This window comes from Nostoc sp. FACHB-892 (assembly GCF_014698795.1).
Taxonomy (GTDB): domain Bacteria; phylum Cyanobacteriota; class Cyanobacteriia; order Cyanobacteriales; family Nostocaceae; genus Nostoc.
This window is the reverse complement of record NZ_JACJTR010000017.1, coordinates 1-57,671: the sequence shown is the minus strand read 5'-3', so window position 1 is coordinate 57,671 and position 57,671 is coordinate 1. Positions and strand designations below refer to the sequence as shown.

The following is a 57,671-nucleotide window of genomic DNA, read 5'->3' as shown; positions in this document are numbered from 1 at the left end:
TTTTGCTGCGCTTTAATTTTAATTACAAAAAGACGTACAATAATCAATCACTTTTATTTATCAAATTAAACATAAAATATAATTGCTTCTATCCTAAAAGGTCTTTAAACTAGAGTTAGCCGGTCAACAATACGTTGTTTGTAAAGTTTTTCTTAACAGTAGCTTAGGAAAACCAACTCAAATACTTTGTATATTTAAGTGTGAGTTTAAAATATTACGCCTGTGGTAATCTCTAACAAATCAGAATATGCACTTCTAGCCCTGTTAGAGTTGGCAACCTGCTACCCTAACGGTGAAGCCCTGCAAATTCGGGAGATAGCGGCATTGCAAGACATACCGAACCGCTATTTAGAACAACTCCTAGCCACATTAAGGCGTGGAGGTTTAATTAAGAGTATACGCGGAGCCAAAGGTGGCTATGTTCTGGCACGAGATCCCGGAAAGATTACAGTGTTAGATGCTTTTAGCTGTATGGAAGGCTCAGATATTGTTGTCTCTAATTGTGAGCCAACTCCCAACACGGTAGAAGGTGAGCTAATTCAGGAAGTCTGGCAGGAAGCACGTCAGGCTGCTAACTCAGTGTTAGAAAAATATACACTCCAAGACCTTTGTGAACGAAGATCAATGCGAAAGCAGAAGGAACTCATGTATTACATTTAGAAACAATAAAGTGGGAAATTTTTCATCCATCCTTAGTATGAAAGTAATAAGGTTATATGCCCGAAGTCAATTCTCAACAGCCCATAAATAATGCCGCTACTCTTGTGGAGAGTTATGGAGCGGGAAAACGGGACTTTAGTAAAGCAGAACTGGGTAATGCTGATTTGCAGGGCATCAACTTGAAAGGTTCTGACCTCAGTTATACTGACTTGAGTGAAGCCAACCTGAGTGGTGCAAATTTGAGGGGAACTGACCTAAGCTTTGCCGATCTTAATCAAGCTAATCTGAAGGATGCTGATCTTAGGGGAGCATTGTTGATGTCAGCGAATCTCCGCCAAGCTGATCTCAAAGGAGCGAACCTGCAAAAAGCAGACTACGATCGCAGCACTCATTTTCCTCAAGATTTCGATCCAGTGAAGGCGGGTATGCAGATCAAATCTGAAAATTGATGAAATTAAGTTCACTGAACTTACTTGCCTCAAGATAGAAGATGTTTCTCCCAAAAGAGTTGTATTTTGGAAAAAAAGCCTATCTATGAGGTTGACAATGGAGGCGAAAAGTGAAATCCTCAACCGACGCGCACCACTAATTACTGCTGGAATTTTTCTTGGTGTGGGTCTTGGAGGGTTTATTGATGGAATTGTACTGCATCAGCTCCTCCAGTGGCATCATATGCTTAGTAATATTCGACCTCTGAACAACACGGCAAATATAGATTTGAACATGGTATGGGATGGGTTATTTCATGCCTTGGATTGGGTATTCACCGTGATCGGAGTTGTCTTGCTATGGCGTGCCGGAGGGCGTGATGATGTTCCTTGGTCATCACAGACCTTTATTGGATCAATACTTATTGGTACTGGGTTGTTCGATTTTGTTGAAGGTTTAATTGACCACCAAATTCTTGGTATCCATCATGTAAAACCAGGCCCAAATCAGTTAGCTTGGGATCTGGGATTTCTTGCATTGGGTGCGCTACTTATTGTCATTGGCTGGATAATGATTAAAAAGGAGCCAGTAGTCAAAAGTCATTAGTCAAGCGTTCGCAATAATTTTATCGTCAAGTTAACTACCGTGAAGCTTGCTGTAGTTAGAAAAAGCGAGAGATAGGCACAAAGACTCATCCTCGCTTTTTGATTACCTAAGCTGTGAGAGTTGTAATCGCTTTGTCTACAGCTTCCAAGGCAGTGTTTACTTCCGCTTCTGTGACAATTAGCGGTGGCACAAACCGGACTACCTTTGGTCCGGCAGGTACCAGTAATACGCCCTCCTTAATGGCAGCATTGACGATATCTGCTGCGGTTAGTTGAATATCGGCTCGCAACTCCAAACCGTTGATTAAACCCCAACCTCGAACTTCACCAATGTGCTGAGGATATTTTGCTGCGATCGCTTTTAATCCAGTTCGTAACTGTTCACCCCTGTCTTGCACATTCTGCAAAATATTTTCCCGTTCCAATGTCTGGCAAACACTGAGTGCTACACCACACACAAAAGGATTTCCGCCAAAGGTGCTGGCGTGTTCCCCTGGTTGAAAAACATCACAAAATTTCTTGCTCATCATTGCACCAATGGGGATACCGCCACCTAAGCCTTTGGCGCTGGTGAAAATATCTGGTTCAACGCCGAGATGTTCATAAGCCCACAATTTACCGCTTCGCCCCATACCAACTTGCACTTCATCGAAAATCAATAAAATGCCAGTTTCATCGCAAATCTGCCGGAGCTTTTTGAAATACGCAACATCTCCCGGACGCACACCGCCTTCTCCCTGCAATGGCTCAATTAGAATTGCTGCTACACGGTAATCGCCTTCATCTAACTCGCTAATCGCCACTTCTACAGCGTTAATATCGTTGTAATTTACGTAGTGGAAACCAGGCATTAAAGGATCAAAATACTTTTGATACTTCGGTTGTCCCGTGGCGGTAATTGTCGCCAAAGTCCGTCCGTGAAAACTGGCATTGGCGGTTAAAATAATTGGTTTTTCAATGTCTAATACTGTGTGGGCATATTTTCGCGCCAGTTTAATTGCAGCTTCGTTAGCTTCAGCTCCAGAGTTGCAGAAAAATACGCGATCGGCACAAGAATTATCAACAAGCCATTTTGCCAATTCACCTTGTTCAGGAATGTAGTACAAATTAGAGACATGGTGCAGTTTCTGGATTTGGCGTGTCACCGCTTCTACCATAACTGGGTGGGCGTGTCCTAAAGTACAAGTGGCAATTCCTGCTACAAAGTCCAGATATTCGCGCCCCTGTGTATCCCAAACCCGGCATCCAGCACCCCTTTCTAAGGCTAAGGGAAACCGGCCGTAGGTAGACATGACAGCTTCATTAAAGCTATCTACATTAAAGGGATTAGATGTTACAGGCCCTGAATCTGGGGGGATGGTGGCTTGGTCAACGAGAGTTTGTAGGCTCACTACCGCTCCTCCTGAAAGTTTTTCATTATATAGTTATTTACTAGTTTCCTAGAAATCCCTAAAAAATACTTTTTATTTAGCACAACTCGTACTTCTTCTTAGGCTAACGCTTATATAACCTCGAACGCTTGGCGGTGGTGAAAAAAATTTTGTACTCAACACTTGAGCAAGAATTGGGGCAAGCTCTTGAGGCAACACTTCTCTACGAACGCTTCCATCTTGGTCTAACAAGTTAAAGATGAATATTTTTAAATCTTATGAGTATAGAGTTCATACTATTAGTTTGGATAACTTGTAGTTTGAATGTACTAAAAAGCACAAATGCGATAAAGTTAGTACAAAACTAAAAAAAGTAGGCTAAAAGTACTATTTTTACGTCATTCTCAACACTTGAGCAAAAATATCAACGTATCCAAAAGGAGTTAATGGTTGGGGCGATCGCTCTTGGCGGTGTTTTCTTCATTGGCACTTTGTGGTACTCGTTAGTAGAGGGCTGGTCATGGGAAGATGCAGCTTACATGACAGTGATCACTTTAGCGACTGTGGGATATGGAGAGACACACCCACTAAATAGCCGAGGACGATTGTTTACCATTGCCCTGATTTTGTTGGGTGTAGTCAATATAGGTTACATTGTCAACAGATTTACAGAAGCGATCATTCAAGGCTACTTTCAAGAAGGAATTCGGCTACAGCAACAGAGGCGGTTAATGGAATCCCTAACAGAACATTACATTATCTGTGGATTTAGTCGAACTGGTCGTCAAATTGCCAAAGAATTTCGGGCAGAAGCCGTACCTTTTGTAGTGATTGATTCGGAGATAGAATCTGTACAAAGGGCACAAACAGAAGGTTACACAGCATTCCAAGGTGACGCTACCCTAGATGACACACTTTTGAAAGTTGGTATTGAACGGGCGATGTGTATCGTTGCAGCACTCCCTTCTGATGCCGAAAATTTATACATTGTTTTATCAGCTAAAACACTGAATTCGGGAATTAGGGTAATTGCACGCGCAAGTACAGAAGAGGCTTTGCAGAAGTTACGACGCGGTGGTGCAGATCAAGTCATATCCCCCTATATTACTGGTGGGAAGCGCATGGCTGCTGCGGCGCTCAGACCCCAAGTATTGGACTTTGTAGACGGGATTTTGACAGGTGCAGACCGCCAATTGTATATGGAAGAATTTTTACTCGACCCGGCTTTTTGTCCCTTTGTGGGTCAAAGTTTGCAAAAAGCGAGATTGCGATCGCAATCTGGGGCATTAGTTTTGGCAATTCGCCGCCTTGATGGAACTTTAATCGGTGGCCCCACTGGTGATACAGTGTTAATGCCGGGTGATCGGTTAATTGGTATGGGTACAGCAGAGCAATTGCGTAGCCTTAACCAAATTCTCGGCCCAATTGGTTCTCAGGAATTGCGTAAACCGAAGAATAATAGCTGATAAAGTTATTGGGCATGGGGCAAAGAATTTATTTTTTTAGCGATGCCTTCGGCGGGCTTCGCCTACGCTTATTTATTTCACCTTGAATAAGGCTGAATTTCGTTAACATTCGCAACCATTAGTTAAATTATCCATTAGAACAAACCTAGTATAATTACGGGTAAACAGCCTAGATTATTCGTTGTAATTCGTAATTACAAATTATTTGGTTATGATACCAATTTAGAAAATGATGGCGGCAGTAGAGACGCAAAATTTTGCGTTTCTACTGTATTTAGTTAGTCATAAAAAAATGCAAAAACTATGATGAACTTGGATTTACAGAGATTCTTTGATGCCTGCGATCCCAGTAGAACGTTAGTCTTGGCTAATTCAGAGGATAAACTCTACTATATTGACTTTGCTAGTGTGCGGGGTGGCAAAATTATTGATGCTCTGAAGCGGACTATTACCCGATTATCCCCGAATAAACCTACCTGCCAGTTATTTACCGGACATATTGGTTGTGGTAAATCTACTGAGTTATCGAGACTGAAAACCGAGTTGCAAAGTGAGGGATTTCATGTAGTCTACTTTGAGTCCACCAAAGATTTGGATGAAACAGACGTAGATATTACAGATATCATGCTGGCGATCGCCCGGCGGGTAGGTGAAAGTTTAGAGCAGGTTAACGTTAATCTGCAACCCCAAGGTTTTCAATCTTTCCTCAATGGAGTCTGGGAGTTTTTGCAGACACCAGTATTAGTGACGGCTGAAACTGAGTTGATGGGAGCCAAAATCAAGGGTAGCACTGATGGTCAATTAGAATTTTCTCTCCCCGCAGGGATTGGCAAAATCACAGCCAAAACGAAAGATAGTCCTAAACTGCGTTCTAAATTAAGACAGTATTTGGAACCGCAAACGAATAGAATTTTGCAGTTTATTAACGAAGAGATTATCAAAGTTGCCACTGAGCAACTAAAGCAACGCGGTCAAAAAGGATTGGTGGTGATTGTTGATAATCTGGATCGAATAGACAATCGACCCACTTCATCAGGGCGATCGCTACCAGAATATCTTTTTATTGAGCGGGGAGAACAGTTACGCAAACTGAATTGCCATTTGGTTTATACTCTGCCCTTATCATTGATTTTTTCTAATGACTGCGAAGCGCTGAAAAACCGCTTGGGTGGTGGAGTTGACCCGAAAGTTTTGCCGATGATTCCAGTTCAACTCAGAGATGGAACTGAGTATTTGGAAGGAATGCAGCTATTGCAGCAGATGGTTTTGGCCAGGGCTTTTCCAGATATTCCGGCACAGGAGAGATTAGGATTAATTACAAAAGTTTTTGATTCACCTGAGACTTTAGAGCGGTTGTGTAGCGTGAGTGGTGGACATGTCCGAAACTTGCTAGGAATGCTGTTTCGTTGTCTCCAGGAAGTAGATCCGCCGATTTCTCGAAATATCCTAGAATCTGTGATTCGGGATGCCCGCGATCGCCTGGTACTTTCCGTTGATGATGAAGAATGGGATTTACTGTTTCAGGTAGTACAAGAACAGAGAGTCAAAGGAGACAAAGAATACCAAACCCTGTTGCGTAGCTTGTTCGTCTTTGAATATCAGGATAATCAAGGGCGCTGGTTTGCTCTCAATCCGCTTTTGACAGAAACGGCAAAATTTAAGTTGTGGCAACAGCTAAGGAAGTGAGATCATGTCTGAATTAGACGGATTAGAGAATATCTTGCCAGATAATGAGCGATCGCTGCAAACACTAGCACGCACACTCAAACTAACTCAAAAACGCTTTTCTTTAATTTTGGTGCGGTGCAATTACACTAGTTTGCAAGAGCAGATACTACAAAGGTTACGCCAGCAATGCAGTGTTGAATTTGCCGAATTAGTCCTACCGTCATCGACCACAAAACTTTATAGCAACATCTTGCACCAAGTAGAAGATCAGCCACCAGCCGCTTTGATGGTTTTAGGTTTAGAGTCAGTTGAAGCACTTGACGATCTACTTGTTGCTGCTAATAAAACGCGAGATAAATTCAAGAGCGATTTTGCCTTCCCCATAATATTGTGGGTAACAGATAGGATACTGCATAGATTGGGGCGGTTGGCACCAGATTTCAATAGCTGGGCTAGTCCACCGATTCAATTTACCATTGCATCTGATGATATGGTGAAATCCCTGCGCCAAAAAGCAGAGCAAGCCTTTAGTAGCGATGCTGACTTTAGTTTAGATGGTTTTGACCTCAAAGCCGTGCAGGACGATTTAGCTAGCGATCAGCAAGAATCAGATCCAGAACTCCAAGCTAGTTTGGCATTTATGTTGGGCTTGCTGGACTATAGAAATAATCGGCTAGATTTAGCGATCGCGCATTATCAACAAAGCTTGACTTATTGGCAGCAAAGTAACAATTTAGATCGGCAAGGAATATTACTGCTAAATATCGCCTTAGCTTATTACAGCAAAGCCGAACAACAACCAATAGAAAATCAAACTTATTGGGAAGAAACGAGAAGTTATTTCCAGCAAAGCCTAGAGATTTTTGAACAGGCTCAACATCTCGAATTAGTTGCTAAACATATTAATCAACTTGGGGAAGTTTTGCGCCGTTTAAAAGCTTGGCGAGAACTACATCAACTAGCTCATAAAGCACTAAAACTGCATCAAAACTATGACGCTCCCAAGCAAATTGCTCAAGATTATGGCTTTTTAGCACAAGTTGCCCTAGAACAGTCACGTTGGAATGATGCCCATGAACTGGCTCAAAATGCTCTAGAAACATTAGAGAAAATACCTAACTTTTTACCACAAGAACAGGGACAGTATCACTTTCTTTTAGCAAAAAGCCAGCGAAAATTGGGTCAACTTAACGAAGCTGTCAATACCTTAGAAAAGGCCAGAAATGAAAGTCAGCCTTAATATAATCCCCTGCTTTATATTCAGATATTGGAAGAGTTGCACGATCTTAAATTCGAGCAAAAAGACTACCAACAAGCCTTTCAGCTTAAGCAAAAACAGCGTGAGATAGAGAGCCAATATGGGTTTCGAGCTTTTATCGGTGCGGGACGTTTACAGCCCCGACGACAGGCAATCAACCCAGCTAACTCACCCAATCAACCATCAAAAGACATATTTGGGGAAGTTGTAGCCGCTTTTGGACGACAGCAGGATATTAAGAGTCTGCTCCATCGTATTGGCAGAACAGATTGTAAACTCACCGTAATTTACGGACAATCTGGCGTGGGTAAAAGCTCAATTGTGCAGGCTGGATTATTGCCAGTTCTACAACTCACTTCATTTGATGGGCTGGAAACTCTACCAATTTTAGTGCAAGTTTATACTGCCTGGGAAAAGGAATGTGGCAGACTTTTGGTAGAAAAACTGGAAGACGTGAGAGGCGTTCGGTTGTCTGCACCAGTTGAAACATCAGCAGCAATTATTGAACAATTGCAGCAAAATGAAAATCGCAATCTGGTAACAGTGCTAATTTTTGATCAGTTTGAAGAGTTTTTCTTTGCTTATAAAGACCAAGCTAGCAGACGCAATTTTTATGATTTTTTGCGTGATTGTCTCAACATTTCTTATGTAAAAGTTATCTTGTCACTCAGACAAGATTATCTGCATTACTTATTAGAGTGGAGTCGCACCACAGAGTTACCAATCATTGACAACGACATTTTAGATAAAAATATCCTCTATTACTTAGGGAATTTTTCACCATCAGTTGCCAAATCCGTCATTCAAAGCTTCACTAAAAACTCCCAGTTTTCTCTAGCACCTGATTTGATAGATGCGCTGGTAGAGGATTTAGCAAGTGAGTTACGAGAGGTGCGTCCTATTGAATTGCAGGTAATCGGGGCACAACTACAAACAGAGAAAATTACAACGCTTGAACAGTATAGAAAACACTGGTTAAAAGAGAAACTAGTAGAGCGATTTTTAGAAGAAGTAGTTAAAGACTGTGGCTTAGAAAATGAACGCGCTGCTCAGTTAGTTTTGTACTTGCTGACTAATGAAAATAACACTCGCCCTCTAAAGACTCGCGCTGAATTAGTAAAAGATTTAGCAACAGAATCGCAAAATTTAGACTTGGTGCTTGAGATTCTAGTAGGTTCAGGGTTAGTGTTTCGAGTACTAGAAACTCCGGCTGATCGATATCAATTGGTGCATGATTATTTAGTACCATTTATCCGCCAACAACGTAGTGCAGAATTACTGGCAAAAATTAAAGAAGCAGAAGAAGAAAAACAGCGTATGCAAGCAGAACTAAATAGAGTTCTGCAAAAGCAACTAAAAGATGCACGAAGAACTGGAATTGGACTGGCGGGATTAGCAGCTCTAGCTAGTGGGTTTGCGATTGCCTCCTTGCTAGCATTCATTGATGGAAAGAATTCTCAACTCAATGCTTTGAGCGCAGTTTCGGACGGGCGTTTAGCTGCAAACCAAGATATGCAAGCATTGATAGAGGGAATAAGAGCAGCTAAACAAGTAAATTTCTTGAACAGATGGAACATCGGAATTATTCAGGATAGAACTAAGCAACAGGTATTAGCAGCTTTACAGTCAGCAAGTTATGGAATCAGAGAAATTAACACTTTAGAGGGACATAGTGCAACAGTTAACACAATTAGTTTTAGTCCTAATAGCAAGTTAATTGCGTCTGGTAGTGATGACAAAACAATAAGACTATGGAAATCTGATGGTAGTGCAGCAATTTCAAAGCCTATCGAACAAAAGGTTAGCGTTACTAGTCTCAGTTTCAGCCCTGATAGCCAGAGGTTTGCTTCTGGCACTCAGAATGGAATTGTAAGGCTTTGGAATATTAATGGAGAACTAATTAAAGAGTTTACTAATTTCCAAGCTAAGAAAATTAATACTACAACTAGTTTTGATAGCAAAAAAATTACTTCTGGTAGTGGAAATACAAGTCAACAACAGCAAAATATTGAAATTAAATCTAGTACAAATCTTCAAGATAAAGAGAGGAGTATAACCAGTGTCACTTTCAGCCAGGATGGACAAACCATTGCTACAGTCAGTGAAGATAAAAGTATCAAAATTTGGAAAATAAATGGCACACTGCTGCACAATCTGGAGGGCTACAGCAGTCGAACTAGGAGTATGAGTTTAAGCCCTAATGGTCAAAGTATCGTTATTTTAGATGATGATAATACTGTAAAATTCCTGCAACAGAATGGCAAATTAATTAATACTATCCAGGGACGGGGTAGTAGTTTGATAAAAATGGATTTCAGTCATAATAGAGAAATACTAGCTATTCGCAATATAAATTATGGTAAAAACAAGATACATCTCTGGAAGACTGATGGCGCTTTTTTCTCAATTATTCAGGCTAATAAAAATGAGAATATAAAAAATATAGTTTTCAGTTCTGATAATAAAGCGATAGCAGTTCAATTTAAAAATTATATACAAGTTTGGAGATTTGATGGGACTCTATTTCAAACTATTGATACCTCAAACAATATTTCTCGGCAGAAGGATGAGGATCTATTTAACATAGTTTTCAGTTCTGATAATCAGACGATAGGACTTGAATATCAAAGTTATATACAAGTCTTTAAGCGTAATGGGGTTCTAATTCAAACTATTGATGCTTTAGACAGTATTCGTACGGTAGATTCACAAATAGTGGTTACTTTTAGTACTGAAAATAGACTAAGATTTTGGCATAATGGTAAATTAATTCGTGCCATCCCTATTAAAAAGGAAAGTAACAACAATGACAAATTATTCTCTGATGGTAAAAATTTAGCTATTATTAAAGGCGAAAATGAAGTAGAACTTTGGACAACTGATAGCAAGCCAAGTAAAAAATCACTAAATCTCAGACAACACCTGAGTATAAATCGGATCAGTAATATAAACTTTATTCCTAACAGTGACATATTGGCTATTGAGGGAGATAATGACGTTGTCAAACTCTGGAAGATTCAAAAAGGAGAAGAAGCAACGAAACTCTTAGATACTTTTAAGGTAGATCCTATTAAGAGGCATAGCAACCAGATTACCAGTGTGAGTATTAGCCCTGATGGTAATATAATAGCTTCAGCAAGTAAAGATAAAACTGTTAAACTGTGGCAGCGTAATGGTCAATTAATTAAAACTATTACAAGTCATAAAGAGATAGTTAATAGTGTCACTTTTAGCTCTGATATTAAAACAATTGCCTCAGCTAGTGATGACCAAACCATCAAACTTTGGAAGTATGATGGTAGTCCAATCCAAACCAAAACTCCTTTAGAACATCCTGCTAAAGTCAATCGTGTAATTTTTAGCCCAGACGGTCAGATAATTGCGTCAGCTAGCGATGATAAAACTGTTAAGCTCTGGCAGCTTGATGGGACTCCAATTAAAACATTCAATGAAAGCCATCCTGTTACTGGTATCAGCTTCAGCCACGACGGTAAGATAATTTCTTCAGCCACATCTCAAACAGTCAAACTTTGGAGTCTTGATGGCACATTAATAGCTACCTACCAACGTTTGGGTACAGGAGATGTGAGTTTTAGTCAAAATGGTAAATGGATAGCTGCCGCTGGTAATGATGTAGTTGCATTATGGGACTTGAATTTAGATGTACTTCTCGAACGCAGTTGCATTTTTGTATGGGATTATCTGAACCGTAATAAAGATGAAAAAAACAGCGATCGCAAACTATGCGATGACATTCCCAAATCTAAATAAAGCAATATTCAAACACATATTTTATACCTCAGCCCTACTCTAGCCACTCCAAAATACTAGATTTACTCTCTACTAAACCTTTATATACTAAAGCTTCTGGTGTCATAGACTGAATTGCAGCATACAGCTTAGACCGTAACACTGGATCTTTTTTAACTACACCACAATCTCTAAAATAAGTACGAATACTAAAAAGCGCCGCTTCATACTCCGGTAGTCCCCAAATAACTTGTCGCTCAATTCGCAGATAAAGCTGGGGATGTTGTGAATCAAAGCTTCTACCTTGCCATTGGCTAACTGACACCCCAGGCGGCGGTTCGGGATGGTGGTTAAGGCGGGTATCGGTACTCAAACCCCAAGCAAAGCGCACCATCGGTTTCTGAGTAATCATTGTATTAGCGATCGCATCCCCTCGCCGATTAATTTTTTCCATACCAGCCACAGGTGCATGAATTGTGGCGAAATCCTTACCAATTTTCTCTTCAGCTGACCAGTGGTTAGGATAGCAGAGATGAACTGCACTCAGCCAGTTGCTACCATCATCAGAACGACAGATAATTGTCAAGTCTTCTTGTACCTGTGCTGCAAGTGCATCAAGGGTAGAGGCGTAAGCTGGAACAACAGAACTACCCTCAACTTGCTGTAACTGCAACTCTGCATCTAAATAGAGAGTTTCCTTGGTAAGTTGGCTGTGAAATTTCAGAGTGTTATCTATTGACTTTTGGTAGTGAAAATGCTGTGGGTGTTCTTGGATGAGGCGATTAATTATTAAACGAGCGATCGCACCTGCCACAGTTTTAGAATAATTACAAGTTTGGTAGTACTTGTTCAACCGTTCCCCACGAGCTAAAAGTTTAGCTTGGCGATAGTGGGCGAAATTATCATCAATTTGAAATACCTGCTGATCAGCCTGAGCGTTACCAAAACATGAACCAAAAACCATCATCCCCGGCTTGACTTCGTAGCGTCCACTCATGAGAGGGAAGTAGCAAGCCGCATTATTACAGGCTTCGACTGTCTTAGCTTCCTGGAACAAGTTGCTTGGAGGCACAGATTCTATAATACTTGTTTTTTATTCTCCTCATTTCCAATATATATAAAGGAATGAGGGATGATTGGGAAGAAATAATCCATGCCCAATGATCAATGACTAATGACAAATGACTAATAACTTTCTTTCCACCCATGCATGGATGATATGCCTTTTGTAACCCATTCGATCACAATTGGGGGAGCTTCTGATATCAAGATGCTAGGATAAACTGCTGTACCCCAATCGGGATGAATTAACACACAGCATTGATTTTTAATTACTGGATAGTTAAGTAAAGCTTTAACAACTGCTGTGTCATCGTGGGGAATTGCACCAGGATGAGACAGTAAAGGATAGCCTGTACGAGGGTCGATTAAGTCTGTTAAATAACCGCGATCGCGCAGATTAAATGCTAAATCACAGCCAAATCTCATAAACTTTTCTCGCAAGCGTTCTTTCTCTGACTCTACTTTTGCTGTCTTTTCGACTAATTGATAACGTGATTGCTGCAAGACAATCACTACTCGTAAAAATGGCTGCCGTTTCCAATCTGGTAATATCCGTTCGCAGTTGGCACAGATATATTGACTGGGAGCATGAATTGAAATTTGAACCGCTTGTCCCGTTTCGCCAACTAAATTAATGGGACAGGCTTGCTCCGAAGTGTAAACTTTGGGATAGTTCACTAAATTGATTCGGCTTATACAAGTTTTTTAATTTAATCTACGGTATAGATGATACATCTTAAAAGTTCAGAAAAATCATCATTTTCCTATAATAAGTTACTTTTTTTAGAAGTAGTTGCTAATAATTTAATAATTTTAATCCGAATTTTATCCTTTATTAACCTGTTCTCATGAGATTTGCTGCGATCGCTATCAGCATTGGCATAAGTGCAGCTTCTGGTAAACAAGCAATACATATAACGGGCTACGCCTACGCTCTTAATATCTCTTCGATCAAAATCCCAAAAACTAACCTCCATCTCAGAGAATTTGCAATAGGGTTACATCGCTAAGTGTGTAACCCTACGAAGATTCATATTCATCTATGGTTAGTTGTTTTTTTCTGTACCTTACCTTTGCTGAAACCGTTATAAGCTATAGAGTTTACTTTCGATAGCACTCAATTAATTGAGTTTTAAAGAATTCACCGGCACTTCATCCCAAGAATTAACTGTCCGCAATTGCGCTACCCAACCTGCTGCCTTTTGCGTCTCGGTCAAATTATTCTGAAATGAATCATGGCAATCTTTGGCTTGAGATTCATTACAAGTCGCAATACAGGCATGAATCATCCCAGACGGATCAATTTGCTCGTTTACCCAAATAGTCATGGAATATTCCCTCAAAAACTATAGCGAAAAAACCTATTCGTCATTTTAGAATACTATTAGAGCCAAAAAATGTAGAGCAAAATCGGTAACAATTAGTGAACTAATCCCAATTACCGATTACCAATTTACATTATGCAGTTTCGCTTCATCTGGTAGACACATAAGATTTATCTCCTCTTTCGTAGCGATGGCGGTAGAGTAATTCTAACTGTCCACCATATTCTTGAATCCAGGCAATTTGGCGCTGGTAGAGTCCCCGGAAGGTGTTGGCAAACAATAGTATAAAGATTGCCACTACCAACCCGGATGCTGTAGATACTAAAGCTTCACTAATTCCAGATGTTACACCTGCTGTTTTAGTACCTCCCACATCTCCGATATTTAAAGAGGCAAAGGAGTTAATTAATCCTAAAACAGTGCCGAGAAGTCCCAACAGGGGCGCAAGACTAATAATTGTCTCAAAAATATTTTGGGAACGCTTGAGTAAGGGGATTTCGGCTTGTGCTTCACTTTCTAATGCCAAACGAAATTCTTCTGGTGTTGGCTCCTCCAATTCTAAAGCTGCTAAAAAAATCCGAGCAATGGGTAAATCAGCATTTTTCTGCAATTTATCTAATGCACTAACTACATTATCAAGGCGATAAAGCTGTAGCACCTCTCGCACTACCTTGTTTTGCCGATTATTTATCCTTACCCAAAAGATGATCCGTTCGATAATCAGCGCCACTCCTAACAAAGAGAAGGCTAGCAGAGGCCACATGACTATGCCACCTGCCGTAAACAGATTACTAATTTCCATCTACTCTTTTTTAACTCCTCAACAACGCTAGGTTAACAGATCGTTGAGATGGAGCAGTTTAACGCTGCATTGTAGTTACAGCAATCTTTGAGCTATCCTCAACTTGGCCGATCGCGATCGCAGGTTATTGGGAATTTCTTTTTAGCAGTAACTTTAATAAATGTTAAGGAGTTCAGATTATTCCTACACCAGAACAAAAAACACAGTGCTACATATTGTGCTGTTGGTTTACCAAGCTTTACTTGCTTATTAATATCGTTCGTATGGATGAACGGACAAAAAATCTATTCTTCTTGGCAGGTGAGGAAAATATTATAGAAATATACCCTAACGGTAAATGGAGATACATAGGATGAGCAAGCCTAATTTTCATGCAATGAGTCAGAAAGAGTTACATGATTACGTTCTTGCTCATCGGGAAGATCAGGAAGCCTTTTACGCTTATGTAGATAAGCTGCATATCGAAGGTAATTGGATTGAAATGCCACCCTTACAGTCAGAACAAGATTTAGAAAATTATCCTAACTTCATTGAGCGTATTCGCAGCAGTTCTGAGCCACAAGATGGAGCAGCTTAACGGTGTATTGTAGTTACGGCAACTTTTCAGCTATCCTCAGTTTGGCCGATCGCGATCGCGGATTCTTACTAATTTCCTCTTCTTGTGCAATAATTGGCTTTTTTGTCAAGACCTTTAATAAAGGTGAATTTCTTAAACCATGTTTCACCGGGCGGTCTTCCAGACTATGAAAACTGATAATTGCAATTCTGCCGCCAGGGACAAGGGCATTTGGTGCTTTATCCAAAAAGGTTTCTAGGGATTTTAACTCATCGTTGACGACAATTCGCAGAGCTTGAAAAACACGGGTAGCGGGGTGAATTCTTCCATAACGGTATTTCGGGGGAACTGAAGAAGCGATCGCATCAGCCAATTCTGTAGTCGTGTGCAACGGTCGCCGTTCTACAATCCGACGAGCAATGCGCCGCGATAATCTTTCTTCACCGTACTTAAAGAAAATATCTGCTAATTCCGCTTCATCCCAATTATTAATCACATCAGCAGCAGTTAGCGATCGCCCTCGATCCATTCGCATATCCAAACTTGCAGCTTGGCGAAAGCTGAAACCTCGTTCTGCTTGATCTAAATGGTAAGAACTTACCCCCAAATCGGCTAAAATACCATCGAAAGTATTAGGGGGAAACTCGTAGTCAGCAAAATTGCTATAAATAAATTGTATGCGAGCCTCCTTCTCCTGTCGGAGACGCTGCGCGAACGGAGGAGCTTCGCTAACGCCAAACTCAGCTAACTCTTTCCTTGCTGCTGCTAAAGCATCTTCATCTTGGTCAACTGCCGTTACTCGCACATCCGCCGCAGCTTCTAAAATCATGCGACTGTGACCACCACCACCTACCGTCACATCTAAATAGTGTCCACCTGGACGCACCGCCAAACCCTCAATTACCTCCCGTCCCAAAACAGAAATATGAGAAAAAGCTAGTTCTTCTAAATCTAGCGGTGTTTGTAAATCTGATTTCATCTTTAATTTTATTTTTGTTTATATTTGGTAAGACTTACACCAAAAACCTCTTAAACTTCTATTCCTCCGTGTCCTCTGCATCCTCTGTGGTTCGATTTAAGTCCTATTTAGCACTTATTCCCAATTCTCAACATCAAGATTTTAAATGCAAAAATAGATTAGATGAAAAAAAACCTGTGCCTCAATCCCTTGCATATCAAGCTTCCCTATAATAATTGAAGAGGTGCAACGAAATGAAACATCAATTACAACTCCTCGGCTGCTATCCTCTCTCCAACATAACCCTGTAGAGTCCTAATTATATAGATTGCCCATACAAACCTCATTTTGGCAAACTAGATAAATCGGGTCTGGTTGGCATCTGGGCGATTCAATTCAAAATTTTCACGAACGGAGAACACGAAATCTATGACCAGACTAGAAACCCGCACTGAACCAATGGTGCTAAACATGGGGCCACACCACCCCTCAATGCACGGGGTTCTGCGGCTAATCATGACTCTGGATGGCGAGGATGTTGTTGACTGTGAACCGGTCATCGGCTATTTGCACCGGGGAATGGAAAAAATCGCCGAGAACCGCACTAATGTAATGTACGTTCCTTACGTCAGTCGCTGGGACTACGCGGCGGGAATGTTCAACGAAGCCGTCACTGTTAACGCCCCAGAAAAGCTTGCAGGTGTTGCTGTCCCCAAACGTGCTAGCTACATCCGCGTCATCATGCTGGAGTTGAACCGTATCGCTAACCACTTGCTATGGTTTGGCCCCTTCCTTGCTGACGTAGGCGCACAAACTCCCTTCTTCTACCAGTTCCGGGAACGGGAGATGATTTATGATTTGTGGGAAGCTGCCACAGGTTATCGGATGGTAAATAACAATTACTTCCGCATTGGCGGAGTAGCAGCCGATTTACCTTACGGTTGGGTAGATAAGTGTCTGGAATTTTGCGAGTACTTATTACCCAAAATTGATGAGTACGAACGCTTAGTAACCGATAACCCCATCTTCCGACGACGTGTTGAGGGTCTTGGTACTATCACCCGTGAAGAAGCAGTTAACTGGGGACTTTCCGGCCCCATGTTACGCGCATCTGGCGTGCAATGGGATTTGCGGAAAGTTGACCATTACGAATGTTACGACGATTTCGACTGGGATGTGCAGTGGGAAACCGCCGGTGATTGCTTTGCCCGTTACGTAGTGCGGATGCGGGAAATGCGCGAATCTGTGAAGATTATTCGCCAAGCAATTAAAGGACTTCCTGGCGGCCCTTACGAAAATCTAGAAGCCAAGCGTTTAGCCGCAGGTAAAAAATCCGAGTGGGACGCATTTGATTACCAATTCATCGGCAAAAAAGTTTCGCCTACTTTCAAGATGCCCAAGGGTGAAATCTACGCCCGTGTAGAAAGTGGCAAAGGTGAATTGGGAATTTATTTGGTTGGCGATGATAATGTTTTCCCAGCACGTTGGAAAATTCGCGCCGCAGATTTCAACAACCTCCAGATTGTCCCACATTTACTGCGGGGCATGAAGGTTGCAGATATTGTGGTGATTCTCGGCAGTGTTGACGTAATTATGGGGTCTGTGGATAGGTAGAAAATATCTATTTAAGTAGTTTTTAGAGCAGTTGTATTACAGTGCAACTGCTCTTTTTTTATAGCATTAGGTAAAACTAGTTCAGTTAAAAACTTCTTCCTTCTCTTCACTAATCTGGCTAGAAAAATTTTTTACTCATATAACATAAATACCAAATATTTATAGAGTTTTAAATAATGCCCCGCATTTTTGACAACATTGATTTACAACTGCTACCGATTTTACGAGAAACCCTCAAAATCTCTTATCGGGCAGATTTTTGTGTTGGCTACTTCAACCTCAGAGGTTGGCGAAGAATTGATGATTTGATTGAACAGTATGTTGGTAGTGAAAATGCTTGTTGTCGTTTGCTAATTGGGATGCAAAGCTTACCCAGTGATGAAGTTCATGCAGCATTTACCCTTAGTAATGGTGATGGAAGAACTGATAACAGTAGCATTGTGCGGTTTAAAAAACGCATGGCGTTGGAATTTAGCCAAGTACAAAATAAATTACCAACACTCCGGCGTTACCGAGTTGTGTTAATTGATGAAAGCCACAACTTACGGAACCGCGAAGGTAAACGTTATCGAACAATAATAGAATATATTGCAGCTAACGAAAGTAAATGTATATTATTATCTGCTACTCCTTACAATAAAAGTTATCTCGACCTTTCCGCCCAACTCCGGCTATTTGTGCCAGAAGACCAAGATTTGGGATTAAGACCAGAAGCTTTAATTAATGAACTTGGCGGTAGTTCTATAGGAGAATTAGAGTTTATTAGAAAGCATCAATGTTCTGTGCGTTCTTTAGCTGCCTTTGAGAAAAGCGAACACCTTGATGACTGGTGAGAATTGATGAAGCGTTACATGGTGCGACGTACTCGCTCGTTTATCAAAGATAATTATGCCCATACAGATGAAACAGGGCGGAAATATTTAGAATTTTCTGATGGGAGACGTTCTTATTTTCCCCAGCGTCTACCTCGTAGTCTGAAGTTTACTTTAGAAGGTTCTAGCACTGACTTTTATGCTCGTCTTTACTCTGAGTTAGTCGTAGAAGTAATTAATCAACTGAATTTACCTCGTTATGGGCTAGGAAATTACGTTATTGCCAAACACAAACAGCCGCCTACAGATATCGAGCAACGCTTTATTAATAATATTGATTGGGTCGCCATTTCGGGTCTGTATCGCACAAAATCGCCAAACTTATGGCAGGTTTCCCAAATCTGTCAAAAATTCGCAGGTTGTAGGAAAACATTCTTTCTGGAAAGATGTCTTCTGATTTAGCCTGGATTTCTACATGAATTAATAGCCAAATTTCTTGTCCTTAAATTTGCCAGACTTTAACTAATTTATCTGCATATCTCCTACCAAGTTCTGCTTCGCGGGCTATTTGTTGAAATTCCTTATCGAGAAATTCGTGGGGACGTTGCCAATTAATTATTTTTGCTGTTTGGGGAAAGAAAAATTGCATTGCTTGAGGAAAATAAGCTTCTAAAACTTCTTTCCACGGGCTATCATTATCTGCTCTCTCCAGTTCCTCTGTCATCAGTTTATTGCTATACCATACCATTTAGCAATCCTAAACAATACTATTCGCTTAAGGCAAGAGACGCGATGAATCGCTGTCTCTACAATAATCACCTTGCAGAAAACACTTAAATTAGAAAGCAAACTGGGGTTTGAGTAAGTCAAAGCTTCTTTTACTTACGGAAAACACCAAAATTAGAAAGCAAACTGGGGTTTGAGTAAGTCAAAGCTTCTTTTACTTACGGAAAACACCAAAATGAGAAAGCAAACTGGGGTTTGAGTAAGTCAAAGCTTCTTTTGCTTGCGGAAAACACTAAAATTAGAAAGCAAAAGCTTCTTTTGAGTAAGTCAAAGCTTCTTTTGAGAAAGCATTTCAGTATTTTGAGAAAGTAAACGGGCATTTTTATAAAGCAATTCGGCGTTTTGATAAAGTAATCAGCAAATATACTTAACAATTAAAAATCATGGCTGCACAAATACAAGCGACGTTCAGATAAATTGATAATTTTTCCGTATAATTTCTCAGCACCAATGAACGATCTCTGATTTCAAGCATTGTACCAAAATCAGTATTTTGTGGAAATTCACTTTTAATATCGCTGAGGTATTCAGAAAATAATCAAATCAATATGAATAACTCAGAGATGTTATTTAGTACAGCAGTATTCAATAGTTTAGTGATTGATTACTGTTTACGGCAGAAGGTTACTACAAACCTCAATATGTTTTATCTATACCAGTTACCCGTCCCACGTTTAACAAAAAACGATCGCAACTTCAACGATATTGTACAACGCGCCGCCAAACTCATCTGCACTACACCAGAATTTGACGAACTCGCGCAAGAAGTCGGTCTAGGTTCCCATCAACAAGGCGTTACCGACGAAGCAAAACGCGCTAAACTACGCGCCGAACTCGATGGAATGATAGCCCATCTTTACGGTTTAACCGAAGATGAATTTAGCTACATCCTCACCACATTTCCGATTGTTAATGCAACCGTTAAAGAAGCAACATTGTCAACTTACCGTACCTTTGTTCCAATGTTTGCAAACTCAGAATTAGTCTCTGCTTAATCTTTCGTTCCCATACAGAACATGGGAACGAGGAATACTAACAACATCACAGATATCTGTAACTATCAATACAAACTGAATTGTTACATTATTGCTTGAAGTGTATTTATTGCCTTAAGTTATAGAAAAACTGAACATATTATTTGTAAGGTTCTAAAATTCTTAACTTTAAATTTATAATTTTAAACTTTCTCTGGTACAAATTAAACAAAAAAGATTTCTTAATATTATTTTAAAATTCACCGAAGAAGTTGACTAGTATTATGTTCTGTTAAAATTGAATTGCTGCTATAAATATAAGAATATATTTAAACAAGGTCTAATAAATTACTATATAAATCCGGCAGCATTTACTTAGTCGTAATTTTAGAACCGTGCAAATTCATCCTCAGTCCGAATTTAACCATAGCCGCGATCGCCCTGAACAGGGTTTACAAAATTTGCTCGATCGCCTCGTTAAAACAATGCAGCGCGATGAGTTAGTTCGGCAAACAACCAATCAACTTAGAGAATCGCTTCAGGTTGATCGGGTGGTGTTGTATTATTTTTACAGTCAATGGCAAGGACAAGTGACTTTTGAATCTTTGAGTTCTCAAGAGTTTTCAATACTTGGTTCCACTGGTCCAGATGATTGTTTTAACAACGAGTATGCTGCTTTATACTTAGCAGGACGCGTAAGAGCGATCGCTGATATTGAATTAGAGCAAATCCAGCCTTGTCACAGAGATTTTCTCCGCAATATGCAGGTTCGTGCCAACTTAGTTGTACCAATTGTCATCCCTAGAGGATTATGGGGATTGCTAGTAGCACATCACTGTCAAGGGCCGCATTATTGGTCGCCATCAGATATAGAAATGATGCAAACAGGGGCACAAACTCTAGCAACAGATAGTAATATTCTGGAGAGTTAAGTCACGGTGTATTCAAATCGCCTACAGTAAAGTAGCAGAAATCCTCGCCAGCACTGATTTTTCTAATTAAGGAGAAAAAACTGTGAAATTTGCTTACACGGTTATTTGGGTAGACGATGTAGTTAAGACCGTTGAGTTTTACGAAAAAGCTTTTGGTCTAGTTCGCCGTACTCTCGTGGATAAGGGACAATCTATCTGGGCAGAAATTGAAACCGGAAACACCACACTAGCTTTCTCCTCTAGTAGCGAAGCACAGAAATTATTTCCTGGTGGCTGCCATCCTAACGACGCTACACAACCACCAGCATTAATCCAAATATCATTTATTACTCCTGATGTTGGTAGCGCTTACATGAGAGCGATCGGCGCAGGCGCAAAAACATTAGATGCCCCTAAAAGTCAGCCTGGGGGACAAATGATTGCTCGTGTTCGCGATCCCAATGGTGTGCTAGTGTCGTTGGTGAGTGCTTAATAGTGATCGCTACCTTAAAATTGGTAATTCCCATAGCGCAAGTTTTTCATTAATTAGGGCATCAAACAAGCAAAGCTATAATTACCGTAGCCTCTAGCCACGTTCCATACTTCTATGACTCATCTTCTGACACTGGAACTGAACGATCAGATTTTCACTGCAATTGCGCGACAGGCTGAGGCAATTGGCATTCCTCCTGAACGGTTAGCTGCAACGCTTTTAGAGCAACAGTTTGGACAAGTTTTTAAATTGTTGTCTGAAGCAGAAAAGGAGACAGCACGAGCCAGATTTGAACGCCATTTTGGGGTACTCAATCTCGAACATCCCATTGATTTGAACAATGAAAGCATAGATGCAGATTTGGTGAGAGAGTATGCCAGTAACCACGAGGAGGGTTAATGCTCCTCGATACCTCTGGGTTGCTTTGTTTGCACTATCAGACTGAGCCTTTGCACACTGAAGCTAGTGCTGCCTATAAAAGAGCAACAATCCGATTAACTCACAGCTATATTATTGCTGAGTACGTCGCGTTAGGTACTGCAAGGCGTTTTCCGCGTTCATCCGTCCTCGCTTTTGTGGTTGACTTGCTGGATAACCCAGATATAGAAACGGTTTGGGTAGATGAGTCATTGCACCGAACAGCAGTCGATCTCCTAATAGAGCGAGAGGATAAAACTTACTCTCTATGTGATGCACTGAGTTTTGTGTTAATGCGCCAACGCGGGATTACAGAGGCATTGTCTACCGATCGGCACTTCGAGCAAGAAGGGTTTATCCGCTTACTGCGAGTAGCAGGCTAACACGACAATGAAAGATTTTATGGATTCCAATGTTTTGCTGTGTGCAGCGATCGCAAATCACATTACCACCTCTCCACAGCAGCGAATTACTTTCGCCCAATTCATGGATCTGGCCTTATACCACCCTGAACATGGCTATTATTCCAGCGATGCAGTCAAAATTGGCTTTCAAGGTGGTGATTTTTTCACCTCTCCCAACCTCAGCGCTGACTTCGGCGAGTTACTAGCAGAACAGTTTTTCCAAATGTGGGAGATTTTAGGAAAGCCTGTACCCTTTTCTCTGGTAGAAATGGGAGCAGGCCAAGGATTGCTAGCTTTGCATATTCTTAAATATCATCAACTGCACTACCCAGATTTTTTTACCGCGTTAGAGTACATCATTGTTGAAAAGTCGCCAACTTTAAGACAAGAACAACAGCAACGCTTGCAAGATTTCCCCGTGCGTTGGTGCAATTTAGAGGATATACCACCAAATGCGATCGCAGGCTGCTTTTTTTCTAATGAGTTAGTTGATGCTTTCCCTGTCCATCAATTCATCCTAGAAACGGGGAAACTCCGAGAAATTTATGTAACCACAGATAAGAATCAAAAAGAAACCAATGCCCCATGCCCATCATTTATAGAAGTCACAGGAGAACCTTCAACGCCCCAACTAGCTGAACATTTAGATTTAGTAGGAATCGATTTGACCCAAAGTGTATATCAAGATGGCTACCGTAGTGAAATTAATTTAGCTGCCCTAGACTGGTTGAGTATAGTAGCCGACCGCTTGCAGCGCGGCTATGTGTTAACAATTGATTATGGCCACCCCGCCAGTCGTTACTATAATCCCAGGCGATCGCAGGGAACGTTACAGTGTTATTATCACCATCGTTTCCACGACAACCCTTATATCAATATTGGGCGACAAGATATCACTGCCCATGTTGACTTTACGGCTTTGGAAATTTGGGGTGAGAAGTGCAATTTAAAGAATGTTGGTTTTATTCAGCAGGGATTATTTTTGATGGCGTTGGGGTTAGGCGAACGCATTGCAGCCCTTTCTTATCAACAGCAACCCCTCTCGCAGTTACTACAGAGGCGAGACGCACTACACCAGTTTTTAGATCCCACAGGGCTGGGCGGCTTTGGAGTCCTAGTTCAGAGCAAAGGTCTGGATAAAACAGAGATTACTCAACCACTAAAAGGATTGGCCCTGCCAGAGTAAAAATAAATTTGAAAAGTTAAAACTCTATTTAAGAATGCAGTATTAGTCTTATTTAGACTAGCATAACAGTGATTACTGTAAAGTTAAACACACTACCAAAGTAATAATTATGTCCACCCATGACCTGTTAATGCTAGTAACCTTACTTACTCCAGGGCTTTTACTTTCAGTGCTAATTATGGCGACTTTTGCTGCTGGTGGCTAATTACCAGAGACATAAGTCATTAGTCAGTAAACAGTTATCAGTGTTTAGACATTGTTCACTGATAACTGATATTAAAATCAAACGATGGAACTACAATAGGCTACGCCTAGGCCGTATTAAAGGAACGTGAAAAATGAAGGTGGCATTTCTGGGAACTGGACTGATGGGACTACCAATGGCTCAAAGGTTATTAGCCGCAGATATACAGCTAATTGCCTACAATCGTACCCCAGAAAAATTAGCACCACTAAAAGCAGCTGGGGCTGAAGTTGTTACACATCCCCGCCACGCCATCCGTGGTGCTGAGTGCGTAATCCTAATGCTTACTAATGCCCCGGCTATTTATAATGTGTTGCTTTCAGACACTGCTTGGCCAACTCTGGAAGGACGCACGATCATCCAAATGGGAACAATTACTCCTACAGAAAGCCAGGAAATTAGAGATGCAGTTGTTGGTGGTGGTGGTGAGTATTTAGAAGCACCTGTATTAGGGAGTATCCCAGAAGCAAAAGCTGGCAAGTTGAGTGTTATGGTAGGGGCAGAGCCAGAACAATATCAACGGCACTTAAAGCTACTCCAAAATTTTGGGACAGAACCTTTACTTATAGGGCCAGTAGGATCTGCGGCGGCGCTCAAATTAGCATTAAATCAACTAATAGCTTCCCTAACAACTAGCTTTGCTCTGAGTCTGGCTTTTATCCAGCGTCAAGGTGTCGATGTGGATGTGTTTATGCAAATCTTGCGCGACAGTCCACTTTACGCACCTACCTTCGACAAAAAGCTACAACGGATGTTGGATGGCAATTATGCTGATCCGAATTTCCCTACAAAACACTTGCTCAAAGATACAGAATTATTTATCTCTGAAGCGAAATCCCGAAGTTTGGATCTCAGCAGTATTAAAGGTGTGCGGCAAATCTTGCAAACAGCCGTAAAAATGTCATTTGCTGATGATGATTACTCATCACTATTTTCTGTAATTAAAGAATGGGGAGAGTGATGGGGGAATAAATTTTCGTAGGGTAGCACAGCTAGCCGTGCTACCCTAATTAACGAAAATATTACTGTCCATTAGTAGTTGATTGAGGAAATGGTAGAGATTCCGGTTGAGGCTGAAGTTGCGGCTGGGGTGCTGGTTGAGGATTTAGAAATTCCTGCCAAGCCCTAATTTGCTCTTGTGCTGCACTGTAAGCAGCACTACCGCGTGGAATCGATTTTGCAATGTCCATCCCTCTAGCAATATCAGACTGACCTTGAGAGCGGGCTATTTCTAACAATTGCTGGCTCCATTGGTCAATAGCCAGATTTGCATCCATACGTAAGATACTATTGTTTGAAACCCGATCCGCCAGTCGTATTGCTTCAACCAAAGCTTCTGGCGTGCCAACTGCCCCCACTTCCTGAGCTTTTCTCCAGTTTTCTTTAGTGCGAATTTGCCCTTGCCAGTCATTTACCGCAGCTTGTGCTTCTTGTGAAAGCGCCCTTCCTGACGATGCAATTTGTTGGGCTAGGCTAATAGCGGCGGTGAGATTTCCACTATGAGCCAGCTCTTGCGCCTGATCTAAGTAGGGCTGGTCTTGAATTCGCTGAATTTTTCCTACCCAAGTACGAATTTTTTTCCGTGCTTCTGGATATAATGCACGACCTTTACGAATTTCGCTAGCCTGAGCGATCGCAGCTTGCAAGGAGTTAATATCGTCGAATATTGCTATCTGTTCGGCACGTTCTAAATAAGGCTGGTCTTCAATTGTCTCTACTTGGGCACGCCAGCGACCCATTTCTTGCCTAGCTTCTGTGGCGCGGGGGTTACTAGCAGGGATGAGCTGTACTTGAGCGATCGCTGCTGTTAAATTAGGGACTGTTCCCTCACTAGCCAATATTCTCGCTTTTTCTAGATTGGCAACATCTTCAATTTCTAACTGCCAACGAGCAATTAGTTGCTGTGCTTCATTATACACTGGTCTGGAAGGATCAATCTGTTGTGCTTGAGCGATCGCAGCCTCTAAACCAGAAACATTACCTATCCAAGCACTTCTTTTCGCGTCAGCTATGGCGATAAAGTCATCTGTTTCGCCCCGTAGTTTCGCAATCTCTGGAATTTGTCTTGCAATATTCAGTGCTTCATCCGCATCTTGCTTATCTAGTTTTGCCTGTGCCAATTCCAGCATTTTGCGTCCAAATGTGGGAATTGCTTCCTGAGCTTTTTGGTAAATGTAACTTTCTTGCCCAATAGACTCGGCTAACTTGATAGCTTCTAATAAATTATCAACAACTTTGCTGTTTGCTAAATTTTCGGCTTTTCCTAACTTATCGCCATCTTCCCGCGCTGTGGCAATTAGACGATTCAATTGGTCGTATTTAGTGCCCGCCCAATATTGATTGTCTACACGCAGCATTTTAGCGGATAACATGAAGGCCGATTGCCAGCGTCGTTCCTTTACTTCTGCGATCGCACCATTATATGTAGCTTCTGCCTTTGACCAAATCGACTGCCATTTGTCAATTTGCTCATCGACTAATTTATAAGCTGCCACATCTTCGGGTATCTTACGAGCAGTAGCGATCGCTTCTTCTAAATTTCCAGTTTGGAAACTTTGATCAGCTAACTTCAAAATATCCCGTGACCATTCTTCGATGAAACGATCAATTTCTCCATGCAACGGGTGATTTTCTGGTAGTTCCTTCACCAGAGCGATCGCTTGCAAAAGGTCGTTTACTGTCTGCTTAGAAGCAGCTAACTGAGCGCAGTGTAGCCGCACAGAAGCACTAGCTAGGGGCCAGAAAATCGAGGGGCAATTAGGGGCAGTGGGCAACTTTAGCAGCATTGCAATCGACAAGAACCCTACACTGCCGGGAATTAACATTAGTAGTACTGACCACAACACCCAGTTTTTCATCCAGCGTGGCAATTTACCAAAGCTTCTGCTGAGTTGGGTAGTTTCTTCTGAATGACTATTTATAGGTAATCCTTCTCTACGAGACGCTTTGGGTGGCTTTTTTCCCCATAGGGGTATATTGTTTTTTTTTCGCCGCTTCACTGACTTGGAAGTAGAACCAGTAGCTGGGACATCAAATGGCTGAGTTTCACCGAATTGCTCTGTTCGGGATAATCTTTTGTTTTGATCTGGCTCTCTTCCACTGGCTGAAGACCAACTATCTGGAATATCCCGCTCTGTCATTTCTCACACCAAAATAATTGAATAGCGCTCTGTTTTAGGTCGATAATTCCATTGTTGACATAGTAACTTTCTGATGATTAAAAAGCTATTTTTTTGAGTATCTTTCTCCACAGAGTAGCATTAGCAATCTAAAAAATCAGTGCCCTTTTATACTTTATCCTGAAACGGTAGATTCAGCTTGCAAATCGGCAATTAGTTGAGCTAACTGATCGCTACTTGCCTGATAGACGTTGCCGCAAAACTCGCAAATTGCTTCAGCACCATCATCTTTAATAATCATATCTTGCAGTTCGGCTTCTCCCAAAATCTTCAATGCCCCCAAAACGCGATCGAAAGAACAACCGCAGTGGAAACGCAGCATTTGCCGTTCGGAAAAGATTTCCAGTCCCATGTCTCCCAGCAAGTCGTTAAAGATTTCAGGTAACGTCTTACCAGCTTGCAACAATGGCGTAAATCCTGCTAGACCAGCAACCCGTGATTCCAATGTTTCTACTAGGGCTTCGTCTCTGGCAGCTTTGGGCAATACTTGTACCAGTAATCCTCCAGCCGCAGTTACTCCACCTGCTCCCACAAACACGCCTAAAACTAAAGCTGAAGGTGTTTGTTCGGAATTTACTAGATAATGAGCCACATCATCGCCAATTTCGCCAGAAACTAGTTCTACCGTACTAGAGTAAGGATAACCATAACCGATATCGCGGACAACATAGAGGTAGCCGTCACCTACTGCACCGCCAACATCTAGCTTACCTTTGGCATTGGGAGGCAATTCCACCGATGGATTTGCCACATACCCGCGTACCGTACCATCTAAGCCTGCATCTACCAATATGCCACCCAAAGGGCCATCGCCCTTCACCCGGACATTGACCCTTGACCCAGTTCGCTTCATACTAGAAGCCATTAATAAGCCTGCTGCCATAGTCCGACCCAGTGCTGCCGTTGCCACATAGGAAAGCTTGTGTCGTCCCCGTGCCTCTTCTGTTAAACGTGTGGTGATCACACCTACGGCACGAATTCCACCTTCGGCTGCTGTTGCACGAATTAACTGATCCGCCATGAATAACCTTACATTTCTTAACAAGTTCACTTTTTCTATTCTAAGTTCTCTGCTGCAAGAAAAGTAACGTAGTGGAGTGTTAGGCAAATAAACGGCTGTCATTGGTCATTAGTTATTTGCAAAGGATTAATGACTAATGACTAAATTAGAAATAGCGATCGCTCACCTTTAGGTAATCCTATAAAAATGCTGGGTAATTTTCAACAAAGCCAACTGCGGATCGAAATCGAAGCATCAACAGATGCAATTCGTGACAGTCTGCTGCATCCGATGCAACTAGAAAAATGGCTCTTAGGGCAACGCTTTGCGCCAGGAATGCCAGAAGAATTGCTTCCAGGATTCCAGTTTACTACCTGGACTGGGCCAGTTGCGATTCATCATCAAGTAGATGTTGTCAAATCAAACTGTCTCCGCTTGGTACTTAGTGGGGGTATTGACGGGTTCCACGAATGGTACTGGGGAGAAGGTTGGGTACAGTCCCGCTTGGAAGGAATTTCGCTTTTGCCTTTAAATTTGGGTCAAACAGTGAGTTTGTTAAGCTTGCGTCAGTTTTTGGCAACTCAAGAACGTTGATTCGATTGACGTAAAAAAAATTGGGGATTGAGGATTGGGCATTGATTATTCTCCGAGTCCCCAGTCCCCAGTTTATAAACCAGAAATAATGTCTAAAATAATTTTTACCAGTACAGATAAATCTTCTGAAACTTTATAGCGTTTCTGGTGTTGAGTCACCTGGCGATTCGCACGATGATAAACTCCAAAACGCCAGCCTTCACCAGTCGTAACTGCACTATATACATTAGCATCGCAGGCATTCAGTCCCGCTTCAGCCCGTTCTAGTGTAGCAAAGGCAGCTTTGAAAGCTTGTTCTATTTCCTTAATTTAGAGAATAGCGATCGCCTTCGTATTTCCCATCTGCTGATATTGGTTCATAGATGCGATCGCCTGTCACATTCGCCTGTCGCATTCCATTGGACTTAGTAGCGCTTTGAGTTGTGCATCGATGTGCGATTGCAGTAACTGATTCTGCTGGGTATTGCCGTCTTTTCTTTAATTGAGCTTTTTTACAAAACTCCCATAAATTGGCGTTTTCGCCCTCGAAGGCGAAAATGATGGCTTTTGCTTTTATTCCTAATAAGTGCCTTGCCTGTATGTATTTAGTATGTAAATATCAAGCTTATATATAGCTAGGTTTGATATAGCAATTAGCACATATTAGTAAGAGTATCAAATTTTTATAATTTCTATCTAAAATTTTATCTTTTCTTTATTTACTTTCAAAATATTTATATTAGTAAAACAAAGCTTTTTCCAAACTAATTAATAATTATGAAAAGTTAGCAGTTTGCCTATCAATATAAATTATATATCCTAACTTTGATGGTGTATATAAAAAACCTAATAATATACATTTTTACATAAAAACACTTACTCAAAACTCAGAATCACAGTTTGGAATTTTATAAACTTATTTAAGTACGATTAGTATAATTTTTTATTATTTTTATTGGTTATATATTTAATTTTCCGCATATTCGTTACTTGAACAGTATAAATACTTAAGCAATTTATTCTATGATTTTTGACAGAATTAAGCTTTTAGTTAGCCGTACTTGATATTAATACCTTCCATTTTTTAATAAATACAAACTTCATCAAAAACGACTTTGTATAAATGGCATCTATGTAATATTTGGGTTAAAGATGTGTAATACATAATTTTTTAAGTATGAGTCGCTTGACCTTTTGAGCTAGACTGATGTAATATTTCTACAGCCAAATAAAAATAAGTAAATGTACTTTTTTAGTCTACATTTATTACTTTGGCAATGATTTTAATCCCAACAATCAAGTGAGAACTAAAAATATGCGAAGCACACTACTTACAGAACTAACCGTTAGTGAAGAAGCTAATCTATCTGGTGGTAAGAAAATTTTTAAAAAGAATAAATCTTTTAATCAACAAAGCGCGAATGGCGGCATAGCTATTTCTGGCTTTAATTTTATCATTGGCAGCAATAATACTATTAATTCTGGTAATGCAAATGCAAATGGTGGAAGTAACAGTGCAACCTAGTAACCCAAGTTGCTGTACCTGTTTCGCCACTTTCAGAAAACAACAATCTAAGCCAAATTATGAGGCTTTTATGGAATAAAGTTTTGATACTTTATTTTCCAATAGAAACTAAAGCTCCTTAATCTTTTGGATGATTGGATTTTCCCAAAGTTACAAAAGCGCCTGAGGAAAGCGATCGCATTCCCGATGGGTGTAAAGAAACATAAATGTTTCTTGAAAGAGGGCTATAGTAATCCAAATTGAAACGTGAAAAATACAGATTTATAAGCTTTTCAGCCTTAGGATTGCTATAGCTATGTAAACCTATCCCACTATTTTAAAAACCCCTACTTCTTTCTGTCAAATATGCTTTAAAATCTTGATTTTTAGTTCTCAGTTCTCAATTAAGCTTAAGCTCTGTAGCGCAGATACAAATATTATTAGTGGGATAGATTAGTGGCAGTGCGATACGCGACCACTTAAGCAATAAAATTCCCTCCAGTAAGAAAGTTAGGAGGGGCATATTTTAAATGAAACAATTGTGCTCTATCCTATAATCAACAGCTTGTTTCATTAAGTAGGAATAATAATACTGGAAGATTTAGATGAAATTACGTGATGTTTTTTAGACTCATTACCTCTATAAATTACTTATATTTATGCTTCCAATCTTTTGATAAATTAAAAGTTATTTTTAATTAATCTGTATAAATAGCCACTATGTAATATCTTCAGTGAAGATGTTTAATACATATTTCTTAAACAACTAGTTGCTTGATCTATTTAGAAAGAATCGTATAATAAATTCAAGGAGCAAAAAGGCTGACAAATATACAAAGAGTATATTTGCCGATTTATGATATTGCTCTAATTTTCAATAAGTAATTAAACCGAGGAATAAAAACATGAAAAGCACATTATTTACCGAATTAACCGCCAGTGAAGAAATGAATCTGTCTGGCGGTAATTGGTTCCCTTCTTACTACAACTACCAAAAAGTCAACGTCCAAAAGAATAAGCAAGAGGCAAATGGTGGCATAGCTAATTCTGGCTTTAACATATTAAGTAAGACAGGTAGTGCTAGTGCAAACGGTGGAACCAACGTTAATGTACAAAAGAACTAATTTTGAAGTTCAGTAGAAGGTACATAACATAAGATAAAGACACGATTAATCGCGTCTTTACCGGGATAAAAGTTCGCATATTAGCCAATTTGCCCTGTTGAGGCAGGTTAAATTGCTTTTGTGCGTCGCTTCATTGCTACTTCATTGCTAATCGATATACTACCAGCGATGGAGCCGTTTACAACTCTGTTGTGATTATCCTAACATACGTTTATTACTACCCAACTACTTTTCTTCAACAAAGTTAACAAATTTCGATTGACTGTGACAACAGTCAATCGGTTTCTTTAGCGCTTTTTTCTGAAAATACTGCTTATCTTTAAGTAGTCAAGTAAGGAACAAGCGCTAGTGTATGCAGGGATAAAACCCTGCTATTTTTTTGGGTTTTATCACAATGTATTTGAATTAGATTTTTAAAATCCTTAAATTACTTTTAATCTTCGGCTCTTAACACTTGTTCAACTATTAATTCTAACTCTGGAGAAATTTGATATTGAATACGTTCAGTACCAACAAAATCTGTTGGTTCATATAATTCTTCTATCAATATTAATACAGTTACTTTGCTAGTTAATGGATAGACAATCCAATACTCTTGAATTTGGGTCAAACGCTGAGTTTGTTGAACTTGCTTGCGTCAGTTTTTGGCAAATCAAGAGCGCCTACTTACTTATACAGCTAGGTCTAAAGAGCAATTAGCGCATTTTAATACAAACACCAAATCTTTATAATTTTTCTGAAAAACTTGATTATTTCTTTATTTATTTGCAAAACATTTGTTATAGTGAATGCAAATCTTTTTTCAAATTAATATAAATATTTCAGCGAAGCTAAAGGTTTCTATATTAAAAGAAGTTATATAAATTAAAATTAAAGTTGTATAAAATTATTTATTGCAAAAATATTTGCACATAAAAATACTTATTCAAAAATGCAGAATCCAGTTTTGCTTTTTATAGATTTATTTAAATGCAATTTGTATAAAAATGTTATTTGGTTTACTTGATTATATCTTTAATTCTGCGAATCTTCGCTAATTTATAAGTATTAATACTTAATTAGCTTAATTAATTCATTTATTTTTTGACAAAATTAAGCTTAGAGATCCCCGTACCAATCGTATTTATATTGATGCCTGCAATTTTTGATAAATACGATCTCATTTTTTATTAAAACTGTATAAATATAAACCATGTAATATCTGTGTTGAATACATATAATACATGGTTTCTCACGACTTAGTTGCTTGATCTTGTGAGCCAGAGTCGTATAATACTTATGGAGAAACAAAAAAGCAACTAAGTATACACTTTATGTGTATATCTATTGCTTTGGCGATGACTCTAATCCCAACAATCAATTGAAGAGAACTAGAAATATGCAGACAAACATACTATTTAGCGAACTGACCACTTGTGAAGAAGCCAACCTGTCTGGTGGTACCTATGGATACAAGAAAGAAGACGAGAAAAAAGACGAGGAAAAGTACGAGAAGAAATACGGCAAAAAAGACGAGAAAGACGATGATGAGAAAGACTATGGATACGGTAAATACTCCATTGACCTCTCAAAACTTATTTATTCGTTGTTAAAGCTAAAGCATTAGTATTACCCCTGGTGGTTTTTGATTTACGACAATAGGCAAAACTATGAAGTTTAGGAGAAGGAAAATTGTAAACGTAAAGATACGATTAGCTGCTTCTGTTTTGCTAGGTATTTTAACATACGTTTATTGACATACATTCCCTTTTCTTCAACAAACTTAACTTTGAGGTTGCCTGCCAGCAACCGTCAGCAGCGCTTTTACATAAATAGACTGTTCACCTTTGAGTAGTCCAATAGTAAAACAAGCGCTACTCTACGCAGGGATAAAATCCTGCTATTTTTTTGGGTTTTCTCTCAATGTTATTGAATATTATAGTGTAAATAAAATAAACTACCAATGTTTTACACAATATGCTAAAGAAGGTTGTGGAGCAAATTACTTTTAATTGTCAGCCGTCAACACTTGTTCCCCATGTTGTCCACTTCCTAGACTTATGGGAATTAATTCTCCATTGACCAATTCATAGCGCGTATCAGTGCCATCATCATAAGCTAGATACTCTTCAAAGGTTAGTTTTGGGGTGGTTATAGTCATTGCTTCCCCTGACAAATTTTTACCTTGGTTTGACAACTAACACCGAACAATTAGCCTCTTCTACAACTTGACTGCTAACAGAACCCTGGACAATTCGCTTCATCCCCATCAATCCCCGGCTGCCAATTATAATCAAGTCAATTTTGTAAATATTGGCAAGGCGAATAATCTCTTCGGCAGGATCACCATTTACCATCTCTAATTCACTTCTGACTGATAATTTTTCCTGATATGATTGCAGCTGTTTTTCAACATGAAAATAAGAAAATGTTGGTGACTCTGGCTGAGGACGATCAGCGGGTAGTTCCATCTCTGACTCTGGCGTAAGAAAGACATGACAAAGAATAACCTTGGCATCTTTTGATAACGCCAAATTATCTAAAGTCTGAATTACTCGTTCTGAAACTTCCGAACCGTCCAGAGCTACCAAAATATTGTTTAGCACCGCTCTCGTCTCCTAAAAAGTAGACCCCTTACATAAGTATGTAGCAAAACTTGTTGGCAGCTACACTAAATTATTTTTTCATCTGCCTACTTAGTTTATATTCGAGACTGTGCTATTGATCGGTTTCACCCCACTTTGATGCTAGTGGGGTGCAGCAACTGATGTAAAGAATATTTTCGCCAGTTCTTTGGGGAGGGTTGCCCTCCTCTGAACTGCTAAACTGATGTGCGCCTAAATTATATAAACACTCTTTACAATCGTTAACTGTTAACTGTTGACGGTTATCAGTCATCAGTCATCAGTCATCAGGCTTCATGTAAATATTCAAGTTAAATGCGTAATAGTTTAGCTGGCTTATTATGCAAGTAGCTCCTTGCTTAAATAAGCCAGTGGATTAGGTGAGCAATGCCCAAGTTGTAGATGCCCGCCAAAAAACTATTCCAAATTACTCTTCTTGCTGAATTCGGCGTCGGACTGAATCAGCATGAGAAGGTAAGCCCTCTGCTGTTGCTAGCACATCAATGGCACTAGCCACATTTTGCAGTGCGGTTTGGGAATATTGAATAATGCTGGAGTGTTTGAGGAAAGTTTCCACCCCTAATGCCGAGGCATAGCGGGCAGCGCCAGAAGTTGGCAAGGTGTGGTTAGGCCCTGCCAAATAGTCTCCTACAGCTTCTGGTGTAGAGTAACCCAAAAAGATTGCCCCAGCGTGGCGAATCTGTGGTAAGAGTGCCCAAGGGTCTTTAACTTCTAATTCCAGGTGTTCCGGGGCAAATTCATTTGAGAGTTCTGCTGCTGCTTGGAGGGATTCTACAAGGACAATTAAGCCGTAGTGAGCGATCGCTTTTTCTGTGTCTATTCGCCGTGGGTGATCTACTAGCTGTCTTTCCAAGGCTAATTGCACGTTTTTCGCTAAAGCCGCATCTGTCGTCAGCAAAATCGCTGCTGCCATTGGATCGTGTTCGGCTTGGGCCAGCAAGTCAGCAGCTATATGCACCGGATTTGCGGTTTCATCGGCAATCACCAGCACTTCGCTGGGGCCTGCCAAAGAATCAATGCCGACGGTGCCATATACAAGTTTTTTCGCTAGGGTGACATAAATGTTACCAGGCCCAGTAATCACATCCACTTTCGGAATTGTTTCTGTGCCATAGGCTAAAGCAGCGATCGCTTGGGCGCCTCCAATGCGATAAATTTCTTGTACTCCTGCTTCTTGGGCAGCAACTAAAACTGCTGGATTAATTGCACCCCCTGGGCCTGGTGGTGTTACCATCACCACGTGAGGTACAGCAGCAACATAAGCCGGAATTGCATTCATCAGCACTGTACTGGGATAGGCAGCACGACCACCAGGCACATACAACCCCGCTCTATCTACGGGAGTATAGCGTTTGCCTAGCACTATTTCATCGTCACCAAAATGTACCCAGCTTTTTGGGACTCGCTGACGATGAAACGCTTCAATTTGGCGGCAAGCTAGCCGAATTGCGCCCAACAACTCTTTTGACACCTGCTGATAGGCTGCATCTAATTCCGAGCCTGTAACGCGAAGTTCTTCTGCTTTCAGGGTTTGTTTGTCAAATTCTGCTGTGTAATGCAATACAGCTTTGTCGCCTTGGCGCTTCACTGCCTGCAAAACCTCCCGCACAGTTGCTTCTTTATGAAGTACCTGTTCGTCATGGGTGCGATCGCAGATCCGTTGTAGTTCGGCTCTAACGTCTGCCTGCTGAGTAATGATTCGCAGCATGGAGTAAAGACAATGCCAAAATTATAATATTCACACCTGAGATTTAGTTTTGCTCTTGACCCACTGGGGTGTGCAAGCTGACTCTAATTCTCTTCTCTAGCTTAACCTGGATTTTTTTGATACTCTCAAGCTTGCCAGGGGATGGTTTGCTTAAGAAGTCGACTCAATTACTCAGTTCCACTAGCCTCTGTAGGCTAGCAGCAGGAAGCAGGCGTGCCATTTCCCGCTACCCTTAATGCCCTTTACCTCACTCCTTACAGGGTGGAGGTAGTGTGTTTACACATCTAATTCCCTATATTTACAGGGATTAGGGTCTGAGTAGAATTTTTACTTATTTTTTTTCCTAACTTTTAGTAGTTAACATTTGTACAGACACAATAATATAATATCGTTTCTATACTTGGAAACCCTTGAAACTTTAGCTATTTAAGCTTCCTTGCCTTTTAACAATACATCTTTAGGAATATATTCATTATACTGGCAAATCACATTGCTTAACTAGATGATGAATTTAGAATCACTATTTTACCTGATGTACCTTAATTTTAACGCATTTCTTAAATTGACAACACACCAAATTAAAGGCTGAAGATTAGGGAGCGACGGTTAGGGACTAAATTCTTCCCCAATCTCCAGCACCAAATTCCCAATTATTTTTTTAGGAAATTATAACATTGGCAATTTGAATGCTATATTAGTAAGTCTAGTAGTGTGTGTACATATTAATAGTATTTTTGGAATTGACTGTGGCGAATACAAAGTCTGCTCTCAAGCGTGCCCAAATCGCAGAACGTAACCGACTGCGTAACAAAGCTTACAAATCAGCAGTCAAGACGCTGATGAAGAAATACATTAATGCTGTAGCTGTCTATACAGCTAATCCTACCCCAGAATTAAAACAAGAAGCACAGGCTCGGTTATCCGAGGCTTACGGCAAAATCGATAAAGCGATCAAACGGGGTGTGCTTCACCCCAACAATGGGGCTAGGAAAAAGTCGAGATTGGCTCATAAACTAAAACCCCTAACTCCAGCAGTTGCTGAATAGTCATTGGTGAGTCAGTGCCCTCCTCAGACCCACGGAGCCACTGTCTTACGAACTTGTTCTAGTAAGTGGTGTGAAACGCCAAGGGTAATGGCAAGCCGGTGCAGTCTTGAGGGTTTCCACACCACTTGCTCTATGCCTATTAACCCGTCCATGTTAGGGCTATCCAATGAGCTACTGGCTTAGGTTCTGCCCAATTAAAACAAATGGCGAACATCGTTTCTTTATTTGAAGCTTGGCGATCGCAAAGCAGTGACTAGTAGGAAAAAGATTCACCCAGAGGGTCATTTATCCTTAGTCGTGACAAGGGCTAATAATTTATGACCAATGACAAAGGGCAAAGAATGCAACTGATAGACACACACGTTCATCTCAACTTTGATAGTTTCCAGCCGGATTTAGCAATAGTGCGATCACGGTGGCAAGAAGCAGGAGTAGTACATTTAGTACATTCGTGTGTTCACCCAGAGGAGTTTTCTAGCATTCAGTCCATAGCGCACGAGTTTCCTGAAATCAGCTTTGCCGTAGGGCTACATCCTTTAGATGCTGATAAATGGAATAACGAGACAGCCGAGAAAATCAAAACTTTGGCCAGTTCTGACTCTCATGTAGTAGCAATTGGGGAAATGGGGCTGGATTTTTACAAAGCTGATAACTATGAACATCAGCTTATGGTGTTTGAGTCACAGTTAGCGATCGCATCTGAACTCAACTTACCAGTAATTATCCACTGCCGCGACGCTGCTGCGGCAACCAGAGAAGTGTTGCAAAAATGGCGGAATATCAAGGGAGAAACAGTGCGGGGTGTCATGCATTGCTGGGGAGGAACGCCAGAAGAAACTCAATGGTTTCTCGATTTAGGGTTCTACATCAGCTTTAGCGGGACGGTAACGTTCAAAAATGCCAAAGCGATCCAATCCTCTGCTGCAATGGTGAGTAGCGATCGCCTACTAATTGAAACAGATTGCCCATTTCTCGCCCCAGTTCCGAAACGGGGCGAAAGGCGTAACGAGCCTGCCTACGTGCAATACGTAGCCGAGCAAGTAGCTAAACTGCGTCAGGAAACGGTAGAAGCGATCGCCCATCAAACCACCCAGAATGCCTGTGAATTATTTGGTTTGTCAATATAAAGTGTGCTTTAATCTATTTTATTCAGTTGTGCTAAAAAAAATAAAATTCTAGAGGGGAAAATATGGTAATATTATTCCCTCAAAAACATTTTGCTTGCGCCATAATGATAAAGGAAGGAACCTAAAATTTCTGAGCCTAATTTCCCGTAATGTTATCGGCTTGGCCATCCTCCAAATCTCTACAAGCGGATGCTCTCCACACATGACTAACCGTGCCAACCCAGGTTGAGCTAGATTGCCCAACATAGGCTTGGTGTTTATCAAACCTATACAAAATCCTTAAACGAAATTGCCTTGTGAGTACAATCCAGCAAAATGAAGTGATTCTGATTCAAAGCCAACAAGGTGCGGATCATTCCCTCAGTCTTAGGATATTTAAAATATCACTGACAGTATAAATAGCGTGGTCGATTTCAGGCACACCGTATAGAGCTGCGTCAGAAAATTAACGCGCTTTTTGGAGGGGAAATGAAGAAAGTAGATAAAACTCAGGAATATCTCAACTGTATATTCTTGTTAAATCAAGACTATAGTGGGTTTTTGGCGTTTGAGTCCCCGATTACGGGCGATTACCCCCTTGTGCAAATTGCTCATTCCAGCTTTAATCGCTGCGTTTGCCCACATATGCTATTTACAGGTGTGTAAGAAGATCCCAAACAGCTAATGACACTTGCCTTGCTAGCAGTGGGAAGCGTTAAACAGCAGTGTCTAAGTAAAAATTTAACCAGGTTGACAAAGGTAGAGGCATGACCAAAGAAACATACATGGAACCCGCCTTTCTATTGCCCGACTTGATTGAAATCCAGCGCTCAAGCTTTCGCTGGTTTTTGGAAGAAGGGCTGATAGAAGAACTTAACTCCTTTAGTCCTATTACAGATTATACGGGCAAATTAGAACTGCACTTTTTAGGACATAACTACAAACTCAAAGAGCCAAAGTACAGCGTCGAAGAAGCTAAACGGCGGGATAGTACATACGCCGTCCAAATGTATGTCCCCACACGCCTAATTAACAAAGAAACAGGTGAAATCAAAGAGCAAGAAGTATTTATTGGGGATTTGCCTTTGATGACCGATCGCGGCACGTTTATTATTAACGGGGCCGAGCGGGTAATTGTCAACCAAATAGTGCGATCGCCAGGAGTATATTACAAATCAGAAATAGATAAAAACGGGCGACGTACTTATTCAGCTAGCTTAATTCCCAACCGGGGAGCATGGCTGAAATTTGAAACAGACCGTAACGATTTGGTGTGGGTACGCATTGACAAAACCCGCAAACTCTCAGCGCAGGTACTATTAAAAGCTTTAGGGTTATCAGACAACGAAATCTTTGATGCCCTACGCCACCCAGAGTATTTCCAAAAAACCATCGAAAAAGAAGGGCAATTCTCCGAAGAAGAAGCCCTGATGGAGTTATATCGCAAACTGCGTCCTGGCGAACCACCCACAGTCTTAGGTGGACAACAACTCCTAGACTCCCGATTCTTTGACCCGAAACGTTATGACCTTGGTCGTGTCGGACGGTACAAACTCAACAAGAAATTGCGCCTTTCCGTCCCAGACACAATGCGGGTGTTGACTCCTGGCGATATCTTGGCAGCTGTAGATTACCTAATCAACCTAGAATACGACATTGGTAACATCGATGACATTGACCACTTAGGCAACCGTCGGGTGAGAAGCGTCGGTGAATTGCTGCAAAACCAAGTGCGGGTCGGCTTGAACCGTTTAGAAAGAATTATTCGAGAACGGATGACTGTATCCGATGCCGAAGTTTTAACCCCTGCTTCCTTGGTGAACCCTAAACCACTAGTAGCAGCAATTAAAGAATTCTTTGGTTCCAGCCAGTTAAGTCAGTTCATGGATCAAACCAATCCTCTCGCAGAACTGACCCACAAACGCCGCCTGAGTGCCCTTGGCCCTGGTGGTTTAACCCGCGAACGCGCTGGGTTTGCAGTGCGGGATATTCACCCTAGTCACTATGGACGTATTTGCCCCATTGAGACACCAGAAGGCCCCAACGCTGGATTGATTGGCTCTTTAGCAACCCATGCGCGGGTTAACCTGTACGGCTTCTTAGAAACGCCATTTAGACCTGTGGAAAATGGACGAGTCAGATTTGATCTGCCTCCAGCCTACATGACAGCCGATGAAGAAGATGATTTACGGGTTGCTCCTGGGGATATTCCTGTAGATGAAACTGGGCACATTATTGGACCACAAGTGCCAGTCCGCTATCGGCAAGAATTCTCCACCACAACGCCGGAGCAGGTCGATTATGTAGCAGTATCTCCCGTACAGATTGTGTCGGTAGCGACCAGCATGATTCCCTTCTTGGAGCATGATGACGCTAACCGAGCGCTAATGGGATCGAACATGCAACGGCAAGCAGTACCGCTACTGAAGCCAGAGCGTCCTTTGGTGGGTACTGGTTTGGAAGCACAAGGAGCAAGAGACTCCGGGATGGTGATTGTATCGCGTACTGATGGTGATGTCACTTATGTGGATGCCACAGAAATTCGCGTTCGTCCTAAAGCTAATACCTCCGAAATTAAGTACACCCTTTCCAAGTACCAACGCTCAAACCAAGACACCTGTTTAAATCAAAAACCTCTCGTCCGCATTGGTGAACGAGTTGTTGCTGGTCAGGTGCTGGCTGATGGCTCCTCCACCGAAGGCGGTGAATTGGCGTTAGGACAAAATATTGTAGTTGCCTATATGCCTTGGGAAGGCTACAACTACGAAGACGCAATTTTAATCTCTGAAAGACTGGTGCAGGATGATGTCTACACCTCAATTCACATTGAAAAATATGAAATTGAAGCTAGACAAACCAAACTGGGACCAGAAGAAATCACCAGAGAAATTCCCAACGTCGGCGAAGATGCCTTGCGTCAGTTAGATGAACAGGGAATCATTCGCATTGGAGCGTGGGTAGAAGCTGGAGATATCTTGGTAGGAAAAGTCACCCCCAAAGGGGAATCTGACCAACCGCCAGAAGAAAAACTGTTGCGGGCGATTTTCGGTGAAAAAGCAAGAGATGTGCGGGATAATTCCCTGCGAGTACCGAATGGTGAAAAAGGTCGTGTAGTTGATGTGCGCTTGTTTACTCGTGAACAAGGCGATGAACTGCCACCAGGAGCCAATATGGTAGTCCGGGTATATGTTGCCCAAAAACGTAAAATCCAAGTTGGCGACAAAATGGCAGGACGCCACGGTAATAAAGGGATTATTTCTCGGATATTACCGGCGGAAGATATGCCTTATTTGCCCGATGGTTCACCAGTGGACATTGTACTTAACCCCTTGGGTGTACCCAGTCGGATGAACGTCGGACAAGTATTTGAATGCCTCTTGGGTTGGGCTGGTCAAACCTTAGGAGTGCGATTTAAGATTACTCCCTTTGATGAAATGTACGGGGAAGAGTCATCTCGTCGAATCGTGCATGGCAAATTGCAAGAAGCACGTGACGAAACAGGTAAAGACTGGGTATATAACCCAGATAACCCTGGCAAAATTATGGTGTATGACGGTCGTACAGGCGAACCCTTTGACCGAGCAATTACCATCGGTGTGGCTTACATGCTGAAGCTGGTGCATTTGGTGGATGATAAGATTCACGCCCGTTCTACAGGCCCATACTCACTGGTAACTCAGCAACCCTTGGGTGGTAAAGCACAACAAGGTGGTCAGCGGTTTGGAGAAATGGAAGTGTGGGCATTGGAAGCCTTTGGTGCAGCTTACACCTTACAGGAATTGCTCACAGTTAAATCTGATGATATGCAAGGACGGAATGAAGCGTTGAATGCGATCGTTAAAGGTAAGGCAATTCCTCGACCTGGAACTCCAGAATCCTTTAAGGTGCTAATGCGCGAGTTGCAATCATTGGGCTTAGACATTGCCGTACACAAGGTAGAAACCCAAACAGACGGTAGTTCCCTAGATGTGGAAGTCGATTTGATGGCAGACCAATCAGCCCGTCGCACACCTCCTCGACCAACTTATGAATCTCTTTCCCGCGAATCGCTGGAAGAAGACGAATAATCAATAGTCCTTAGTCCTTTGTCATTAGCAAAGGACTGATGACTAATGACTAATGACTGATGACTAATGACTAATGACTAATGACTAAATATGAGACCTGCCCAAACTAATCAGTTTGACTACGTAAAAATCGGCTTGGCTTCCCCTGAACGGATTCGGCAGTGGGGCGAGAGAACATTGCCCAATGGCCAAGTAGTCGGTGAAGTTACCAAGCCAGAGACGATTAACTACCGAACTCTCAAGCCAGAAATGGATGGCTTATTTTGTGAGCGCATCTTTGGCCCCGCAAAAGATTGGGAATGTCATTGTGGCAAGTATAAAAGAGTTCGTCACAGAGGTATTGTCTGTGAGCGCTGTGGGGTAGAAGTCACTGAGTCACGGGTGCGTCGTCACCGCATGGGCTATATTAAACTCGCCGCACCAGTAGCTCACGTCTGGTATCTCAAGGGTATTCCTAGCTATATTTCCATCCTGTTGGATATGCCCTTGCGGGATGTCGAGCAGATTGTCTATTTCAACTCTTATGTTGTGCTGAGTCCAGGTAATGCCGAAACTTTAACTTACAAACAACTACTGAGCGAAGACCAGTGGTTGGAAATAGAAGACCAAATTTATAGCGAAGATTCTGTACTTCAAGGCGTAGAGGTAGGTATTGGTGCTGAAGCGCTGTTGCGTTTGCTTGCCGATATCAATTTGGAACAAGAAGCCGAAAGCCTACGCGAAGAAATTGGCAACGCTAAAGGACAAAAGAGAGCCAAGCTAATTAAGCGACTACGGGTGATTGACAACTTCATCGCTACTGGTTCAAAACCAGAGTGGATGGTAATGGCAGTTATTCCCGTGATTCCGCCCGACTTGCGCCCAATGGTGCAACTAGATGGCGGACGGTTTGCCACGAGCGATTTAAATGATTTGTATCGGCGGGTAATTAACCGCAATAATCGTTTGGCACGCTTGCAAGAAATTTTGGCACCAGAGATTATTGTGCGGAACGAAAAGCGGATGCTGCAAGAAGCAGTGGATGCTTTGATTGACAATGGTCGTCGGGGACGCACTGTGGTAGGGGCAAATAACCGACCTCTGAAATCTTTGTCTGACATTATTGAGGGTAAGCAAGGACGTTTCCGGCAAAACTTGTTAGGTAAACGGGTTGACTACTCTGGACGTTCTGTAATTGTGGTCGGGCCAAAGCTGAAAATTCACCAGTGCGGTTTGCCTAGAGAAATGGCAATTGAGCTATTTCAACCATTTGTCATTAACCGCTTGATTCGTAGCGGCATGGTGAATAATATCAAAGCTGCGAAAAAGCTGATATCGCGTAATGACCCCAGCGTTTGGGATGTCCTAGAAGAGGTGATTGAAGGACACCCTGTAATGCTAAATCGGGCACCAACTTTGCACCGCTTGGGTATTCAGTCTTTTGAACCAATTTTGGTAGAAGGTAGAGCGATTCAACTGCATCCTCTAGTGTGTCCAGCATTTAACGCCGACTTTGACGGTGACCAAATGGCGGTACACGTCCCGTTGTCCTTAGAAAGTCAAGCTGAGGCTCGGTTGTTGATGTTGGCTTCTAACAATATTTTGTCACCAGCCACGGGTAAACCGATCATCACACCTAGCCAAGATATGGTATTGGGAGCGTATTACTTAACAGCAGAAAATCCTGGCGCGACAAAAGGTGCAGGAAAGTACTTTTCTTCGCTAGAGGATGTAATTATGGCTTTCCAGCAAGAGCAAATTGACTTGCACGCCTATATCTATGTGCGGTTTGACGGTGAAATAGAATCAGACCAACCGGATACAGAACCCCTGGAAGTGACAGAGAACGACGATGGTAGCCGGACATTACTCTATAAGTTCCGTCGAGTCAGACAAGACGCTCAGGGCAATGTAGTTTCTCAGTATATATACACAACCCCTGGTCGTGTTATTTACAATAATGCCATTCAGGAAGCACTAGCAAGTTAGGGACTGGGGACTGGGGACTGGGGACTGGGAAAAATGCCCAGTACCCAATACCCAATACCCAATACCCAATCCCCAATGACTTAGGACTAATTACTAATGACTAACGAAAAAATGATTTTTCGCAATCGGGTGGTTGATAAGGGTCAACTGAGAAATTTAATTTCTTGGGCCTTTACGCATTATGGTACGGCGCGAACCGCAGTGATGGCGGACAAACTGAAAGATTTGGGATTTCGCTACGCTACCAAAGCAGGGGTTTCTATCAGTGTAGATGACTTGATGGTACCACCAACTAAACGATTGCTCTTAGATGCAGCCGAAGAAGAAATTCGTGCCACTGAAACTCGTTACCAACGGGGAGAAATCACTGAAGTAGAACGCTTTCAAAAGGTAATCGATACCTGGAATGGTACCAGTGAAGCTTTGAAAGATGAAGTAGTCGTTCACTTCAAGAAGACTAATCCCTTGAACTCCGTATACATGATGGCATTCTCCGGGGCACGGGGTAACATCTCCCAAGTTCGGCAGTTGGTGGGAATGCGGGGACTGATGGCAGATCCTCAAGGGGAAATTATCGATTTGCCCATCAAAACCAACTTCCGTGAAGGACTTACTGTCACGGAATACATTATTTCGTCTTACGGTGCTAGAAAAGGATTGGTGGATACTGCGTTGCGGACGGCTGACTCTGGTTATCTCACCCGCCGTTTGGTTGACGTATCCCAGGATGTAATTATTCGGGAATTTGACTGCGGCACTACCAGAGGTCTTGCAATTCGACCAATGACAGAAGGTGCCAAGACCTTGATTCCTCTTGCAACCCGCTTGATGGGACGGGTAATTGGCGAAGATGTGGTGCATCCGGTAACAAAAGAATTGATTGCAGCACGCAATACGCCAATTTCTGAGGACTTGGCGAAGAAAATTGAAAAATCTGGGGTCGGAGAAGTTGTGGTGCGATCGCCCCTAACTTGTGAAGCCGCACGTTCTGTCTGTCAACACTGCTACGGCTGGAGTTTAGCCCACGCCAAGATGGTGGACTTGGGCGAAGCTGTAGGGATTATTGCCGCCCAAAGTATTGGTGAGCCGGGTACTCAGCTAACCATGCGGACATTCCACACAGGTGGTGTGTTTACTGGGGAAGTGGCACAACAAGTGCGTTCCAAAATCGATGGGACTGTTAAGCTTCCTCGCAAACTGAAGACCAGAACATATCGTACCCGCCACGGGGAAGATGCTCTGTATGTCGAAGCTAATGGCATCATGCTTTTGGAGCCAACAAAAGTAGGTGATGTTACCCCAGACAGCCAAGAGGTTCATCTTACCCAAGGTTCAACATTATATGTATTTGATGGAAATAAGGTAAAGCAAGGACAGTTATTGGCAGAGGTTGCCCTTGGTGGACGCACAACTCGGACTAATACAGAAAAAGCAGTTAAAGATGTTGCCTCTGACTTAGCAGGGGAAGTGCAATTTGCCGAAGTAGTTCCAGAACAAAAAACTGACCGTCAAGGTAATACCACAACCACAGCCGCACGCGGTGGTTTGATTTGGATTTTGTCTGGGGAAGTTTACAACTTGCCGCCTGGGGCAGAATTGGTGGTCAAAAATGGTGATGCGATCGCCGCTAATGGAGTTTTAGCAGAAACCAAGTTAAGCAGTTTGCACGGCGGTGTAGTGCGCTTGCCAGAAGCTACCCCAGGTAAGAGTACCAGGGAAATTGAGATTATCACCGCTTCTGTGGTATTAGACCAAGCAACGGTAACAGTCCAAAGCTCCCAAGGTCGCAATAACTACTTAGTTTCCACTGGCAACAACCAGGTATTTAACCTCCGGGCTACACCGGGCACAAAAGTGCAAAATGGTCAAGTGGTAGCTGAGTTAATTGACGATCGCTATCGCACAACCACTGGTGGTTTCCTGAAATTCGCGGGTGTAGAAGTCCAGAAAAAAGGCAAAGCCAAGCTGGGTTATGAAGTCGTGCAGGGCGGTACCCTTTTGTGGATTCCCGAAGAAAGCCACGAAGTTAATAAAGATATCTCCTTGCTGTTGGTGGAAGACGGTCAGTTTGTAGAAGCTGGTACCGAAGTGGTGAAAGATATTTTCTGCCAAAACAGTGGTGTAATAGAAGTCACCCAGAAAAACGACATCCTACGGGAAGTTGTGGTGAAGCCAGGGGAACTGCTGATGGTGGACGATCCAGAATCAGTTATTGGGCGAGATAACACCTTCATCCAACCTGGTGAAGAATTCCAAGGCAATGTAGCCACAGAATTACGCTATATCCAGTATGTGGAGACACCAGAAGGGCCCGCCCTGTTGAGTCGTCCAGTAGTTGAGTTTGCCGTACCGGATAATCCAGATGTGCCATCAACTACATCGGTAAGTCAACAAACTGGACGTTCGATTCAGTTGCGGGCTGTGCAGAGACTACCTTACAAAGATTCGGAACGCGTCAAGTCTGTTGAAGGTGTGGAACTGCTACGAACTCAACTAGTGCTAGAAATCGAGCAAGAAGGCGAACAAGACCACAATGCTTCGCCACTAGCAGCAGATATCGAATTGGTAGAGGATACTGAAGACCCAGAAGTTCAGCGCTTGCAGTTGGTGATTTTGGAGTCGTTGGTAATTCGTCGAGACATTACTGCTGATGCCACCCAAGGTAGCACCCAAACCACACTTGAGGTACAAGATGGGCTTTCCATCGCCCCTGGAGCTGTGGTAGCACGTACCCAAATCTTGTGTAAAGAAGGAGGGATAGTGCGGGGCGTCCGAAAAGGAACCGAAAATGTGCGTCGCTGTTTAGTGTTGCGCGATACTGATATGCTCACGACTAATACTAGTACTCAGCCTAAAGTGAAAGTGGGTGACTTGCTAGTAGAAGGTGCAGAAATTGCTCCTGGAGTATTTGCCCCAGAATCAGGGCAAGTAGTGGATATTAAAAATGCTGCTGCTGCATCTGGTGAGGAATCAGCCCTAAGTACTAAGAACTACGTTGTTAGTACCCGTATTGGTCGCCCTTATCGAGTCAGCCCTGGTGCTGTGTTGCAAATAGAAGACGGCGATTTGGTACAACGGGGTGATAACTTGGTGCTGTTGGTGTTTGAACGCGCCAAAACCGGAGATATTATTCAAGGTTTGCCCCGGATTGAAGAACTGCTTGAAGCTCGTAAACCGAAAGAAGCGTGCATTTTATGTCGCCGGGCGGGTGAAGTTAAGGTAGTTTACAGCGATGGTGATGAAGCGATCGCTATTAAGGTCGTAGAATCAAACGGCGTGGTGACAGATTATCCTCTAGGCCCAGGACAAAACTTGATTGTGCCAGATGGCTCAACAGTATTAGCGGGGCAACCGTTGACTGATGGCCCATCCAATCCGCACGAAATTTTGGAAATCTTCTTTAGCCTGGGTTCCGAAGATGGAATCTATGCTTGTGCCAGCATTGCGTTGCAAAAGGTACAGACATTCTTGGTGAATGAAGTGCAAATGGTGTATCAATCTCAAGGGATTGATATTTCCGATAAACACATTGAAGTGATTGTTCGCCAGATGACCAACAAAGTCAGGATTGATGATGGTGGTGACACCACCATGCTTCCCGGCGAATTGGTGGAACTGCGCCAAGTTGAGCAGGTGAACGAAGCTATGGCAATTACAGGCGGTGCTAGGGCACAGTATACCCCAGTATTATTGGGTATCACCAAAGCATCGTTGAACACCGACAGCTTTATTTCCGCCGCATCCTTCCAAGAGACAACACGGGTACTTACCGAAGCAGCTATAGAAGGCAAATCCGACTGGCTGCGAGGCTTAAAGGAAAACGTGATTATCGGGCGATTGATTCCGGCTGGTACTGGCTACAATACCTATGAAGAACCCGGTGCGATCGATGATTATGCTGCTGAGATTACCAGTAGTGTCTTGGATGAAGTTGATGATCCACTGGATATGGTCTTAGATGACCGCACAGCTCGCACCTATAATTTAGATTCTCCTACTCTTGGCGAATCTGGTTTTGGTAGCAGACGTGCAGAAAGGTCAGTTCTAGATGACGAAGATGAATTGATTGCCGATGAAGTAGTAGATGACGACGATTTCGAGGAAGAAGAAGACGACGAAGATGATTTCGACGACGAATAGAGACTTGAAATTTCCTGTCTCTGTTAAAAGGTAAAAACTAAAAAGGCAAAAGAAGATTTTCTTTTGCCTTTTTTTTGCCATCTAAAAACATATTTTTAAATCGTCAAGATTCTAGTTTCTACCTATCAATCTAGTAGTCAGCCAATTATGGGGATTCAAAAGTAACATCCTCATATAAATCTGCAACAGCACACCGAAAATCTACACTTGCCAAATGAATGATATCTTCTTGCCCATAGGGATAAAGTACCCATTGTCTCTCTGAGTTGCGCCGAAAACACTCAACATTTAACCGAGTTTGACTCACAAGTACATATTCCTGAAGTGACTCCATTTGTCGGTAGTCAGCAAATTTATCACCTCGGTCAAAGGCTTCTGTTGTCGGAGATAGCACTTCTACAATTAACGAAGGGTAACGTAGAAAGTTGTTAAAAGCTCTATCTCGTTGGTCACAACTTACCATAATATCAGGGTAGTAATAGATATTAATCGACTCAATATGTGCTTTGGTGTCTGAGATATAAGTCTGACATCCACTCCCGCGCAAATGATTTCTCAGCATTGAAGCAATATTAAGAGAAATAATGACATGACCATTACTTGCCCCTGCCATTGCATAAATCTGTCCCTGTCTATATTCATGTTTGATAGGACTGGTTTCTTCTCCTTTGAGATAATCTTCTGGGGAAATATAGCTAAAATTTGAAGTTGCAACCATTTGTAATAACCTTGTTTGATGTCTTGTATCTAGTTTAAAAGAAGCTTGACGGCTAAATCGGCATAAATCTAGCAATAGCTAGATGCTGTAATTCTCTCAAGAGCTATAATCTACATCTGTTGCACCGAGAGATTAACTTGTGGATGTCATATTAGAACGATCGCACCAATTAAAACAAGCCTTAGTTGATTTTGTCCTTGATGCTGAAGGCGAACTAGCACAAGCACTGGAAACTTATGCAGCCGCACAGTTGCGCCGTGGAAGTGGGGATAGTACACAGCAGGACTTAATTATCGATAGCTTTGTGACAGCCGGGAAAGTCGGTGATAAGTCACCATTAGAGTTGTTTATCGAAAGCAATCCAGATTTAGACCAAAGCGATCGCAACCTGATCAACAGCTGGCATCATACTTTTATTGGCTTATTTGCCATAACGAATATTCTACCTGATGGCTTTGAATTGACGAACTGGTTGACAGATAAACGCTACATCGTCAAGCCAAACAATGTCCAAACATTACAGGCAATATCTCGGTTCAAAGTAGGAGAAATTTTACTAACTCGCATTTCTCCTGTTACCGATAACTACTGGATGTTTTCTGGCCCTTACACAGTAATGGGTAAATTAGGTAAACCAAAACTTGCTGTAGCAATTGGGAATTTTAAAGAAAACTATAAAAGTGATCTTTACAGCGATGCTCCAGACTTGTTAGAAGAAGCTTGGCAGTCAGTAGCACAATATCATCAGCAGTTTGTAGACTTTTTTGGCACTGATGAAATCACACTACCTGGATACCAGCTTAATAAAAAAATAGCTGAATTCCAAGAGGCAATTACTGAAAAACGCTTTGCAGAAGCAGGAATTGATACTTCTAAATCATTGGCTGAAGTGGCAGAAGCTGCTGGCATTGGAGACGAGGAAATCAAAGCAGCAGCACAAGAATTTGGTGCTGATTCCAACGTAGTCTCTCAGATGTTGAACAGCAAAGGCGGCAATAGCAAAATGGTTATGCCAAAAGTTGATTTACCATCTGAACTCAAAAAAGCAGAACAGGTAACGGCTCTTTCTCATCCTCATTGGGGACAAATGTTTTTACCGACATATAGTAAGGTACAAGCAATTTTATCAGCAGAAGACTGGCAAAGTGTTCAAGGGGCTGAAAAACTAGTTCGGTACTACCTTGAAGATAAAAGTATTAATGCTTTCATTTGGCATCGATTAGCACAACAATATCCAACTCAATTAGAAAATGTGTTGCGAACACTTTTGCAACGTCCAGAGTTTAGCCTGGAAAGTGACTTGGATGCACTTTTGCAAGAATTCAACAAACCTCTTGAGCCAGAGTTACCAGAAATTGCTAGCGTCCCTATACATCTACATAACTTATTTCAAGAAGCTTTAGGAGAAGTTAGCAAATCCAAGCCCAAGAGCAAAGGGCAAAAAAAGCCAGCAAAGGGTTTTCAATAAAGTCAATAAATATACCCAACATCTTACCCTACCCACTTAGGGTTTGGTTTCCAACGTAGAGTCATTTGTAGGAGCGTACAGCTAGCTGTACCTCCAAGCGTTTGTTAGATAAAATCAGTGTCAAAAACAAGATAAAAACTAAATATTTATATTTATATTTAAGTAACGGAAGATAGAAGGTAAACAATCTCATCTATGATTTTCTCTGGACTCTCAAGCTTGACTAGAAATCGATTAAAACCAGCATCCAAAGCCTTATAACTTGAGACTTCGCGTGTATAAGAAGTGATAGCGATCGCAGGTAACTGTCTTAAGGATAGGCAAGAATGTACTCGAATTTGTTCAATTAACCAATTTCCATCATGATCGGGCAACTTCACATTGCACAGCAGAATATCGGGATGAAGCGATTCTACCAAGGCAAAGGCAGCTTCTGCATCGGTTAAAGCGATCACCTCTGCACCAGCAGCTTCCAAGATGAAGATAAGCAAATCTGCAATATCTGGCTCATCCTCTACCAGTAAAATCAAGATTCCAACAAGCGGCTGGAGCGAATTTAACTCAGTTTCTTGATTGATTTTTTGATCGGTTGCCATGCCGTCCCTTTATTGCTATAGTCTGCTATTTCTATTGCAACCCAGGGAGCAGAATAAGTATTCACCCTAAATACAGAAACTTGGGGTGAAAAGCTTTATCAATATGAAGATGTAATGAAGCAGTTTGAGACTTAACTGCCTAACTAAATGGTTTAGCGTCCTTGTGCTCAAAGATTTCCACAGAATCGCCACGTCGAACCATGCGTTTTCCCAGATGTGGAAAATCAGCAATTTCCACATCGAGATTTTCTCCTCCCATTAAGTAAACTAAGTTTTCGTTCCCTATATTTCTGAGATGGTGGGCTACTGAAGGAGTTGGAAATGCCATAAAGTCACCTGGAAAAACCTCAAATTCTTCCCCGTCGATTTCTGCGATCGCTTGCCCCGATAGAATATAAATCCATTCTTCCTCGCAGTGGTGGGAATGGTAAACAAAAGATTCTTTCCCCGCAGGAATGACAGCAAAGTTGACCCCAGTACGCTTTAGCCCAACCGTGCGTCCCATGTACGTCCCCGATATTTCCGAGTTTGGATTCCAAGGGTGAGAGAAGGTCTGCATAGTGTCGGCAATTTCTTTAGCACGCAAAATCAAAGATTTTTTGTTTGTCATATTTACTAATTTCATATATCAGTAAACATTGTAAGACGTTACCTTAACTGGGTGCTTAATAGATGTGCCTTTGAACCGCGCCAAGTTGGTAAAGAGTAGAGCTTTGTGAATCAGCTGAATAATATTTTTTGGTAATAGGTAATAGGAGAAAAGCCATTACCTATTAACCATTACCGAGGTTTAGCTTGAGTTGAAACTGTTAATACTTGCGGTGGTGTAGCATCCGGCGGATAGAGAAAGTCTACTTCTACTAAGGAGCGATCGCCTGCTTTCATATTTAATAAAACTAACGGTTCCCCTGGTTGACCTCTCTTTTGCACTAGATGCACAAACTCTGTTTTTGGCTGACCTTGGTCATCTTTATAACGTACCCGCACTGTCCCCCGGAAGAATACTTGACGGGCTGGTGTACTGAAAAAGCGTAACCCTGCTTTAACTAACTGATCCTCTTTGAGCGGGGTCTGTATAGATACACTAACGGTTTGAGGATTTTGAGTATTGTTGTATAGCGGCAACTTGAGATTATATTGAATCCCATAGTTGCCATGAGCGCGATATGCGGTGTCAGGATAGCGCACCAGCATGGGCGCACTTTGAATTTGACCAGTTCCTAAGGTACCGCCATGCAAGCTACTCAGAGCGTAGGAAAAAACTTGACCAGGCTGGGGAATAGTCAGATACCTGGCTTTAGGACTATCCACTAATAAGGCTCTCCATCGTGAACCAGCAGCCACTCCAGCAACACGCCCATAAATTCTTGGTTTGCCAGTTTGCTCTAAGGGAGTGGGCGCTTTATCTCGTGGTCCAGCCACATCACTATTATTGAGTAAATTTTGCCACTCTTCTAAAGTAGGCGATCGCTCGCTGCCATCGGGATTAAGCTGGGCAAACATGGCTAGGCTAGCTGCATAAACAGTGCCATTACTTTGCACTCGCATGAACGTAGAACGACCATTAAGAGGTGGTGTCAGTCCCTTCACGGGAATTGGTAAATTTAGTAACATCCGACTTTGCCCGGCTGGAATGTCAATTTGAGCAGGGAAACTCTGTTGTCGCCGTCCCCTGAGTACATCAGACATAACGCGATCGCCTGGGCCAGCAAAAATTGTACCCAAAAGATTTTGGCTCAAGGATGGTAATTGAATAAATGGTGCATCCGGTTGGCTCAAATAACTCGCCGCCTGCCAAATATTTAACCTCACTGCTTCAGAACCAGGGTTGTGCAAAATTATCCCTAGATAGAGCGATCGCAAATTCTCTGGCGGTTCAGCCTTAGCAACATGGTGAGCAAAAATATCAAATCGTCCTCGAAAGGGAAAATTCAGATGCGCCGTTGGCACTTTTTTGCCATCTGGTGGAAAAGTGGAGAGTAAAATTCCTTCTTTTAACACCAATTCTGGACTATTGCTGTTAAACGTTGGTACTCTATCCAATTGGCCTGGTAAAGGACGCACTTCTTGTAATTGCACGACCTCTTCAGGTGGTGGCGTGGCAGGAGTTAATTGGGCAATTGGGAAAATTAGTAACAATGGCAACATATACTTAGATATTTCTTTCACCATACAGACATTAACAACTTGATGAAAGTGCCAGTTTGTTAATAATTAATACGGAATCTGCAAAAATCCCCATAAAGTTTTCTCGATTGAGAACCGGAACGAGTTTATTTTGGCTTAATTTAGTCGAACACTGAATAGTAAAGGCTCTCTGGTGCTTCTGCTAGGCGATCGCAAACAAATTTCCCGCAGTCATGACTAATCTGAATTGCCGTTACTCCTGTTACTAATTCTTTTAAATCAACTTCTGTGTACAAAACCATTTCTTTGCAGCTAGCAACTGCTTCCACATTTAATTGTGTAAGGCTTATAGCCATGCCACAACAGATGATGTCATCAGGTTAGATTGCATTCATTTTTTCCATTACCTGAGTACTGGCAAGTTACATATCTACGGGTAACTAAGGTAAAAAACTTAAGCCATCTGGGATGAGATCAAGTTTGGCAACTTCAAATAATAAATCATCAGAAGAATTCCACTGTTGATCTTTTATCCAAATGTCAAAATAAATTAATAGAATTCTTTTCTTCATAACAAATATTATTTAGAATAGAAAAACCCTCCATAATAAATTTACAAGGAGCAGGTAAATGCCAGTAATTGCGGTCGTAGACTACGAGATGGGAAATTTGCATTCAGTCTGCAAAGGCTTGGAAAAAGCTGGGGCAACTCCTAATGTTACTTATTCTCCAAAGGAATTAGAACAAGCAGATGCAATAGTGCTGCCGGGAGTGGGAGCATTTGATCCAGCAGTGCAACACCTGCGAGCGCGTGGTTTGGAACAACCTATTAAAGAAGCGATCGCATCTGGTAAACCTTTTTTAGGAATTTGTCTAGGATTGCAAATTCTCTTTGAATCAAGTGCAGAAGGCACCCAACCAGGACTAGGAATTATTAAAGGAAAAGTGCGGCGGTTTCGTCCAGAATCTGACATCACTATTCCTCACATGGGTTGGAATCAACTAGAAATGACTCAGACAAAAAGTATTTTATGGGAGCATTTACCAGCCGATCCTTGGGTATATTTTGTCCATTCTTACTATGTTGACCCAATAGACCCGCAAATCCGTGCAGCAACCATCACCCACGGTACTCAAACCGTCACAGCTGCGATCGCTCATGAAAACCTGATGGCAGTTCAATTTCACCCCGAAAAATCCTCTAATATTGGATTGCAAATCTTGTCTAATTTTGTTGCTCAAGTCCGCGAAAAAATTCCTGCCTAATCCTCTTTTTGTCATTTGTTCTTTGTCCTTTGTCTAAAACTAATGACTAATAACTAATGACCAATGACTAATGACTAATAACCAATGAGCTTGAGAATTTACGGCAATCGTCAGCTAAAAACTTTACCAGGAAAAGAAACTAGACCCACCAGTGCGCGGGTTAGAGAGGCAGTATTTAATATTTGGCAGGGAGAAATTGCAGGTTGCCACTGGCTGGATTTGTGCGCCGGGACTGGTTCAATGGGCGCAGAGGCTTTGTGTAGAGGAGCCAGCCTAGTAGTGGGAATTGAACAATCAAGCCGAGCCTGTGCCACCATCCAACAAAATTGGCAGCAGGTAGCTAATGCCGAGCAAGAACTTCGGGTGTTGCGGGGAGATATTATCCAGCAGTTAAAGATTTTATCAGGGAAGCAATTCGATAGAATCTACTTTGATCCACCTTATGCTAGTGGATTGTACCAGCCAGTTTTAGAAGCGATCGCTCACTATCAACTTTTAGATCCTAGTGGTGAAATCGCAGTTGAACACACCTCACAAGGTTGGACACCGCCAGAGATTTCGACTTGGGAAATTTGCCGCCAGAAAGTTTACGGCAACACATCACTTACTTTCTACAGAATTCGGAGTGAGGGTTTAGGGGCAGATAAAGGAGATAAGGAACAACATAACTCCTAATTCTTAGCTCCTAACTCCTAACTCCTAACTCAGCACTGGGAACTCAGCACTGGGCATTCCCTCAGCCCCCCAACTGATTGGGGCGCTTGTATTGCTTATAGGCAGCGTAAAACAATCCGGCGAGGGTGACGAAAACTAGACCAAGGACAATACCTGATAATAGGGGTTCAACCACTGTAAATCTCCTCTTTGTAATTATTAAATATTCGTTGCCTGTTTTTGATTTTACCAAATTTCGTATGAATCCTGCGCCATACAGCCTTTTTACAGAGCGACTGTCCACAAGAAAATAGTCTTCTGTGCTTGCAGACACAATCAAGAACTTTTAAGCTATGTGTAGGAAATGAAAACTTTTTAGCACACCTAGATTTTCACAGCAAACCTTTTGGATAACCAGATTACCAAACCTGAAATTTTGATTCAGCGGATCGTTTTATTGACGCTGGCTATACTGCTAGCAGTCCCTTTGGGCTTTTTTGGTGTTCAGTTGGTTCAAGCCTCCGATCCATACGTCAAGAGTGTTCTATCCTTAACAGGAAACCCAGTTCAAGGACACGCGATCTTTCAAATTAACTGTGCCGGTTGTCATGGTTTGGAAGCAGACGGGCGAGTAGGGCCCAGTTTGCAAGCTGTCTCAAAGCACAAGTCTCGATATGGACTGATTCACCAGGTGATCAGTGGCGAAACACCGCCAATGCCAAAATTCCAACCTAGTGCCCAAGAAATGGCTGATCTTTTGAACTATTTAGAGTCGTTGTAAACTTTAGAATTTTTGGTTGCGGAATACATAAATCCCTAATGGAAAAAGGTAACATGAGATGTGCTGCCTTTTTCCATCTCTGACAACTTCAACAATCCCTTAAGTAAAACACCTTTGTTAGGAGATGCTTAACTCAAAGACACCCTAGCTCGGTCTGATAACTTTGTCTTCTAAGTTCCAGTGGACATAAGTGTTATTAGTCATTAATGGTTTAACCTTTGTCCTTTTCTTCACATCTGGCCATATTTACGTAGAATCTTTGATAAAAACTCATATAAACTGTATATTTTAAAGTATGTTAAAGCCACGATTTAACTATTACGAAAGTGAGGTTAGCGTACCTAACTCGGTAAGATTAAAACAAAAGCTCCCAGTGAATGGGCTAAGGTTTAACTTATTTAACAAACTAGATATTTGAAGATGCCTAAAAGCTAATGACTGAAGCGATCCAAATCGGTAATCGTACAATCACAGCTAGTGAACTGATTTCCTTACTGGCAAGTTACCAAATGCTGCCACAGTTGCAGCGCGAATTAATCATCGATCAAGCAATAGAGCAAAACTCACGCGCTGCGAATGTAGCAATAGAGTGTACCCCTGAGGAAGTAGCCCAAGCTCAACAGCAGTTTTATGCTGAAAAACAGTTCAAAAATGAAGAAGACATCCAAGCTTGGATGGCGCATCAAGGGCTGACTCCCGAACAACTAGAAGTTATTACTACTCGTAAACTTAAAATTGAAAAATTCAAGCAAGCCACTTGGGGTAATAAACTCGAATCCTACTTTTTTCAGTCCAAGGCAAAACTAGACAAAGTAATTTATTCCTTGCTGCGAACCCAGGATGTGGGAATTGCCCAAGAACTTTACTTCCGGATTCAGGCAAAAGAAAACTCTTTTTCTGACTTAGCGCGTGAATATTCACTTGGACCAGAAGCCCAAACTGGAGGCTTAGTAGGCCCGATTGAACTGAATGCCCTACATCCTGTAATGGTGCAAATGCTTTCTAGCAGTCAACCAGGTCAAATATTGCCCCCTACCCGTATTGCTGACTGGTTCGTGATTTTGCGGCTGGAAAAATTTATCCCCGCACAACTGGATGAATTTATGAAAGTGCGACTTCTGAATGAACTATTTGAAACCTGGCTACAAGAACAGCAAAAGCAAATCATATCTGCACCACGATTAGAGGCGGGGACGGGACAACAGGGAGAAGGTGATCAACCTTTAAGCTAAATATGAGGCGTGACTCCTATCCTTGGCTTCAAAACCGGACTTTAGAACAATTGGTGGAAGTTTTGGAAGAGTAGGCGATCGGATTGCACAAGGAATTGCTACAGAAGAAATTCTTCTTTTTTAGGACTGTTATACTGCTTTAGCTATTGGGAAAACTATATTTGTAGAGGTTTATTAATTTATCCAGGCGAGAGATATGCAGTTACAGCAATTGCAGTTGTTCCACATTGTATTAGGTAGTGTATCTTGCTCCGACCCTAATCCACTTCAGTGGATAGTCATAGTGACTTTAATTGCTGGAAGTGGGGTTTTGTTGTGGGTAGTGGAGTTAGTATTGTAACTATAGGAACTATTTTAGTTACTATGATTAGTGCCGGAGCTAGTTTTGAAGCGATATCAGCAGCACTTGGAAGTCATATAGCTGTAGCTACTGGCTCGCTAGAAATGCTTTTTCAATTGGTAGCTGCGATTTTTGGTATTTTAAGTTGTTAGGACTGCACTATAGATAATAACGTATCCAGCCTAAAATACTTGGGTTTATAAAGAACGCCAAATTTTTGTTTTCTAGAATTATAGACATTTGTTTACCCAACAAATTACGCTAGATGCGTTAGTATCTGTCAGATGGATTGACCAAAAGGCGTTGCTAAATCGGAATAAGAAATTGGAAAATTCAACATCTGAAACTTTGATTCTTTGCAGCTACCCTGCGGGTTGTGCTTGCAGTATGCGTCTTGGCGCGAAACTCATTCATATTTTTAATCAGCACCACCAAATAAGCGACCTCCTCAGCTAATAAGTTCAGCTTACCGTGCGATTAATCTAATACTAAATTCAATATTCAATATAAACAAAAACCCCCTAGTTGGTATGTGAGCTAGGGGGTTTTTGTGTTTTAGTTAGTAAAAAAAGAACCTGGCATCGAGCTATTTTTGCGTAGGGCTACCCCTAAACTATCGTGGCCGCAGCAGCGTTTCACCTCTGAGTTCGGGAAGGATTCAGTGTGGTTCCACCGCGCAATAGACACCAGGAAAACTTGT

At 41.8% G+C, this 57,671-nt stretch carries 51 protein-coding genes, 1 rRNA gene and 1 pseudogene; 32 read left to right on the top strand and 21 right to left on the bottom strand.

The annotated features are described in order from the left end of the window. Nucleotides 1-222: 222 nt before the first annotated feature. From H6G96_RS21565 to H6G96_RS21555, 3 genes are all read left to right on the top strand, one after another. A complete protein-coding gene (locus H6G96_RS21565; RefSeq protein WP_190913349.1) occupies nt 223-660 on the top strand; it encodes an Rrf2 family transcriptional regulator in 438 nt (145 codons plus the stop codon). A gap of 56 nt (nt 661-716) precedes the next feature. Then, complete coding sequence (locus H6G96_RS21560) at nt 717-1,109, top strand: pentapeptide repeat-containing protein (RefSeq protein ID WP_190729038.1); 393 nt, start codon at nt 717-719, stop codon at nt 1,107-1,109. A 97-nt stretch (nt 1,110-1,206) separates the two neighbouring features. After that, nucleotides 1,207-1,695: a DUF2243 domain-containing protein gene (locus H6G96_RS21555; RefSeq protein WP_190913348.1), complete on the top strand. Its 489-nt coding sequence runs from the start codon at nt 1,207-1,209 to the stop codon at nt 1,693-1,695. Between the two features lie 106 nt (nt 1,696-1,801). Here H6G96_RS21555 and H6G96_RS21550 read toward each other — a convergent pair whose 3' ends face one another. Next, complete coding sequence (locus H6G96_RS21550; RefSeq protein WP_190913347.1) at nt 1,802-3,085, bottom strand: acetylornithine/succinylornithine family transaminase; 1,284 nt, start codon at nt 3,083-3,085, stop codon at nt 1,802-1,804. 425 nt (nt 3,086-3,510) lie between these two features. Here H6G96_RS21550 and H6G96_RS21545 point away from each other — a divergent pair, with 425 nt between their 5' ends. From H6G96_RS21545 to H6G96_RS21530, 4 genes are all read left to right on the top strand, one after another. Then, nucleotides 3,511-4,530: a potassium channel protein gene (locus H6G96_RS21545; RefSeq protein ID WP_190913346.1), complete on the top strand. Its 1,020-nt coding sequence runs from the start codon at nt 3,511-3,513 to the stop codon at nt 4,528-4,530. A 306-nt stretch (nt 4,531-4,836) separates the two neighbouring features. After that, nucleotides 4,837-6,216 (top strand): P-loop NTPase fold protein, encoded by a 1,380-nt coding sequence (locus H6G96_RS21540; RefSeq protein WP_190913426.1) that lies wholly within the window; start codon nt 4,837-4,839, stop codon nt 6,214-6,216. A gap of 4 nt (nt 6,217-6,220) precedes the next feature. Further along, a complete protein-coding gene (locus tag H6G96_RS21535; protein WP_190913345.1) occupies nt 6,221-7,438 on the top strand; it encodes a hypothetical protein in 1,218 nt (405 codons plus the stop codon). 36 nt (nt 7,439-7,474) lie between these two features. Next, nucleotides 7,475-11,227: a WD40 repeat domain-containing protein gene (locus H6G96_RS21530; RefSeq protein WP_190913344.1), complete on the top strand. Its 3,753-nt coding sequence runs from the start codon at nt 7,475-7,477 to the stop codon at nt 11,225-11,227. 34 nt (nt 11,228-11,261) lie between these two features. Here the strand turns inward: H6G96_RS21530 and H6G96_RS21525 are convergent, their stop codons facing one another. From H6G96_RS21525 to H6G96_RS21510, 4 genes are all read right to left on the bottom strand, one after another. Next, nucleotides 11,262-12,287, bottom strand: a complete 1,026-nt coding sequence (locus tag H6G96_RS21525; RefSeq protein ID WP_347242264.1) for a DUF3445 domain-containing protein — start codon at nt 12,285-12,287, stop codon at nt 11,262-11,264. 104 nt (nt 12,288-12,391) lie between these two features. Continuing rightward, on the bottom strand, nt 12,392-12,946 hold the full coding sequence (locus H6G96_RS21520) for a methylmalonic aciduria and homocystinuria type D protein (RefSeq protein ID WP_190913343.1): 555 nt from the start codon (nt 12,944-12,946) through the stop codon (nt 12,392-12,394). Between the two features lie 443 nt (nt 12,947-13,389). Further along, the gene (locus tag H6G96_RS21515; protein WP_190913342.1) at nt 13,390-13,596 is read right to left on the bottom strand and encodes a glycogen debranching protein; all 207 of its coding nucleotides are present in this window, start codon (nt 13,594-13,596) and stop codon (nt 13,390-13,392) included. 145 nt (nt 13,597-13,741) lie between these two features. Beyond that, nucleotides 13,742-14,395, bottom strand: coding sequence for a MotA/TolQ/ExbB proton channel family protein (locus H6G96_RS21510; protein WP_190913341.1), 654 nt, complete (start codon nt 14,393-14,395; stop codon nt 13,742-13,744). 352 nt (nt 14,396-14,747) lie between these two features. On the opposite strand from H6G96_RS21510, the gene H6G96_RS21505 reads away from it, so the two are divergent. Continuing rightward, nucleotides 14,748-14,972, top strand: a complete 225-nt coding sequence (locus tag H6G96_RS21505) for a hypothetical protein (RefSeq protein WP_190913340.1) — start codon at nt 14,748-14,750, stop codon at nt 14,970-14,972. A gap of 13 nt (nt 14,973-14,985) precedes the next feature. On the opposite strand, the gene rsmH is transcribed toward H6G96_RS21505, so the two are convergent. Continuing rightward, nucleotides 14,986-15,930 carry a 16S rRNA (cytosine(1402)-N(4))-methyltransferase RsmH gene (gene rsmH, locus H6G96_RS21500; protein WP_190913339.1) on the bottom strand — a complete coding sequence of 315 codons (945 nt, stop codon included), beginning with the start codon at nt 15,928-15,930 and terminating at the stop codon, nt 14,986-14,988. A gap of 408 nt (nt 15,931-16,338) precedes the next feature. On the opposite strand from rsmH, the gene H6G96_RS21495 reads away from it, so the two are divergent. Continuing rightward, entirely contained in the window at nt 16,339-17,523 is a 1,185-nt protein-coding gene (locus H6G96_RS21495; RefSeq protein ID WP_190913338.1) for an NAD(P)H-quinone oxidoreductase subunit H, read from the top strand. Nucleotides 17,524-17,699: 176 nt separating this feature from the next. Continuing rightward, nucleotides 17,700-18,356, top strand: coding sequence for a DEAD/DEAH box helicase family protein (locus tag H6G96_RS21490; RefSeq protein ID WP_242063356.1), 657 nt, complete (start codon nt 17,700-17,702; stop codon nt 18,354-18,356). A 310-nt stretch (nt 18,357-18,666) separates the two neighbouring features. On the opposite strand, the pseudogene H6G96_RS21485 reads toward H6G96_RS21490, so the two are convergent. Next, nucleotides 18,667-19,059 (bottom strand): annotated as a pseudogene (locus H6G96_RS21485) (hypothetical protein); the annotation flags it as partial. Nucleotides 19,060-19,669: 610 nt separating this feature from the next. Between H6G96_RS21485 and H6G96_RS21480 the strand changes: the two are divergent. From H6G96_RS21480 to H6G96_RS21450, 7 genes are all read left to right on the top strand, one after another. After that, entirely contained in the window at nt 19,670-20,116 is a 447-nt protein-coding gene (locus H6G96_RS21480) for a hypothetical protein (protein WP_190913337.1), read from the top strand. Between the two features lie 374 nt (nt 20,117-20,490). Then, nucleotides 20,491-21,027: a GAF domain-containing protein gene (locus tag H6G96_RS21475; RefSeq protein ID WP_190913336.1), complete on the top strand. Its 537-nt coding sequence runs from the start codon at nt 20,491-20,493 to the stop codon at nt 21,025-21,027. Nucleotides 21,028-21,109: 82 nt separating this feature from the next. Next, the gene (locus tag H6G96_RS21470) at nt 21,110-21,499 is read left to right on the top strand and encodes a VOC family protein (protein WP_190913335.1); all 390 of its coding nucleotides are present in this window, start codon (nt 21,110-21,112) and stop codon (nt 21,497-21,499) included. 114 nt (nt 21,500-21,613) lie between these two features. Next, entirely contained in the window at nt 21,614-21,898 is a 285-nt protein-coding gene (locus H6G96_RS21465) for a hypothetical protein (protein WP_190913334.1), read from the top strand. Beyond that, nucleotides 21,898-22,299, top strand: coding sequence for a PIN domain-containing protein (locus H6G96_RS21460; protein ID WP_190913333.1), 402 nt, complete (start codon nt 21,898-21,900; stop codon nt 22,297-22,299). The genes H6G96_RS21465 and H6G96_RS21460 overlap by 1 nt, the downstream gene beginning before the upstream one ends. Before the next feature lie 19 nt (nt 22,300-22,318). Then, nucleotides 22,319-23,506, top strand: coding sequence for a class I SAM-dependent methyltransferase (locus tag H6G96_RS21455; protein WP_190913332.1), 1,188 nt, complete (start codon nt 22,319-22,321; stop codon nt 23,504-23,506). A 338-nt stretch (nt 23,507-23,844) separates the two neighbouring features. Next, nucleotides 23,845-24,711: an NAD(P)-dependent oxidoreductase gene (locus H6G96_RS21450; protein ID WP_190913331.1), complete on the top strand. Its 867-nt coding sequence runs from the start codon at nt 23,845-23,847 to the stop codon at nt 24,709-24,711. 61 nt (nt 24,712-24,772) lie between these two features. Here H6G96_RS21450 and H6G96_RS21445 read toward each other — a convergent pair whose 3' ends face one another. Together H6G96_RS21445 and hslO are read right to left on the bottom strand one after the other, a co-directional pair. After that, the gene (locus H6G96_RS21445) at nt 24,773-26,890 is read right to left on the bottom strand and encodes a chromosome segregation ATPase (protein WP_190913330.1); all 2,118 of its coding nucleotides are present in this window, start codon (nt 26,888-26,890) and stop codon (nt 24,773-24,775) included. Between the two features lie 154 nt (nt 26,891-27,044). After that, nucleotides 27,045-27,950 (bottom strand): Hsp33 family molecular chaperone HslO, encoded by a 906-nt coding sequence (gene hslO, locus H6G96_RS21440; RefSeq protein ID WP_190913329.1) that lies wholly within the window; start codon nt 27,948-27,950, stop codon nt 27,045-27,047. Nucleotides 27,951-28,136: 186 nt separating this feature from the next. On the opposite strand from hslO, the gene H6G96_RS21435 reads away from it, so the two are divergent. From H6G96_RS21435 to H6G96_RS21425, 3 genes are all read left to right on the top strand, one after another. Continuing rightward, nucleotides 28,137-28,523, top strand: a complete 387-nt coding sequence (locus H6G96_RS21435; protein WP_190913328.1) for a hypothetical protein — start codon at nt 28,137-28,139, stop codon at nt 28,521-28,523. Between the two features lie 1,294 nt (nt 28,524-29,817). Next, the gene (locus H6G96_RS21430) at nt 29,818-30,027 is read left to right on the top strand and encodes a hypothetical protein (protein WP_190913327.1); all 210 of its coding nucleotides are present in this window, start codon (nt 29,818-29,820) and stop codon (nt 30,025-30,027) included. A gap of 884 nt (nt 30,028-30,911) precedes the next feature. Then, nucleotides 30,912-31,130: a hypothetical protein gene (locus H6G96_RS21425; protein ID WP_190913326.1), complete on the top strand. Its 219-nt coding sequence runs from the start codon at nt 30,912-30,914 to the stop codon at nt 31,128-31,130. 433 nt (nt 31,131-31,563) lie between these two features. Here the strand turns inward: H6G96_RS21425 and H6G96_RS21420 are convergent, their stop codons facing one another. Beyond that, on the bottom strand, nt 31,564-31,740 hold the full coding sequence (locus H6G96_RS21420) for a hypothetical protein (RefSeq protein ID WP_190913325.1): 177 nt from the start codon (nt 31,738-31,740) through the stop codon (nt 31,564-31,566). A gap of 768 nt (nt 31,741-32,508) precedes the next feature. Between H6G96_RS21420 and H6G96_RS21415 the strand changes: the two genes are divergently transcribed. Next, the gene (locus H6G96_RS21415; protein WP_190913324.1) at nt 32,509-32,736 is read left to right on the top strand and encodes a hypothetical protein; all 228 of its coding nucleotides are present in this window, start codon (nt 32,509-32,511) and stop codon (nt 32,734-32,736) included. 381 nt (nt 32,737-33,117) lie between these two features. Here H6G96_RS21415 and H6G96_RS21410 read toward each other — a convergent pair whose 3' ends face one another. The 4 genes from H6G96_RS21410 to hisD all read right to left on the bottom strand — a co-directional run bounded on the left by H6G96_RS21410 (nt 33,118) and on the right by hisD (nt 35,462). Beyond that, on the bottom strand, nt 33,118-33,270 hold the full coding sequence (locus tag H6G96_RS21410; RefSeq protein ID WP_347242261.1) for a hypothetical protein: 153 nt from the start codon (nt 33,268-33,270) through the stop codon (nt 33,118-33,120). Nucleotides 33,271-33,289: 19 nt separating this feature from the next. Further along, entirely contained in the window at nt 33,290-33,715 is a 426-nt protein-coding gene (locus H6G96_RS21405; RefSeq protein ID WP_190913323.1) for a universal stress protein, read from the bottom strand. Nucleotides 33,716-33,827: 112 nt separating this feature from the next. Beyond that, nucleotides 33,828-34,007: a hypothetical protein gene (locus H6G96_RS21400; RefSeq protein ID WP_190913322.1), complete on the bottom strand. Its 180-nt coding sequence runs from the start codon at nt 34,005-34,007 to the stop codon at nt 33,828-33,830. Nucleotides 34,008-34,160: 153 nt separating this feature from the next. Further along, nucleotides 34,161-35,462 (bottom strand): histidinol dehydrogenase, encoded by a 1,302-nt coding sequence (gene hisD / locus H6G96_RS21395; RefSeq protein WP_190913321.1) that lies wholly within the window; start codon nt 35,460-35,462, stop codon nt 34,161-34,163. Nucleotides 35,463-36,208: 746 nt separating this feature from the next. Here hisD and rpsT point away from each other — a divergent pair. From rpsT to H6G96_RS21370, 5 genes are all read left to right on the top strand, one after another. Further along, nucleotides 36,209-36,508 carry a 30S ribosomal protein S20 gene (gene rpsT / locus H6G96_RS21390; protein ID WP_190729059.1) on the top strand — a complete coding sequence of 100 codons (300 nt, stop codon included), beginning with the start codon at nt 36,209-36,211 and terminating at the stop codon, nt 36,506-36,508. A gap of 341 nt (nt 36,509-36,849) precedes the next feature. Then, entirely contained in the window at nt 36,850-37,635 is a 786-nt protein-coding gene (locus H6G96_RS21385) for a TatD family hydrolase (protein ID WP_190913424.1), read from the top strand. A gap of 746 nt (nt 37,636-38,381) precedes the next feature. Then, the gene (gene rpoB, locus H6G96_RS21380) at nt 38,382-41,681 is read left to right on the top strand and encodes a DNA-directed RNA polymerase subunit beta (RefSeq protein ID WP_190913320.1); all 3,300 of its coding nucleotides are present in this window, start codon (nt 38,382-38,384) and stop codon (nt 41,679-41,681) included. Nucleotides 41,682-41,771: 90 nt separating this feature from the next. After that, nucleotides 41,772-43,649, top strand: a complete 1,878-nt coding sequence (locus H6G96_RS42870) for a DNA-directed RNA polymerase subunit gamma (protein WP_190913319.1) — start codon at nt 41,772-41,774, stop codon at nt 43,647-43,649. Between the two features lie 96 nt (nt 43,650-43,745). Continuing rightward, nucleotides 43,746-47,789, top strand: coding sequence for a DNA-directed RNA polymerase subunit beta'' (locus H6G96_RS21370; RefSeq protein WP_190913318.1), 4,044 nt, complete (start codon nt 43,746-43,748; stop codon nt 47,787-47,789). Nucleotides 47,790-47,934: 145 nt separating this feature from the next. On the opposite strand, the gene H6G96_RS21365 is transcribed toward H6G96_RS21370, so the two are convergent. Beyond that, entirely contained in the window at nt 47,935-48,507 is a 573-nt protein-coding gene (locus H6G96_RS21365; protein ID WP_190913317.1) for a Uma2 family endonuclease, read from the bottom strand. A 139-nt stretch (nt 48,508-48,646) separates the two neighbouring features. On the opposite strand from H6G96_RS21365, the gene H6G96_RS21360 reads away from it, so the two are divergent. After that, on the top strand, nt 48,647-49,975 hold the full coding sequence (locus H6G96_RS21360) for a hypothetical protein (RefSeq protein ID WP_190913316.1): 1,329 nt from the start codon (nt 48,647-48,649) through the stop codon (nt 49,973-49,975). Nucleotides 49,976-50,133: 158 nt separating this feature from the next. On the opposite strand, the gene H6G96_RS21355 is transcribed toward H6G96_RS21360, so the two are convergent. The 4 genes from H6G96_RS21355 to H6G96_RS42865 all read right to left on the bottom strand — a co-directional run bounded on the left by H6G96_RS21355 (nt 50,134) and on the right by H6G96_RS42865 (nt 53,054). Then, complete coding sequence (locus H6G96_RS21355) at nt 50,134-50,571, bottom strand: response regulator (RefSeq protein WP_190913315.1); 438 nt, start codon at nt 50,569-50,571, stop codon at nt 50,134-50,136. A 139-nt stretch (nt 50,572-50,710) separates the two neighbouring features. Next, on the bottom strand, nt 50,711-51,181 hold the full coding sequence (locus H6G96_RS21350; protein ID WP_190913314.1) for a cupin domain-containing protein: 471 nt from the start codon (nt 51,179-51,181) through the stop codon (nt 50,711-50,713). 170 nt (nt 51,182-51,351) lie between these two features. Continuing rightward, nucleotides 51,352-52,719, bottom strand: coding sequence for a DUF3370 domain-containing protein (locus H6G96_RS21345; RefSeq protein WP_190913423.1), 1,368 nt, complete (start codon nt 52,717-52,719; stop codon nt 51,352-51,354). Nucleotides 52,720-52,859: 140 nt separating this feature from the next. Continuing rightward, entirely contained in the window at nt 52,860-53,054 is a 195-nt protein-coding gene (locus H6G96_RS42865; protein WP_347242260.1) for a hypothetical protein, read from the bottom strand. Between the two features lie 274 nt (nt 53,055-53,328). Between H6G96_RS42865 and hisH the strand changes: the two genes are divergently transcribed. Together hisH and rsmD are read left to right on the top strand one after the other, a co-directional pair. After that, nucleotides 53,329-53,964 carry an imidazole glycerol phosphate synthase subunit HisH gene (gene hisH / locus H6G96_RS21335; RefSeq protein WP_190913313.1) on the top strand — a complete coding sequence of 212 codons (636 nt, stop codon included), beginning with the start codon at nt 53,329-53,331 and terminating at the stop codon, nt 53,962-53,964. A gap of 84 nt (nt 53,965-54,048) precedes the next feature. Then, nucleotides 54,049-54,639: a 16S rRNA (guanine(966)-N(2))-methyltransferase RsmD gene (gene rsmD, locus H6G96_RS21330; RefSeq protein ID WP_190913312.1), complete on the top strand. Its 591-nt coding sequence runs from the start codon at nt 54,049-54,051 to the stop codon at nt 54,637-54,639. Between the two features lie 61 nt (nt 54,640-54,700). On the opposite strand, the gene petG is transcribed toward rsmD, so the two are convergent. Next, entirely contained in the window at nt 54,701-54,814 is a 114-nt protein-coding gene (petG, locus tag H6G96_RS21325) for a cytochrome b6-f complex subunit V (RefSeq protein WP_063721252.1), read from the bottom strand. Between the two features lie 210 nt (nt 54,815-55,024). Between petG and H6G96_RS21320 the strand changes: the two genes are divergently transcribed. The 3 genes from H6G96_RS21320 to H6G96_RS21310 all read left to right on the top strand — a co-directional run bounded on the left by H6G96_RS21320 (nt 55,025) and on the right by H6G96_RS21310 (nt 56,971). Continuing rightward, nucleotides 55,025-55,399 carry a cytochrome c gene (locus H6G96_RS21320; RefSeq protein WP_099100046.1) on the top strand — a complete coding sequence of 125 codons (375 nt, stop codon included), beginning with the start codon at nt 55,025-55,027 and terminating at the stop codon, nt 55,397-55,399. Nucleotides 55,400-55,833: 434 nt separating this feature from the next. Continuing rightward, nucleotides 55,834-56,631, top strand: a complete 798-nt coding sequence (locus H6G96_RS21315) for a peptidylprolyl isomerase (RefSeq protein WP_190913311.1) — start codon at nt 55,834-55,836, stop codon at nt 56,629-56,631. Nucleotides 56,632-56,827: 196 nt separating this feature from the next. Further along, nucleotides 56,828-56,971, top strand: a complete 144-nt coding sequence (locus H6G96_RS21310; RefSeq protein ID WP_190913310.1) for a hypothetical protein — start codon at nt 56,828-56,830, stop codon at nt 56,969-56,971. Nucleotides 56,972-57,544: 573 nt separating this feature from the next. Here the strand turns inward: H6G96_RS21310 and rrf are convergent. Then, nucleotides 57,545-57,662: ribosomal RNA gene (gene rrf, locus H6G96_RS21305) — 5S ribosomal RNA — on the bottom strand. Nucleotides 57,663-57,671: the final 9 nt, after the last annotated feature.

Bases quoted from the DNA above. Each gene is read 5' to 3' on its own strand.
- H6G96_RS21560 (WP_190729038.1), top strand. From the start codon at position 717: ATGCCCGAAGTCAATTCTCAACAGCCCATAAATAATGCCGCTACTCTT.
- H6G96_RS21555 (WP_190913348.1), top strand. From the start codon at position 1,207: ATGGAGGCGAAAAGTGAAATCCTCAACCGACGCGCACCACTAATTACT.
- H6G96_RS21545 (WP_190913346.1), top strand. From the start codon at position 3,511: ATGGTTGGGGCGATCGCTCTTGGCGGTGTTTTCTTCATTGGCACTTTG.
- H6G96_RS21540 (WP_190913426.1), top strand. From the start codon at position 4,837: ATGAACTTGGATTTACAGAGATTCTTTGATGCCTGCGATCCCAGTAGA.
- H6G96_RS21535 (WP_190913345.1), top strand. From the start codon at position 6,221: ATGTCTGAATTAGACGGATTAGAGAATATCTTGCCAGATAATGAGCGA.
- H6G96_RS21515 (WP_190913342.1), bottom strand. From the start codon at position 13,596: ATGACTATTTGGGTAAACGAGCAAATTGATCCGTCTGGGATGATTCAT.
- H6G96_RS21510 (WP_190913341.1), bottom strand. From the start codon at position 14,395: ATGGAAATTAGTAATCTGTTTACGGCAGGTGGCATAGTCATGTGGCCT.
- H6G96_RS21505 (WP_190913340.1), top strand. From the start codon at position 14,748: ATGAGCAAGCCTAATTTTCATGCAATGAGTCAGAAAGAGTTACATGAT.
- rsmH (WP_190913339.1), bottom strand. From the start codon at position 15,930: ATGAAATCAGATTTACAAACACCGCTAGATTTAGAAGAACTAGCTTTT.
- H6G96_RS21495 (WP_190913338.1), top strand. From the start codon at position 16,339: ATGACCAGACTAGAAACCCGCACTGAACCAATGGTGCTAAACATGGGG.
- H6G96_RS21490 (WP_242063356.1), top strand. From the start codon at position 17,700: ATGCCCCGCATTTTTGACAACATTGATTTACAACTGCTACCGATTTTA.
- H6G96_RS21480 (WP_190913337.1), top strand. From the start codon at position 19,670: ATGAATAACTCAGAGATGTTATTTAGTACAGCAGTATTCAATAGTTTA.
- H6G96_RS21465 (WP_190913334.1), top strand. From the start codon at position 21,614: ATGACTCATCTTCTGACACTGGAACTGAACGATCAGATTTTCACTGCA.
- H6G96_RS21460 (WP_190913333.1), top strand. From the start codon at position 21,898: ATGCTCCTCGATACCTCTGGGTTGCTTTGTTTGCACTATCAGACTGAG.
- H6G96_RS21455 (WP_190913332.1), top strand. From the start codon at position 22,319: ATGGATTCCAATGTTTTGCTGTGTGCAGCGATCGCAAATCACATTACC.
- H6G96_RS21450 (WP_190913331.1), top strand. From the start codon at position 23,845: ATGAAGGTGGCATTTCTGGGAACTGGACTGATGGGACTACCAATGGCT.
- H6G96_RS21445 (WP_190913330.1), bottom strand. From the start codon at position 26,890: ATGACAGAGCGGGATATTCCAGATAGTTGGTCTTCAGCCAGTGGAAGA.
- hslO (WP_190913329.1), bottom strand. From the start codon at position 27,950: ATGGCGGATCAGTTAATTCGTGCAACAGCAGCCGAAGGTGGAATTCGT.
- H6G96_RS21435 (WP_190913328.1), top strand. From the start codon at position 28,137: ATGCTGGGTAATTTTCAACAAAGCCAACTGCGGATCGAAATCGAAGCA.
- H6G96_RS21430 (WP_190913327.1), top strand. From the start codon at position 29,818: ATGCGAAGCACACTACTTACAGAACTAACCGTTAGTGAAGAAGCTAAT.
- H6G96_RS21425 (WP_190913326.1), top strand. From the start codon at position 30,912: ATGAAAAGCACATTATTTACCGAATTAACCGCCAGTGAAGAAATGAAT.
- H6G96_RS21415 (WP_190913324.1), top strand. From the start codon at position 32,509: ATGCAGACAAACATACTATTTAGCGAACTGACCACTTGTGAAGAAGCC.
- H6G96_RS21410 (WP_347242261.1), bottom strand. From the start codon at position 33,270: ATGACTATAACCACCCCAAAACTAACCTTTGAAGAGTATCTAGCTTAT.
- H6G96_RS21400 (WP_190913322.1), bottom strand. From the start codon at position 34,007: ATGACTGATAACCGTCAACAGTTAACAGTTAACGATTGTAAAGAGTGT.
- hisD (WP_190913321.1), bottom strand. From the start codon at position 35,462: ATGCTGCGAATCATTACTCAGCAGGCAGACGTTAGAGCCGAACTACAA.
- H6G96_RS21385 (WP_190913424.1), top strand. From the start codon at position 36,850: ATGCAACTGATAGACACACACGTTCATCTCAACTTTGATAGTTTCCAG.
- rpoB (WP_190913320.1), top strand. From the start codon at position 38,382: ATGACCAAAGAAACATACATGGAACCCGCCTTTCTATTGCCCGACTTG.
- H6G96_RS42870 (WP_190913319.1), top strand. From the start codon at position 41,772: ATGAGACCTGCCCAAACTAATCAGTTTGACTACGTAAAAATCGGCTTG.
- H6G96_RS21370 (WP_190913318.1), top strand. From the start codon at position 43,746: ATGACTAACGAAAAAATGATTTTTCGCAATCGGGTGGTTGATAAGGGT.
- H6G96_RS21365 (WP_190913317.1), bottom strand. From the start codon at position 48,507: ATGGTTGCAACTTCAAATTTTAGCTATATTTCCCCAGAAGATTATCTC.
- H6G96_RS21355 (WP_190913315.1), bottom strand. From the start codon at position 50,571: ATGGCAACCGATCAAAAAATCAATCAAGAAACTGAGTTAAATTCGCTC.
- H6G96_RS21350 (WP_190913314.1), bottom strand. From the start codon at position 51,181: ATGACAAACAAAAAATCTTTGATTTTGCGTGCTAAAGAAATTGCCGAC.
- H6G96_RS21345 (WP_190913423.1), bottom strand. From the start codon at position 52,719: ATGTTGCCATTGTTACTAATTTTCCCAATTGCCCAATTAACTCCTGCC.
- H6G96_RS42865 (WP_347242260.1), bottom strand. From the start codon at position 53,054: ATGGCTATAAGCCTTACACAATTAAATGTGGAAGCAGTTGCTAGCTGC.
- hisH (WP_190913313.1), top strand. From the start codon at position 53,329: ATGCCAGTAATTGCGGTCGTAGACTACGAGATGGGAAATTTGCATTCA.
- rsmD (WP_190913312.1), top strand. From the start codon at position 54,049: ATGAGCTTGAGAATTTACGGCAATCGTCAGCTAAAAACTTTACCAGGA.
- H6G96_RS21315 (WP_190913311.1), top strand. From the start codon at position 55,834: ATGACTGAAGCGATCCAAATCGGTAATCGTACAATCACAGCTAGTGAA.
- H6G96_RS21310 (WP_190913310.1), top strand. From the start codon at position 56,828: ATGCAGTTACAGCAATTGCAGTTGTTCCACATTGTATTAGGTAGTGTA.